The following is a 51,485-nucleotide window of genomic DNA, read 5'->3' on the forward strand; positions in this document are numbered from 1 at the left end:
AACGATCTTAAACATTCTCTGGAAACTGTATGGCAGTGGTTTTTAATGAGCAAGACCTCTCATCGCTTTGAACGGGGCGACTGCTCTGTTCTGTCCGGAATGTCCGGCGTGGAACTTGCACGCATGGTTTTGCAGGAATCAGGTCAGTCTATTCCTGATATTCGTCCATCCTACGCCTGTGACCGTAGCCCGGAATACTGGACGGGCTGGGCTATCGCCTACTATCAATGGGACACAGGGCTGCATTTCGATGAAATCGAACGCGCAGTTCATATCAGCGATATTCGTCTCTTGTATACACCTTATCATGAAATGGATATCCGCCAGTTTGTAGATAAAATGAATGAACTTTATCATGATTCCAGCCCTGATACGAACTTAAAAGCATTACGTACTCTTTCGGGATTCACTCAGGCTGAACTGGCCGAACAGACAAATATTCCATTACGAACGATTCAACAATACGAGCAGCGCCAGAAAAATATTAATAAGGCTCAGGCTGAAACTCTTCTTCGACTTTCTCGGGTATTAAACTGTAGTGTGGAAGATTTGATGGAAAAAGTTCCTGTCTCAGATCCTATTTAACATCTTAAATTTATGCATTTTCTAAACCTGCCCTTTTCGGACAGGTTTTTTATTTCTATATCCGGTATTTCACTTTCTGAACTATCCTTGACATTCCTCTGGTTCTGCCATATATTTAGGTTCCGAAGTAATATTTACATTTGCTTTTTCTCGTAGAGGAACTGCTTATGCTACATGATCCAGGGGATCTTAAAGCTAAAATCCCATTATAGGAAAGGATTTCTTACATGGACATCGGAAAAATCATCAACCATCTCTCCAGCCGTCTCCGTTCCCGATCACAGGAAGTACATACAAAGCTCGGAATCGGAAACGCACAGGGAAAGATCTTAAACTTTATTCTGGTGGAATCGGCGCTTCATCCGGTCTATCAGAAAGATATTGAAAAAGAATTTTCTCTCCGTCCGCCGACCGTGACGGAGATGTTAAAGTCCCTGGAAGCCAGAGAACTCATCCTCCGGATCCCGGATGAGCAGGACGGACGCTTTAAGCGGATCGTTTTTACCGAGAAAGCTGCTGCCGTGAAGGACGCGCTGAACAAAGAGATCCACGAGACGGAAGAACTGCTTCTGCGTGGAATCTCAGAAGAAGAATTGAAGGAATTTATACGAATAACAGAAAAAATGCTGCAGAACCTGGAATGCAGCGAACGAGGTTAAACATCATGAACGACAACGAATTAATGAAATCCATGCCCATCCCCCAGTCCGTCGCCAAAATGGCAATTCCCAGCATCATCAGCAGCCTGGTCACCGTCGTCTACAACATGGCGGACACGTTCTTCGTCGGGCAGACCGGCGATCCCTTACAGGTTGCGGCAGTCAGCCTGACAAACCCGATCTTTATCTTATTTATGGCCTTTGCCAACATGTTTGGCATGGGCGGAAGCGCCGCGGCGTCCATCGCCATGGGCGAGAACAACAAAACGCGCATGAAGCAGGTCTCCTCCTTTATCACCTACGCATCCCTCGGTGTCGGCATCCTCTTCGCCGCCCTGTTAGTCCTCTTCATGCAGCCGATCCTCAACATCTTCGGCGCAAACACGGAGACTTATGATCTTGCGAAAGGATATGTTTTCCATATCTCCTACGGCGCCCCGTTCATCATCTGGTCCGCTGCCGCGAGCTTTGTTGTCCGCTCCGAAGGCTCCAGCCGTGAGGCCATGATCGGCAGCATGATCGGAACTGTCGCGAATATCGTTCTGGATCCGTTCATGATCAGCATTTTCCATATGGGCGCCGCCGGTGCCGCCATCGCGACAACGATCGGAAACATCCTGGCAAGCGCCTACTACCTCTGGTACTTCATGAAAAAGAGCCCGAACTTTTCGATCCTGCCGAAATATTTCAGCCTTGAAAACCGCCTCGCTTCCATGATCTGCTCCTGCGGATTCCCGACAGCGATCTTCTCGGTGCTGATGAGCCTGTCCACGATCATCTTAAACCAGATCCTGGTGACCTACGGGAACGCCCCTGTGGCCGCTATCGGCATCGTATTTAAAGCCAACATGTTTATCACCTTCCTGCAGATGGGCCTCGCAAACGGCGTACAGCCCCTCTTAGGCTACAATTTCGGTTCCGGTGACACAAAACGCTTCCATGGTGTCGAATCCTACACAAAGAAATGCTGCCTGATCGTCGGCGTTCTGGCAACCGCCCTGTTCTTCATCTTCCGCCGCCCGATCCTCCAGATGTTCATTAACGATGAGGAAGTCATCCGGTACGGTATAAAAATGCTCATCGCCTACATGATCTCCGGCCCGTTCATCGGTATCCTCTTCACGAACATGAACTGCATGCAGTCCGCCGGAAAAGCGCTCCCGGCAACGATCCTTTCCGTCCTCCGTCAGGGTGTTCTCCTGATCCCGGTGCTGTACCTCTTAAACGGCCTCCTCGGGTTAAACGGCGTTATCTACGGTCAGGCCCTGACTGACTGCATTACGGTGCTTTTATCTATCGTTTTCTGGAGAAAACTGTCGCATAATCTGTACGCGTAATTTCATGCCAGCCATGCAGTCACAGTAAAAAGTCCGTTCGAAACAAGCGTAATATGGAAGAGACACATTAACATATCAGTTAGTGTGCTCTCCCTCTTTTTGTAGTCTGTCTCCTTACCTTTTTAAATATTGCATATTGCCGTTCTAATTCCCTATTCTCATCCAATATCATTCCCTTTGCTTCCAATATTCTCTCAACCGCCTGGGCAGGATCCATCGTATGATACGGCAAAAACAATCCTCTTAATTCTTTCGGTTTTACAATTTTATAGACCCATAATCTGTAGCTCCGTACTCTTCATCCACCAACTGCAAAATATCACTTGCCTGAATATTTCTTTCAAGAACCGATTCATTATCCAGACTTTTTGCAATCTTACTTCTCATAAACCGCCTGCTAAAGATCTCTGAACTTGAATCCATTTTATCGATTGAATTTTCAAATGCTGCTGCCTGAAGTTCACATAGAAGTAAGCCATCTTTATCTATCTTTTTCACTGTCACTCGCCTCTTTACACCAAAATCTCATCAATATATCTGCCTTTTCCCCTATATTGCTTTCTTGCTTATAACATATTACTTAAATAAGTTTGTTCTTAAAATACCCGGAACAGACTTTTCATTGTAATAAAAAAACGACTGCTTTTACATTCACCATAAAATCAGCCGTTTTTCTATATTTTACACCAGATTCTTCATATCCTTAAACGCCGTCCGCTCCATCTTCTCCCGAAGGTCATTCCTGATCTTCGCGAAGTCCTCACGGACAAGCTTCTTTTCCTTTACGAGGCACTCACCCGCAACGTAAACATCTCTCACATTCGATGCAATCGCGCTGTACACAAGCGCCGAATATGGGTCGTATACCGGGAACATATTCGGGGAGTCGGTCTCTACGAGGACGAGATCCGCCTGTTTTCCGGGCTCGATGGAACCGGTGATATCACCGAGTCCTAACGCTCTTGCTCCCTCGATGGTCGCCATGGAGACGACCTCCTTTGCCGGGAACGCGCTGCGGTCGTGGAGCTCATTTTTGTGGAAGTTCTCACACATCCGCATCTGGATGAACAGGTCTAACGTATTTCCGCTCGCCGGACCGTCGGTGCCGAAGCCGACGGACATGCCGTGCTTATGCATCAGTGACACCGGGGCTACGCCCTTTGCGGCCTTCGTGTTGGAGGCGATGCAGTGGGCCACGGACGCTCCGTGCTTCGCGAGGATCTCCACATCATGTTCCGTCGTGCGGATGCTGTGGGCCGCCAGCGTATTCGGTCCGAGGACTCCGATATGCTCCATAAACTCGATGGGCGTCATGTTATACTGTTCCCTTAACTGGGTCATCTCGTAGTCCATCTCCGCCACATGGAGCGTAAATACGGTTCCCGCCTTTACGTCCTCCTCATATGCCCGCTTTAAAGTCTCCGGGCTGCAGGTCGTCGTTCCGTGGGGCGTGATCGCTCCGGAAACACGCGGGTGATCTTTGTATGCTTCGATCAGGGCGATTCCCCGCCTGATGGCCTCATCCGCGTTCTTACTGTCGCAGGAATCCTTTTCCATCACCGTCTCACCGGCGATTCCGCGGATCCCCATCTCGTCCATGACCTTCGCCACAACTTCCTCGAAATAGTACATATCAAGCACTGTCGTCACACCGGAGAGCAGCAGCTCGCCTATGGCGTATCGCGTGGAAAGCCTGGCCATCTCCGCGTCCATGGCCTGATTCTCCATCGGAAACAGGAACACCCGCAGGCGATCCTTACAATCGTCCCCGAGGCCGCGGAACGGGATCATGCCGAGGTGGCAGTGGGTGTTTACGAGGCCTGGGATCACGATGGCGCGCTTTGCGTCGATCTCCTCGAAGGTCTCGTCAGCCTTTAAAATCCCCTGCGCAGTAAGCGCCTGAAGCGCCTTCTCAAGCTCTTCCTCCGGTCCTGCTGCCAGAATCTTTGTATCTTCAAGCATCACATAACCATGATCCCAGACATCACCTGCCGCGTTCATCGTCACAACAATGCCGTTTTTGATAATCTTCTTCATCGTTCTAATTTCATCCTTCATAATTTCGATCTGATCCGGCTCTTCCACTATCCGGGGAGAAAACCGGCGGCGGGCCGTAAAACTACTTCCCGTACTTCTCAACCAACGGCACATGTTCCTGCCCCGGCACCGTCAAAAGCCCGTGATCCGTGAGCTTTAACTTCGGTGAAACCGGCAGACAAAGCGTGGACATAGACATGATCACGTTGTTGTTCACATATCCGAGACCTTCCATCGCCGCCCGCACTTCCTTTAATTCCTGTCCAAGAACCTCGACGGGCTGATCCGAAACGATGCCGCCGATGGTGAGTCTCGCCTCCGCCAGGGATCTTCCTTCAGAGAACACCACATATGCCCCCTGGAGCTCCAGGACGCGCCTCTGGGCCAGTTTCATATCGTTCTCATCTGTTCCCAGGACAAACAGGTTATGGCTGTCGTGGGACCACGTGGTGGCCACAGAGCCCGGTTTCGTCAGCGCTCCTTCCACAAGACCATATCCGACATTTCCATTCTTGCCGTACCGCTCGAAAACGACTGCAAGGGAAAGTCCCGCCGACTTCCAGTCAAGCACACCGTCCTTCACCTCGACTCTGCGCTTCACCGGCGTGGTCGCCGTTCCGAAGGTACCGATCTTCATGACATTGACTTCCGCCCATTTCGCGTCCGGATCTTCCGCCTTTAACACAAAGTCGGAGATCTCCGCCGGACGGCAGTTGATCGTGTGGTAGAAAGAAGCCGGGAAACTGCACGCCGCAGCTTCTGCCGCATCGTAAGCCTCCTTGTCCTTGCAGTACACACACTCGCCCTTCTTATAAACCACAACCGGATCGATCCCATCCAGACTGTCCAGCAGCATAAAGTCTGCGATCTTTCCCGGCGCGATCATCCCTCTGTCATCCAGATGCATCCGCCGCGACGGTGTCCAGGTCGCGCAGTAGATCGCCTTCTCCATCGGCATCCCCGCCCTCACAGCCGTCTCGATAATCTTATTGAGATGTCCGGTCAGAAGCTTATCTGCCATCGTGTCATCCGTCACCAGTGCCACATTCTCATAGAGTTCATTGTCGCAGACGGTCTTCACGACCTCCGGCGTCAGGGATTTGAACTGCAGCTCCAGAAACATCCCAAGCTCCGTCTTCTCCATTACTGACTGTGGAGTCTGCTGGGTGTGGTCCGCATCAACACCTTCATAGATAAAGCGGTTAAGATCCGCCCCCATAAGTCCCGGGCAGTGCCCCTCAATTCGGAGATTCTTTCCCGCGTTCCGGCACACATTGATGAGATCCCTCGTCCGGCTCTCGCCTTCTGCTGAGAGATCCTTATAGTTCATGATCTCTCCAAGGCAGAGAACTCCATCTAAGGATGCCATTTCAGAAATTTCCTTTACACCAAGTGACGCCCCGGCTGTCTCTAACTTCTCATTTGTCGCCGGTACACTGGACGGGATCGCCCAGAAGATATCCTGCTTCGTCTTCTGTGCCATAAAAGCCCGGATGCCGTCCATGCCGAACACGTTCGCCATCTCGTGGGCATCGGCAACCACCGTTGTTACTCCATATGGAAGCGTAATCCTTGAAAACTCGCCCGGATATGTCATCGAGCTCTCGATGTGCATATGGATATCCACGAGACCAGGCAGCATGTATCTGCCTTTTCCGTCGATCTCCCGCACTCCCGGATATGAAATTGCAGGGGAAACGCAATAAAACTTTTCCCCTGCAACTGCCACATCCCGCTTTTCAAAACACTGTCTGAAGGTCTGATAGACCATGACATTTTTCAGAATGAAATCGGGTCTCATATAAAATTCCTCGTTATTAGTTGTTGATCGTTCTGTTCCACTGGTCGATCCAGTTATTTAAGATCGGGTTTACAAAAGCATAGTCAACAACCTTAACTTTTGCAGCCTTGCCGCCGTAGGTCATATCCTTGGACTCTTCCTCAGTGAATGTAACGTCCTTGTTTGTCGGTGCCTCGTTTAATGCCTTACCTGTCTTTGTCTGAAGCTCCTCGCTGATACGGTAGTTGATGTACTCGTAAGCAAGCTCCTTGTTCGCACAGTTCTTTGTTACGTTGATGGTGTTGAAGTTAGCGTAAGCTCCGTCCGGTGTAACGTAAACAAGTGTCGGGTTAGCGGCTACGATCGTCGGAACGCCGAAGTCACCGACAACTGCTGCTGCAACCTCACCGGATGTGAACATGTTGATCAGGTCGGAAGATTTTGTGTAAGTCTTAACAAGGTTCGGCTTTAAGTCAGCAAGTGCCTTGAAAGCAGCCTCGCCGTTGTCTGTTGTTACGTCAACGCCTGCGTGGTCGCTTGCAACGTAAACCATAGCCGGTCCGAATGTTGTTGTGATCTCCGGGATGGAAACCATGCCTGCAAGGCGCTCGTCCCAAAGGTCATCAAAGCTTGTGATCTCAAATCCTGTAAGCTCCGGGTTGTAGATGATGCCGATGCTGTTGATGGTGTACGGAATACCCTGTCCTGCCTCTGCAATCTCCTTTGCAGCCGGGATCAGCTTCTCAGCATTCGGGATCTTGCTTAAGTCGATCGTATCGAAAAGTCCCTCGTCAGTGCCCTTCGCTGTCATAGCCTGGGAGAGCTCGATCACGTCGATGGTGGAGTTCGGGTCTGCCGCTAACTTTGTATAACGGTCGTTTGTGCCGCCTGTCTCAGTTACGATCTCACAGCTGAACTCGTTCTCAAACGGTGTGTAAACCTCTTCTTCGGAGATATCTTCGCTGAGGCCGTATGTGGATAATACGAGCTTCTGTGCGTCTCCGGAAGCTGCCTTTGTCTCTTCTGCGGAAGAAGCTGCCTCAGAGCCTGCTGCCTGGCTTCCTGCTGCTGTGGTCTCTGTTGTGGATGCGCCGCCGCAGGCGGTAAGCATCATTGCTGCGCAAAGTACAACTGCTGCTGTTTTTTTCATGGTTTTTCTCCTCTTTCTCTCTTTTGAGATAATATTTCTTCGCGTTGACAGAATCTCTGCCCCCGCGATGGATCACTAAGTTAATTTTTATCTTCTCACCAGGATCAGTTTATCCTTCGGCAGATACAGCCGGATCTCCTCGCCCTCTTTATAAACATGGTCAGTTCCCATATTTACCTTCAGGACACCGGCGGAAGTCTCAACCTCGTACTGGTAGCTCTTCCCGAGGAATGTGCGGACACCGATCTTACCACTTAAGACATTCTCTGTCTGAACATCATCTGCCAGACAGATATCGTCCGGGCGGATCGTTCCCGCGAATTTCTCGCAATCGAGATCCATGGAAGTTAAGAACTCGCTTCCATCCGGTGCTGTGTAGACGCCGTCCTGCTTTTTCGCAAGCTCAAGGAAGTTCTCGAAACCGATGAATCTCGCGACGAACTCTGTCTCCGGTCTCCTGTAAATGTTCTCCGGTGTGTCAAACTGCTCGATGACACCGCCGTTCATAACGGCCACCTTGTCGGAGATGGAGAAGCATTCTTCCTGATCATGTGTAACGAACAATGTGGTGATTCCAAGGCGCTTCTGGAGTCTCTTGATCTCCACACGCATGGAAAGTCTTAATTTCGCATCAAGGTTGGATAACGGCTCATCCAGGAGCAGTAACTTTGGCTCGATGACAAGTGCTCTCGCGAGGGCAACTCTCTGGCGCTGTCCGCCGGACATCTGCTTCGGGAAACGGTCGGCAAGCTCTGTCAGACCGCAGACCTCAAGGATCTCCCTGACCTTCTTGTCGATCACATCCTTGTCCATCTTTCTTGTTCTGAGTCCGAACGCTACATTGTCATAAACGCTTAAGTGCGGGAACAGGGCGTAGCTCTGGAATACCAGACCGAACTGACGCTTGTGGACCGGGACCTTTGTCATGTCCTCACCATCTAATGTGAAGGTCCCGCCCTGCGGGTCGATAAAGCCTGCAACGACGCGGAGTGTCGTGGACTTACCGCATCCGCTGGGTCCTAAGAGGGATACGAGCTCGCCCTCCTCGACTTCCAGATTCAGCCCCTTTAAGATCTGTTTCTTTTTATCGTAACTAACATCGATTCCATTTAAACTCATAAAAGCCATGGTCATATTCTCCTTATTTTGCCAGGGCTGCGATACCCAGTGTGCGGTCTACGATCACCATGATGACTACGGTAGCTGCCATTAAAAGTACGGAAACCGCCGATACGGTCGGATCATAGTTGTATTCAATATAGTTCATCAGTGTTGACGGGAATGTGGAAACTCCCGGTCCGGATAAGAACATGGACACCGGAATGTTGTTGAAGGAATTGATGAACGCCAGCATGAATGCTGAGGAAATTCCGGAGGTCACATTTGGAAGAACGACCTTGAAGAACGCCGCTCCCTTCGGGCATCCGAGGCTCCACGCCGCCTCCTCGATCGAAAAGTCGAACTGCTCCATCGAAGAACCGACTACGCGGATCACATACGGAAGTGTCACCATAAAATGACCTGCGAGAAGTCCCGCGAACACCGGGATCCTGAGTGTCAGGATCAGGCACTGGTACATAATAAAGCCGATTACAATTCCCGGAACGATGGTCGGGGAAAGGAAGATGGACTTTAATAACTGCTTTCCTTTTAAACCGGATCTCGCCAGCGCATAAGCCGCTGGGATTCCGACCAGAAGAGAGATGCATGTCGCGAGGAGCGCGACCTCAAGGCTGGTCAGGAATGATCTGCGGAAAGACTTTAACGCGAACACGTTCGCGAACCATTTCGTCGAGAAGGACTCGATCGGGAATGTGATGGCGCTTCCGCCGCCGAATGCTGTTACGGTGATGATCAGTAACGGGATCATCAAAAATGCAAATACGATCGCTGCCCATATGGTCAGCACTTTATTTTTACGCATAATCTTCACCTCTGCGGTCCAGCCGTGCGGCCAGAGCGTTAAATCCTTTGATCACAACCAGGGTTACAACGATCATGATGAGGGCGATCACGGACGCGCCGGTCCAGTCACTGACGGACATCGCTCTCTGGTAGATCAGGGTCGCCATGACCATGTTGGAGTTGCCGCCTAATAACTGCGGCGTCGTGTAAGCTGTCAGGGTTCCGGTAAATACCAGAATACCGCCGACGATGATTCCAGGAAGACTCATCGGGAAAATGACTTTCATGAACGCTTCCGTTCTTGAAGCTCCGAGGCTCTGTGCCGCCTCCATCATGTCATCATCGATATTTTCCATAACACCGGCAACTGTCACGATCATCAGCGGAAGAAACAGGTAGACAGAACCAATGATGATAGAAAAGTCGGTGTATAAAAGCTTCATCGGCTTCTCGATCAGTCCCATAGCGATCATTGCCTTGTTGATGATTCCGTTGCTGCCGAGAATATTGATCCATGCAAAGCTTCGGATAACGGAGTTCGTCATCATCGGGAAGATCGATGCAGAGAGGAGAAGTCCTCTCCACTTCTTATCACAGCGGCTGATGAAATACGCCGTCGGGATACCGCCCACCATACAGACAAAGGTGGTGATGACCGCGATCTTCACGGTTCTCAAAAAGATCTTTCTGTAATACTCGTCCTTAAAAAAGTCCACATATGCGCTGAACGGGTAATCTCCCGTAAACACGCTTGGAACCAGAACGCGAAGCAGCGGGATCATCAGGAACAGAAATAAGATCACCAGTCCCGGAACCAGCATGCACCATGCACTGCTCTTTTTCATTGGTTTGCCCCTTTCTTAACTGTGCGTAATAAATTTTAATTAGTGTTTCTTATAAATATTCATTTTTTCATCAACTGCACTTATATTTTACATTCATTATAAAAAGTGATATACTATACGTCAAATACATATTATCTATAATTTTTATGCAGTAAAGCTATGAGGAGGCCCCGTATGGAATTAAAAGAAGCCCGCTATATCCTGGCGATCGCCCGCCACCAGAGCATCGGCAAAGCCGCCGAATCCCTTTATATCTCCCAGCCGTCCCTGAGCAAGTACTTAAAGAACCTGGAAGAACGTCTCGGCGCTCCACTGTTCAGCCGCCACGAAAACCGCTACTACCCAACCTACATGGGTGAACGCTACCTCCACTACGCCGAACAGATCGTTGCCTGCGGCGATGAGTGGATGCAGGAATACGACGATATCGCTCACCGCCAGCGCGGCCGTTTAAACATCGCCGTGCCGATCATGATGGGCAGCACGCTGATCGAACCGATGTTGGCGCCGTTTCATAAACGATACCCCTATGTGACCTTAAATATCATGGAAGCTGTAAATTTCATTGCGGAGAACAGTTTGGAGACCTCATCCATCGACCTGACCCTTTACAATATCCATGAATTTCCCGAGACCATGGATTACCAGATCCTGCGCTCTGAGGAGATCGTTCTGGTCCTGCATGAAAACCATCCTCTCGCCGCAAAAGCCATCACCCGCCCCGGCTTCCGCTACCCGTGGCTGGACCTTTCCCTATTAAGAGATGAAAACTTCATTCTCCTCTACCCGGACCAGAACACCGGCGGCATCGCCCTGGATCTCTTTCAAGAGTACAACATCAACCCACCGGTCTCTCTCCACACAAGAAACTCCTCTATGTCGATCCATCTGGCTATGGACGGCGTCGGCGCTGCCTTCGCCCCGGAGAGCTATTTCCACCATGAAAACCAGTACACCGGAAACCGCGCCCTCTGCTTCTCCGTCGGCCATAAACCGGCCCTCACAACTACCATCGCCGCCTATCGGAAAAACCGGTATCTGCCGCAGCATGCGAGGGATTTTCTGGAAATGATCCGGGAATATTGCCGTGAGAAATAAAACGTTCTCCCAGAAGCTTATATCTATCTGCGAAGTGCGCCGTCTGGCGCACCTCGTAAAAGAAGCCGGACACTCTCTTTCAGTATCCGGCTTCTTGCTGCGAATCTTCTGGCACCCGTTCCAGATCATCGATCACGGTTGTTGATATGTCCTTCGGCATTACATCCAGAACATTGGACAGGATCACTCCATTAAACGAGTTCTGTTCCACACCCAAAATCCAAAATTTTCGTTGTTTTTTCAGCAAATAACTTCAAAGCTTCATCGAACATGGGTTCCACCTTTAAATCCAGATTTCTCAGATCCACCGGTATACATTCCTCAAAAACCTGGATCCACATTTCTATTTCCTGCTCATATGCTTTCTTCAAAGCTGATCATCTCCAATATGAATTTTATCTCTTCGTTGTTTGGCAGTTTAAAATTTCTCTAAGATTTCTTTATCTATACTCGACAACATCTCTTAATGCTTTTCGTGGCCTTTTCGACGGAGCTTCATTTGCAGCTCCAACGGCAACAATTCCTGTCAGCTGGTTGTCTGTTCCGATAAATTCTATCAGCTCATTATAGGCAAAGCAGGTATTGGCAATCCATAATGTACCTAATCCATATCCGGTCGCTGTTAATATCATATTCTCAACAGCCGCACCGATCGACAGCGAATCGCAAATTTCTACGATCCGTTTTTCTCTCTCGATGCTTACAAATGGTGTATATTGATTTGTATTAAGCACTGCTATAAGGCACGGCGCCTCCTGCATGATTCTGACTGTATTTTCAGCATCGGGGATTGCAAATGCCCATTCCGGCATAAGTTCATGTGTGATTTTTTCTGAATTTATACCATGGCGCATAACCTCAACCAGTTTATCTTTCTCTTCTCCCTGATATACGATAAATTTCCATGGCTGCCGGTTTTTGGCTGATGGCGCAAGAGTAGCACTATATATGATCTCTTCGATCAGCTTCCTGTCAATCTCATCGGATCTATATTTTCTTATACTTCTTCTGTTCTCAATTTCTCGTATCATAGTCTTCTCCGTAAATTTTTGATTTCAATGTTTTTTCCAGTCAATACATTTCTGACCACCGGACATCGTGTACCACTTACTTTCTTTCCAATCCACCTCACTCTGCATCTGCGGTCACCCCGGTTTCCTTTTTGTTCGACGTAAACAAATAAAACATAGCACAAAATACAAATGCAAATACAACGCCGAAAACATTCTGAATCACTCTCTGCAATATTCTCTCATGTATTATACATTATATGAATCATTTTGTGTTTCTTTTCAGGTCGTCACCCGGTTTTCGGCATCAAAAAAACGCCATACTCATCACCATTCCGGCAATGAGCAGACGTTTTATATTTTGTCCGCAGATTCTACTTTATGATTTTTCGCTCAAAAACATACTCCGTCTCCGATGACAGATTTCCTCTGAAAGTATATCCAAGTCTATCAAACTTTTGTATATCTACAGGATTTTCAATATTATTCTCTGCCATGAATCTAACCATTTCACCGCGGGCCATCTTCGCATAGGTACCTTTTGTAACCAGCTTATCACCTGACAATTCACAGAATGTAATCGTGATGTAGTTATCTTTATCCGATAGATACCTTTCTATGCATTTTGAATATTCTTTGGATGCCAGATTTATGATAGTCCTGCTGTCATCAATTACTGAATGATATAACCGGTTCCCCCAGTAATCATATAGATTTGTTTTTTCTTCAATCTCAGCTTTTGCCTGCATTTCAAGACGATAAGGAGTCACACCATCCATCGGCTTTAAAATGCCATAAAACGCAGACAGGATTCTTAAATGATTTTGCAAATACTCAAACTGCTGGATTTCAAACACAGATGGCGCCATATATTGAAATGCAATCCCTTCATATGCTAAAACAGCCGGAGTAAGTCTACTGTAAAGATCCATTTTTTCCAATCTGTTAAAGTTCTGCTCTGCAATCTTGTCATTACATTTCCAGATAGTTTTCAGTTCCTCTTTTGATTTGCTTTTCATCCAGCTCAATACTTCTGCTGTCTTATCAATAAAGACAGGCAATTCAACCGGTGCTATGTTATCAGTATCTACAATCATCTTTTTTGCAGGTGACAATATGATTTTCATTATACCAATTCCTTAAGCATATTTTCAGGATCATCTGCCGCCTTGACTTTATCATTGGCTTTGATGATAATCCCTTGTTCATCGATAAGATATGTAGTTCTTACCACACCCATAGAAACCTTTCCATAATTTTTCTTTTCTTTCCATACATCATATGCTTCGATCACCTTGCGCTCTGGATCTGCCAAAAGTGTAAATGCCAATCCATATTTTTCCTCAAATTTCTTATGTGAAGCTACGGAATCCTTACTTACCCCAAGAACAACTGCTCCTTTCTCGGTGAATTGAGGATAACGCTCGGAAAAACCACATGCCTGCTTTGTACAGCCTGCCGTGTTATCCTTTGGGTAAAAATATAAAATTACTTTTTTTCCTGCATAATCACTTAATTTATGCATTTTCCCATTCTGATCCGGCAGTTCAAAATCCGGTGCTTTGATTCCTGACTCTAACATTTACTATTCCTCCGCTTCTGTATTTTCCACCTGTTTTCTTGTTTTTTTATTACCTGAAATCATTTTATGTCCCGTATACATAGACATAATCATACATATAAGAGAGCTGCATGCAAAATACTTAATCACTGTAGCGATTGATACAGCATTCACGGGCTTTAACTGCCATATTGAAAATGTAATCTGCCATTTTATCAAATAATACAAAAGAATGTATCACGATAATTCTTCCATTACCTTGACGCATCCTTTCGTGCTAGCATAATTATATCCTTCCTAATGACAACTGTGACTTCCACATCCATGCTCACCACATGTATGTTCTTCCCCATGGTTGTGCTCATGATGAGAACACTTCACATCCGGATTATAATCAAGTGTATCATTGATAAAAGCTTCTACCGCTTTATCCGCATCTCCTGAAACTCCTCCGAAAAGCTTAATGCCTGCTGCCGCTAACGCGGTCTGAGCACCTCCTCCGATTCCGCCGCAGATCAAAACATCTGCATTTAATGCATTAAGAACTCCTGCCAATGCACCATGTCCGCTTCCATTCGTATCTACTACTTCTGAATGTACCACTTTTCCTTCCTCTACATCGTAGATCTTAAATGTCTCTGTGTGTCCAAAGTGCTGAAAAATCTGCCCATTTTCATATGTTACTGCTATTCTCATGATATCTTCTCCTTTTTCTACTGCATATTTTTGATATATCTCCTGCTTATAACATCCTCCAAGGTTGCAGTTACTGCTCTGACCATCACAGATTCTAAAATCCCCACCTTCTATTCTGAGCGGATGTCCATCAATTAGAGCATCTGCTATTTTCTTCCTGGCAATCTCATAAATTCGTTGAACTGTTGTTCTTGCGATCTGCATAGATTCTGCACACTGCTCCTGACTATAACCTTTCTTGTCCAAAAGACGAATTGTCTCGTATTCATCTACCGTTAGAACAATGGGTACTTTTTTCTCAGTATCATCTGCCGGAAAGAATTCTAAAACATTCGGGAAATGGCAGACTTTCCTGCATTTTACTGGTCTCGGCATAAACTGCTCCTTTTTCGCTTTTCTTATATATTAGTTCTATAAAAGGCATATGTCAATAACTCTTTTTGACATATGCCTTTTTCAAACTTTCAAAACCATCATCTTTACATATGAAATAAAGTTTTCAACTGACATGTCCAGTCAGTTGTCCCACTTTGGCAAAGAACGATCCGCAGCCCTCATCTAATACCACTTTCCCTGTTCACGATACAAAAACGCATACTTCCCACCAGACTTTATCAGTTCTTCATGCGTTCCCTGCTCGACGATCTTTCCCTTGTCAAACACAAGAATCCGATCGGCAAGTTGGGCCGAGCCAATTCGGTGGGTTACGATAAACGCCGTCTTCCCCTCCGCCATCCTTGCAAACATGCGGTACAAACGGGTTTCCTCCAGCGGGTCGATACTGGCCGTCGGCTCGTCCAGCACAATCATGTCATGCTCCTTATAGAGTCCCCTGGCAATGGCGATCCGTTGCCACTGGCCACCCGAAAGTTCGGCACCACCAAACTCCCGGCCGAGAAGCGTCCCGAATTTCTCCGGATACAGATCGGAGTTCCCGTACTCCACTCCAGCAAGAGACGCAGCCCGTTCCATCTCCTCCGCATCCCGACATTCTAGCTCCTTCAAACAAATATTGTCATCCAGTCGCATCCGGTATTTCTGGAAATTCTGGAAGACTGCAGACTGAGAGACAAAACTGTCCCGTTCCCGCAAAATCCACCCAGAGGAAGGCTCATACAGTCCCAGAACAAGCTTTACGAAGGTAGTTTTTCCAGCTCCGTTTTCACCAACGACCGCAACCGTCTCCCCCTTCCGAATCCGAACCGATATTCTATCGAGAGACGGTCGGTCGGCATTGGGATAGGCAAAAGAAACGTCTTCCACAATGACGGCACAGCTTTCCCTGCCGCTTTCACTTTCCTCTGCAATACAGCAGCCGTCAGAAGCTCCCCTGACCTGGCCATCGTCGGCCGCAAACCCATTCTGCCGGCAAAACTCAAGATAATTCCCTACCGACGCCATGTGTCGTGAAATATTTCCGGCGCTTCTCGCCACGATGTTCTCCATGAACCGGAAAATGGAATCAATGGAAGTGAACACCGCCGCAAACGCCCCAGCCGAGATGTTCCCGGAAAGCAACGACCGCACCAGAAGAAAGAGCACTCCGAGATATCCCAGAAGAGTCAAAACACGCATCAAAAGCTCTGTTCGATACAACCTGGAATCTGTCTCCCATAGCTTCTTATCATACTTTGCAAGCACCGCCCGAAATCGTTCCATGAAAAAGCCGACAGCTCCCAGCGTCCGAGTCTCCTTCCAATACCTCTTATCAATCATGCAGTCCGAATAATGCCGGTACTCCCTCTCGAGAGCTGCCGTCTCATCGGTCAGCCGCCGATACGCCTTTCTTTTTATCACCTGGGCACACACCATAGGACTAAAGATAAACAGCAACGAAAGAACCAGGATCGGATCTAGGCGGTACAAATACACCCCCATGAACGCCACATACGGCAGATTGAACATGGCAATCGAAATCACGGCTCTGAGAAGCTGCACGGTCCCGTTGATTCCTTGCCGGGCTTTCTCAATCGTTTCCAGAGTCGTCTCCTTCTCGAACTCATACAGCGGCAACTGCGCCGTCTGTGTGTGAAACTCTCTTGTCAGCGTGTTCACTGCCCTAGGATTGAAAATATGCTGCCCAATAAAATTGCCAGCTCCATTCAGTACCTGCACATAGACCGCGGCCGCTCCTACCCACAGAGCTCCAGAATAAGCGGCCTGGAGTGAGTTTCTCTCCACAGCGCTCTGTAATCCGTCAAAAAACACCTGTCTTGCCAGTGTTTCTAACGCCCACGCCGTACCGTGTAGAACATTCACGACAAGAAACAGCAGAAACACAACAGGCATGGCTCCGGCGATCTTTAGAAATAAGTGAACTACTGCGGAGACCCCGATAAAACATTCTTTTTGTCTCTTCATCCCTGATACCAGCTCCTTTGACTGTCGTACATCTCCCTGTACAACCTGTTTTCTCTGTACAGCGTCTCATGGCTTCCTGAACCGGAAACTCTCCCGTTCTCGATCACAAAGATAACGTCTGTCTGTCTCGCGCTTGCCAGCCGATGACTGATCGTAACAGAGGTATATTTCTGGTTAATGATACGGAATTTTTCGTACAGCGCACTCTCTGCAGCAGGATCCAACGCCGCCGTCGGTTCATCTAAAATCTTCACAGGGCGGTCGCTCACAAGACACCGGGCGATTGCCACCCGTTGCCACTGCCCGCCGGACAGGTCTTCCGAGTCCCTCACGATCTTCCCCAGTTTCGTCTCCATCCCATGCTTTAAGTCAGACACGATCTCGCCTAACTCCATCATATCGACAACATCTTGAAAACGAACCAGATTGATTTCGTCTCCGCACAGTTTTTCCACATCCCCGATGGCAATATTCTCATAGAGCGAAAGTCCATATCTGGCAAAATCCTGATAGACAATAGAGAAAAAACCTGCGATCCGTCCGGGGCCCCACTCCCGAATATCCGTTCCGTTAATCAGAATTTGTCCCTCATAATCATCATATAGCCCAGCGATCAGCTTCGTAATCGTAGTCTTCCCACACCCGTTTGCGCCGACAAATGAATAGCTTTTCCCGGCTGAAATCTGAAACGAGAGATGGTCAAGCACCTTTCGCTTAGTCACCGGATAGGCAAAAGTAACATCGCGAAACTCCAGCGAAGAGAACTCCGGCAATTCACAGCTCACGCTCTCCGCCTCCCTAAAATCCATTTTGGTAAAGGTTTCAACATCATGAAAAAACTCGTTATATTTCGCGATCTCGCTGACGCTGTGGAGCAGACTCCAGGACATGAGTTGGACCAGTGAGAATATATTCGAAACCAAAGCCATAAATATACCAATCGTAATCTCTCCTGCCACGACGCCAGGAAGCAGCGCAGTCATCACCACGATCGCGATCAACACCAAGGAGATGCTGCCAAGTTTCGCCTTCGCAAAAGATTTCAGATTCACCCTCGCGTTTACTCCGAGCCATTTCTTATAGGCACTCTCCCACTCACCATTGAAATATCCGGCCCAGCCAAACAAAGTCCTCTCTTCCGCCGCATCCCTTCCGGTCAAAAGCCTGGAAATATACTCATACCGCCGCTTTAGCCCCTGGGTCTCGCTGATTCCGGCATAACTGGCTCGCCCTCCGGCCAAAGACAGCATTACCAAAGGCACCGCACAGGCCGTCACAGCCAAAGCCGCTGCTGGCACATATCGAAACATCACCAGAAATAAACCCAGCGCTTTCCATACCAGCGCCAAAAACGCCAGCAACGCCTGAAACGCATTCAAGATACTCTCATCCGTATCAGTGGAAATCTTCGTGATCAGATCCCAACTCTCCGGATTCTCCACATATCGATATCGAAGATCAGCGACCTTCTCCACCATCTCCGTTCCGAACCTCTCTCGCACATCGATCCGTAGCCGCCCCACCAGAAGATCGAGAAGTTGGTTGGAAATCCAATCGAAGCTCACTAGTAGAGACACCGCAGTCAGCGCTCTCCCAACGTCGGCATACTCCCCGGACCGCAAAAGCCCTATCGCCGCATCAATGAAGGCCCCTGTCGCCAGTGTGAGCAGAGCTGGCGTAAGCCCTTGGAACAAATACAGTAACATCACTGCTACCGAGACACCAGCGCTGCATCGAACGCACAGTCCGACCGCACTCAAAATCGAATACCTCTTACCCCGTTTAATCATAATCACACCCCTTTATATTTTGATTACGAATAAATGTTCCAGAATCGTACACAATATTCATCAATCCATTTTTAGCAGATAACGGCAATAATTGATCCACCTTTTTGTCAAGAGCATACATTTTACAAAATGAATATATAATATCCCTTTTGCGTTCCTCTAAAAATAACTTATTGAGTTCCTCAATATCTTTGGATTTTTTAATCAGCTACTGTTCCTGCAGTGTATGTCCATCCCCATGGAACACGGAAGGTCCAGAATAGTTTGATGGCTTCACGCAAGGATGATGCTCCGGCACCAACTAAATATGTCTGAAATACCATATTCCCAATGGGAATAGCTATTCCATTTAACACCAAATTGCGTTTTCTCTTCTTTTCTTTATCCATTTATTTTTGCCGCCTTAAATCTCAATTTTTATATTAAATCCATTTATCTGCTTATTTTTCTTCACATATTTTATCAATATCTCAAAAGCACTTAATAATAAATTCGCACCCGTTTCTTTCCCGTGATCAGTGTGTCCGTAACAACTGTAAACTCATGGTACTCACCTTCCACGACATTATCATAAATACTTGATGACACTTCTACATTCATAGTTTCTTCACCACAATCCAGGTCAGAAGCATTGACTCTTACATAGTACATTGTTGTAGTTTTGCTCGCACCACTGTAATGTCTTTTCTTCCAATTGTACCCCCTGTCAACTTTTTTAGCCTTACCTTTCGTTATGACCAGCAGTTCTTTGTATTCTGTTACGGAATCCCGTACCAAAACCTTGCGATAAATAAAAGGCGACAGCAATGCCAACACCACCACCACTATAAGTGCCCACGAAGTGATTTCTGTTCTTTTTGTTCTCTTGGATTTATAAATATCTTTTCTCCTACTCACTTGAGTCTTTGTTATTCTCTTATCTCCGTCCAGCATTTGCAAATGCAGTGGCAAACTGGATTTTACTTTGTAACTATAACTTTTCCTTCAGCGTCCAGGAGAGGTGTAACACCAGCTCCATATCCGGACTTCCAACAAAGGTAATTAACTCCCGTCTCCTTATCTACAGGAATTTGGTGTGTGCTTTATAAATTTTTTCCAATCCACTCAAGTTCGTTCATGGAATCCTTATTTTTTTCAAGTTCATCTCTGGCTGTTGCATAATATGATTTTTTGAAAAGCATATCCCATGAAAGATATTTTGCCATACAGTCAAACTGCTTATCAATCAGCTCATACTGAATGCTGCCTACGGGAGAACCACCTACAACAATTGTGCCAACTTTTTTGTTTTTTAACTGCAATCCACGGCAGTAGCACTTATCAATGATAAGTTTCAATTGTGCTGACATTCCCCACCAATAAACTGGTGTAGCAAAAAGAATCATATCTGCGGCAGCAATTTTATCAATGGTAGAATTTGTATCATCCTTATCGACGCATCCCTTAGAGCATTGACAGACACCACATCCCTTGCATGGTGCAATGTTGAGTTTGTCGGGTTCAATGATTTCAATTTTATTCTTTTCTGACGCTCCTTTTATAAATGCATTGATTGCTGCCAGCGTATTTCCTTTTCTGGCACTTCCATTAATGATTACAATTTTCATGCGTGTATCCTCCAACTTCCGATTTTAATGTCTCTATTATACCATAATGATACTATTATAAAAAAGGAAAAAGAGCTCCTTCGAGCTCTTTTGATTCAGTTCTGTAAACTGGAAGTTGTACTATTGCAGCCCCATAATAAAGAGTACCAATGCCATGATCGTCAGAACAGTCCAGCCGATATATCTTCCTGCAATTTCCCAATCAGACGGCTCTGCGTGGTCGACATTGCGGATCCGAAATGCCAAACTCCAACGGAACAGCTCATCTGCAAACAAAATAGAAATTGTATTGAGAACGCAGATAAACACAGCCCCAAACCATGCAAACCATTCGCCCTTATGTGTCAGCTCGGGAGCGTTCATCAGTTCCAGTATAGTAGCTGCAGATGGCTCCACGGAATCAATTACGTCCCCGTTTTCATCCCTCTCGATCCCATCACTGGTTACATAAGAAAATCCAAAGTTATCTAAGGTTCCGTCCTCATTGTATAGCCAATATGAATCCCCTGTCTCCAAAACACCCCCACGAAACAAAATATCTCCTCCTTGACGAAGCTCCATACCGGTCATATATTCTGCCATTTCTTCGTTCCTCGGAATAGCTGTAGGATCTTCTTTTGCTGTATAAGGGCCATAGGTTTTATCGCCATACTGAAATACAACGGTCTTATCCTTCGACACCGTAAAATGTGCCTGTTTTCCTTGGATTTTACCGGAATACACCGTACTGCCATCTTCTTGACTTGGGACAAGAATTGTGTTCTTATATTCAAATCCAACTTGTGAGATTGTCATGGGATAAATCAACGCAAATACCAGTGCCATAGCAATCATAAATATTAGGACACCCTTTTGATAGCGATTCAAACTTTTGATTTTTTCCATAGTCTCATCTCCCATTCAAATTCCGATTTCTCAGTTTCAAAAACTGGAATTGATTTACTTTGTTTGTAAATCTTCCAGAAAGAAAATTCCCTCTGTTAGGTTGATAAACATTTCCTCGTCCTTGATTACATGAATTCTATTGTTCCACCAGACAGTAGTGTTATTAGCGGAGATTGTTTTGCTTGTTCCATCCTTAAGAAAATAAGTAATTGTAATAGTAGGTTCTTCTTCGCTATTCACTTTCTCAAATAAATCATATTTCAGAAATCCTGTTAGCTTTAAGGCTAAGTCAATATCTTCACGGCTTGAAATTTCTTTAACATCATCCGTGATACTCGGATACGTGATATTTACAGACTGAATATCATTTATGCGGGGCAATCCCCAAAGATACATACCATTCGTAAATATGTTGATTCCAACAATCAAAACTGTCATAACTATCACTTCTATCAAAAATCGAATAAGACATTTGAAAATCTTGTTCATCAATTTATCCTCCAATCTTGATTTCTCCTGCTCCCAAAATTCCGATTGTTCTAATCTTTTTCACGCCCACCTTCTTGCCCTTCGGACAAGAAGTATCCCTCGCTCAAAGAGCTCGGTCAATTCCGATTTCTCAGTTTCAAAAACTGGAATTTATATTTACATATAAGTGAAAAACAAATTAAACAAAATGAGAGATAGAATAACAGCCGCCCAAATTGAACTGCACCCCATTTGTTAGACAGTATGGTATACTATCTAACAAGTGGGGTGTTTTGTTATGCCAAAAGGAGTACCAAACAAACGATATACGCCGGAATTCAAAAAACTGGTGATTGAAACTATGCAGGAAGAGAAATTAAGTTACAGCGAAACCTGTCGTAGATTTGAGGTAAACAGCAGAGATCGAATCAAATCATGGGAGCGAATCTATCTGGAGGAAGGGCCGGAAGGCTTTGCCGTCGAACGGCGTGGCCGCAGCAGTAAGGGTCGTCCGCCAAAGCAGCTGCCGAAGCAGGTAGAAGAAGATCTGCTGGCCGAAGTGCAGCGACTGCGTGCGGAGAACGATTACCTAAAAAATTTGCAAGCCTTGGTTTTGGAAGACGAGCGACACCAGCACAAAAAACGCTGGTAGTTCAGAAGCTAAGGCAAAAACACGCACTCAGTATTCTGCTCTCAATCGCTCAACTGCCCCGTGCAACTTTCTACTATCATTTGAAGCAGATGCAGAAAGAAGACAAATATGCATCTGTTAAGGAAGAAATCACAACGATTTACCATGAAAACAGGGGTCGATACGGCTATCGCCGGATCACGGCAGAACTTCGCAAGCGTACATTCTCTGTGAACCACAAGACTGTCCAGCGGCTTATGAAAGAGTTGGGCTTAGTTTGCCGTGTCAGGATGAAGAAGTATCGCTCTTATAAGGGAGAAGTGGGCAAAATCGCACCAAATCTGCTAAATCGGGATTTCCATGCCGAAAAGCCGAATCAGAAATGGGTCACGGATGTGACGGAGTTCAGCCTGTTTGGAGAGAAGCTCTACCTGTCCCCGATTCTCGATCTGCACAGCAGCGATCTGGTCAGTTACACCATATCGGATCATCCTGTACTCAGCATGGTAACCACCATGCTGGACGAGGCGTTTGCAAAGATCCCGGCCGGAACACGCCTGATTCTCCACTCTGATCAGGGTTGGCAATATCAACACAAGCAGTACCAGCGGATGCTTCGCGAGAAGGGGATCCGACAGAGCATGAGCCGCAAGGGAAACTGTCTGGACAATGCTGTGATAGAAAATTTCTTCGGACTGCTCAAAAGTGAACTGTTATATCTGCAAGAATTTCAATCCATGGAACACTTCAAACAGGAACTGATCGAATATCTGGATTACTACAACAACCGCAGGATCAAGGCAAAGCTAAAGGGCTTGCCGCCTGCAATTCACAGACAGCAAGCCCTTTCGGCTGCTTGAACAATTTTTACTTCAAAATATTGTCTAACTTTTGGGGGTCACTTCAAATCCAAAAACGAGCTTTCTTTTGCAAAGTTAAGTTCAAGATACTTGTTCCAACCAAAATAATAAAACTACCAATAATAGCAGGATAATGTGTTCCACTTGAACCATTTGACCAAGGAGATATACCCAAGGCAATGAAGATTTCATCTCCAATGCAAAACTTCGCACTATTCCATGTGACACCAAATATAAGACCCAAAACAATCAGCAGGACAGCAATGAGCCTATTGGTCAAGTTCTTTCTTTTGCTCATATGATCACCTCATAAAATTGCGATTTCTCAGTTTCAAAAACTGGAAGTTGTTAGTCGCTATCTTGTTTGCGGTTAAATTCAAAAACGACAGGTTCAAATTCAACTAAATGCTTATCTTGGGTGTTAGTTCCTTTAGGGTTCTCTATGCCGGTAACTTCATAGTATTCATCACTGTATTGTATTTTACTACCATCAAAATCTTTTTGAATGGATTTGACATATTCAAACGGATTTTCTATTGGTAACAAACTTAATGCCCGCTGTAGCTGTTGTACCGCTGTCCTCTGCTCATCGGTCAGTATTTTTTCTTCGTTTGCCATGTGTTCTTCAAATTTATTTTTATCCATCCAAACGATTTGCTCCAATGGGTTAGCAGTACCACAAGCCAAGATTAAACGGATAAAATCTTCAAAATTTGCCGCTAATGGATATACATTTTGGTCTACACAACTTTCTGGATTGCAGGCAAATACCATTTCTCCATATTCCGGCAAAAAGCAATACAGAATACATCCTTCAAATCCGATTGGATTTGCGTTGACGGGATAGCAAAAATACGGGTCTGCAATATCTCCATATTCTAAACATAAAGATCCCTTATCTATGGGAAGTGCCATATACTTTTCGTAAATTGTTTCCATTGATGTGCCTCCACAAAATTCCGATTTGTTAAACTATCTATACAATACCGTAGCTCTTTAGCTAATACAATAATTGCATCGCTCCCGCTTATTCTCATCAATTCTGCAACTAATGTATCTTGATCATATGCATATTGTCAGGCTGTCTGTTCTCTTTTCTTTGCATGATACGCTTCACGTCTCATAGCCAGTGTTTTTTCATATCTCTCTTTTGCAATAGGGTCTCCATTCAATGCATCTTCACGCATTTTTCTGTAGCTCTTCACTGTGGCTCTAACCTGATACTGTTTACGCTTTGCAAGCTGACTCTGTGCTTTCTGATCTCCGGCTTCTGCCCTGGCTTTCAAGGCTTCCATCTGCTCCTTTCTCCTTGCGGTATGCCGTCTGTTATATTCTGTATTTCTTTCTTCCAAATATTTCGCATATTCAGGGTCATTTTCTGCTCTCTGTTTACGCTTTTCTGCTAATTTCCTTGAACACTCCCTTGCAATGGCTCTACGCTCCTCAAGCTCTCTGATGGCTTCCTGATTACCTTTTTCTGCCTGCTCCTTTCATTCTGCCAAAGCAATCTTTTTCTTCTTTGTAGCACGCTCCTGACGTTTCTTTTCCCTTTCCAATGCCAAGCGTTCTTTCTCTTCCATCTTCGCCCGATATTCAGGGTCAGACATTCTCAATTCTCGCATTTTTTCAGCTCTCTTACGGTTGTTCTGTCTGCCTTTTTCAAGGATTGCTTTATATTCTGCCATAGCTTCAGAATCTCCAGCTTCTGCTTTTGCCTTGATCTCTGCACGCTTATGATTTCTTTTCTGCGTAGATTTCTTAGAAGATTTTCTCTTTCTTTCAGCAATCTCTTCCGCTCTGCGTGCTTCCTCTGACTGCAAGGCTTCCACTTCATCCTCACTGAGTGGAAGAACAAAATTTCCAATGAAATTGAAATAAATATCCACTTGCTGAGTACGGTCTTTTGTTCTGCCACCCTCAGCTTCATGAATTACAACCTTTTCAATAAAATCATTAAGCATAGGTGTTGTCAGTTCCTCAAAATCTCGGTATTTCTTAACCAGTCGCACAAATTTATCAATCTGCACTGCCTTAGTGGATATACGTTCTGTAGCAGTTTCAAGTTCTGAAATTCTCTGCTCTAGGTTGCTTTGTTCGGTGTCATATTCCGTCATAAGGCGGTTAAACTGTCTCTCCGGCAATCGCCCCAGTGTGAAATTCTCATACAGACCTTTTATCAGATTATCCAAATCCATCATACGACGTTTTGCTTCTAACGATGGCTTCTTGATCTGCTTTGCTGAATAATCCTGTAAAATTCTTGTAACCGCGTCTGTATCTTTTGCCTTAAAGAAAACCGTATAGACCGGAGGACTTTTCTCTCTGTCTCTGACAACTGCAAAATCCACTCCATATTTCTTTGCGAATGAGAAAGAGCAATGCACTGCCAGATTTTCAGAAATAGTGTAGAACCAGTCTTTTTCGTAACATTTTAGTCAGATATTACTGAATTTAAAATGTGCAAAATAAAAATAATAATAATTACTGTTATTGACAAAATAGAAAGTATCATGTATAATACAGACATACATAAAAAAGCAACAAAATATTGAAAAATTCAGTAGGAATCTATTAACAAAATGAATCAACAATGAAAAGGAGAAAATAACTATGAAAAAATATGAATGTGAACCATGTGGCTATATTTATGATCCGGCAGTAGGCGATCCAGACGGAGGTATCGCTCCAGGAACTGCATTTGAGGATATTCCAGATGACTGGGTATGCCCGATCTGTGGATTAGGAAAAGATGTTTTTGTTCCTGTAGAAGACTAAGCAGAAAATGCGACTATGAGAAAATCTCTGTAAATTAGATTCTTCTATGATAATGAAGGGTGAGAAGCTTACAAATCAGGCTTTTCACCCTTGTTTTATATATAACAGTTACTGCTAGGCATGTCAAGAGCAGGCGGATGGCCGCCTGTCTTAGATTATGTTTTTACTTAATATTCAATCACTATATCAGAAAAGAATATAGGCTCTGCTTCCTTATAATTGTCTTTCAAAAATTCATATAACATAAACCTCATTCCTTTCTCCTAAATACTTATAACCTATATGGTTATTTTTGTTAATTATATTCTATATCCTGTTTTCACGATCTAGCAATGTAATTTTAGCACTATGGTTAGTATATCCAAAGCAGAATAAAACAAAAAAAAGATCTGTCACCCTTAGGATTCTTCCCAAAGCCAACAGATCTTACATTTTCCCTTACATCTTTATACTCTTTGCCAGACTCGTCAGCAAAGCTGCCATCTCCGGATTAACCTTTTTTCTTTCTAACCCACGTTATTTTGCAGCCACGGTTACCACTGTTTCCTTTTTTTTCGACATAAGCCAATAAAACATAGAACAAAATATTAATGCAAATACAACGCCAAAAACATTCTGAATCACTCTAAGACCAACTGCTCCTTTTAGTCCATAACTCTCTGTAGCAATGGCCAAAGCACCAAATGTGTTAAATACTGCCTGCCAGCCATATTTTGCAGAAAGTCCTACACCAATTCCGCCAAGGATTCCTATGTATGTATAGATGGATGACGGAAGCAGAAAATATAGTACTGTAAAGCATATTACACCTGCAATATTTCCGACAATCCTTTTGCGGACTCTGTATTGCATATCCTCCATAAATGGTAAGATTGCTGACATTGCCGCAATTCCAGCCCACATTGCTCGTGGCATATTGCAGAGTTCCGCAATGCAGAGTACTGCCGGTACGCATATGATCTGACATAACTGCCACTTTGTTCTGGAAGAAGATATATCAAATTCCTGTACCAAATCATTCAAATTTCTTTTATACGTTCTGTTTTTATGATTTCGATAAAATACGAAGCAGGTAAGTGCTGCACCTAATGCCATTCCGGTTAATCGCATCTGATAACTTTTTCCTGTTACATCATATCCATACAATAACAGATAACCAAGAACCAATGTGGATTGGTTAAACATGAATGGGTTATGACATCCGAACAGAATCAGCACTGCCAGTGCAGCAATGTTTAACAGCATTCCAAGTACCGGTGAAAGCTGGTTTGCTAAATGCGGACATACAGTCATAATTACAAAGAACAAAGCCAAAAGCATCGTAGATTGTCCGGTGTGGATCCCCAGATCCGCATTCCGAAATACCATAAGGCATAATAAAACTACTACACCCACAATACTATTCTCATTTCCAAATAAGATACTGAAAATAGTAACAAATAAAAAACAAAATGCCATTGTAACAGCTATCTTTACCAAATATACCAGTATATGATATGATTTTTCTTTCACTGTTTCACTCTTTTTCAACAGATTTTTAGAACCTGCCTGATTTAACTGCAATTCCTGATAAAATGTCATGTAATTCCTCCTCTATCTGTTTTTCTTAAACTTATATGGCCTCATCTTTCTGTATTGGAAGCTCTACAACAAATCTGCATCCACCATATTCCCGGTTTTCTGCCTTGATTGTCCCGCCAGCACTATCTACGATCCGTTTCACAAGTGCAAGGCCGAGACCATTTCCTTCTGCTTTATGAGAACCGTCTGCCTGATAAAATTTATCAAATATTCTGGTTTTCACATCATCCTCTATTCCCGGTCCTTCATCTTCCAGAATAAACATTACAGAATCCTTTTCCTGCTTCAGAAACATCATAATTGTCCCCTTTGCAGGACTGAACTTAATCGCATTATCTAAAAGATTCATCCATATATGCATAAAAAGTCCTTCATTCCCAGTATATTTAACTTCCTCCAGCTCTACCTGGAAACCAATTTCTTTTTCTGTCCATTTTGTCTCCAGGGAAAGAAATGCCTGACGAATCTGTTCATCCAAACGATATTCTGTTTTTTTCATTGGTATGTTCTGATTCTCTAACTTGGATAACAGCAAAATATTTCCAACCAATCCGGAAAGCCTTTGGGTATTAAACAGGATTTTTTCTACATATTCCTCTTGCTCCTGAGACAGTTCTTCTCCCTGAAGAAGCATTGTATACCCTTCAATGGCATTGATCGGGGTCTTAAACTCATGAGAAACATTGGAGACAAAATCCATCTGCAGTACTTCTGTTGCACGAAGCTCTTTTGTCATCACATTAAAACTCTGGTAAGATTCTCCAACTTCTGCGATACGGCTGTTCGTTTCCAAGTGCTGTTCAAAATCTCCCTGCGAAACTTCCTTCATTGCTTTACTGAGTCTGGTAATTGGTTCCAGCAACCTTGCATTGATAAAGGAAGTAATCAGCCCTGCAATCAATGTATTAAAAATCAAAAGCCAGCCAAGCACAGGTATGCTACCAGGCAGATTAAAAAAATGATTCAAAAAAGCAAATAATAACGCAGATATGACTGTTGAAAATACAAGTGCCAGCCAGATTGCACCAGTCAGACAGGATCGGATCCGCAATCCTTTTTCTTTCTTTTGTTCCATTATTTTTTCACCACCTTGTATCCAATTCCACGCATTGTTACGATTTCAAAATCAGGGTTATCTTTCAAACGCTCCCTGATTCTTCCTATATGTACCTCTATCGTATGTGGGTCTGCCTCCGTCTCGTATCCCCATACTTCATCCATCAACTGTTGTTTTGTAAATGTTCTGCCTGGCGAAGCTGCAAGCTTATATAAAAGCAGGAATTCTTTTTTAGGCAAAACAAGACTTTCCTTATCAGTTGTAACCGTCATTGCATCATAATCAAACTCTGTTGAACCGATCACAATTTTGTGTTCATTCAGTATCTGTGCACGGCGAAGCAGTGCTCCGACTCTTAAAACCATTTCATTCACATTTACCGGTTTTACCATATAATCGTCACTTCCCGAAAGAAATCCCTGGCGCATATCATCAAAGGAACCTTTCGCAGTGATCATAAGTACCGGTATCTGATATCCTGCTGAACGGAGTTCCGACACCAGTTCATAACCATCCATAACCGGCATCATAATATCGGAAATGATCAGATCAATATACTCTTTATCCAATATTTCTAATGCCAGTGCTCCATCTGATGCACTTTTGACCTGATATCCATTCTTCTCAAGCACTTTTTGGAATAGCTGGCTTAATTCTTTATCATCTTCTACAATTAATATTTGAAACACGATCTTCTTCCTCCTTTATCAGAACAGATATCTTGCCCATCCAAGCAGATGCTGTACCAAAAGTACGTTTCTCTGACGCTTCTTTGTCAATTCAATTGGCTCTACATGATACGGATCACGATAGGTTCCATCTTCCAATACCTGTCGGGACACTCTTTCATATTCCATCATGCCTTCTTCCAACTGTTTATTAATCTCTTTGCTACGTATTACAAGCATCAGTTCCGTATCCAGATACGTGCTTCTCATATCCATGTTAAAGGAACCGATTACGGATAGATCATCATCAATCAGGATGCTTTTTCCGTGGTAAGAATAGCCGCCTTCATACTCCCAGATATCAATTCCTGTATTTAAAATTCTGTTTCTGTTTCTCGCATAATCAGCAGAACCAAACGGATTTCCATTGTTGGCAACCGAATTGGTCATGATAGAAAAATCCGGAACTCTCTCCGCAATCTCTTTCCATGTATTATACATCATATCATTGCAGATAATATATGGTGTATGAATTTTCACGCGCTCTTTTGCATTTTTCATTAGTTCTCCCAGTTGATACCAGACTACTGGTTCCTTGGGACCTGTGTGGATAGGATTTGACACTAATGCAATCTTTTCTGTCTCAAAAGTTTCGTCCGTGTAATCGGTATCGCAGATTCTTTCCTTATTCTCTTCAAAATATTTCTGATAGCCGTTCTGCAGCTCTAAAACTGCGTTCTTTACAGATTTTCTATTTGCCAGTTTTTTATTGTCATGAAAATAACCACTGTCTTCTTGTTCCCATATCGTTTCAAAATACTCTAACAACTGGTTAACTGAATTTTCTTTCTCAGGTTCATCGCAAACCACTAACACATCTCTGTCATAATTCTTATGTCCCAGAAAATTACCCAGGAAATAATTGTATGTATTTCTTCCACCAAGAATATATGTCTTACCATCTGCAATCAAATATTTATCATGCATTCTCCCCATCATCTTCCATGGTTTCAACGGATTGGCCTTATTATACAGTTTAATTTCAACATTCTCATGGGAAGATAATCCATAGAAATACGGATTGCCTTCCATATCAACCCAGCTCTCCATTCCATCTACTAACAGACGAACATGCACACCTCTGTCTGCCGCATCATGCAGTGCTCCTAAGATCAATTTTCCACTTTCATCTGATTGAAATGCAAAAGTAGAAAGAATAATGTCTTCTTTTGCATTTCGGATCAAACGCACTCTTTGTAAAAGTGCTTCTGGATTTTTTTCTATGATCACTGCTCGTTCCATATTCTCGCTGCGTTCGTTCCACGAATCATTTTGTGTTTCTTTTTTGATGGTATTAGACACTTCCGGCTGTTTTTTATATGCAATACAGATTCCAAATAATTCATAAAAAGCCACACATAAAAAAATTGACAGTATAACAAAAACAATTTTACATATCTTACGTTTTCCCATCGCACATCACCTGACTTTTTTTCATCCTATGTCTATACAATACAAAGTCAACCTCAATTTTACCTCAACAGAATTAATTTTATCCATGTAAATTTCCTGTACCGGCAATCAGACATAACAAAAACGACCTCTCAAAATCAACTATTTTTTGAAAGGTCGTTTCACTAAATTCTTATAACAATCCAGCAAATAATCTCATAAATAATTGTCCCAGTCGCAAATATGCACTGCGCCCAGTACAATATTGATCTGTTACATCACGACATTCTCCCATCGTTCTTATCAGATCATTTTTAATTTCCACAACTGCCTGACAATCTGCCATAAAACAGCCGTTTTCAAAATGATGATATAAGCTTCTATAATCCAGATTGATTGTTCCACAAGTTGCCATACAGTCATCCACTATACTCATTTTCGCATGGCAAAATCCTGGTGTCCATTCATAAACTCGCACTCCATGTTTAACCAATCCATGATAAAAAGAGCGAGTTATATTATAAATGAATTTTTTATCAGGAATTCCTGGTGTGATAATTCTTACGTCTACCCCTCGCTTAGCAGCCAGACATAACGCATGTGTCATTTCGTCTGTTATAATTAGATATGGTGTCATAAACCAACAGTAATTTTCGGCCTTATTTATCATACTGATATAAACTTCTTCTCCGACCTGCTCATTATCCATAGGACTGTCTGCATAAGGCTGAACAAAACCTGTTTGCTGTGCTTTATAATCGTAATGAATAATGTATTTACTAAAATCAGTATCATTCGTAGCTTTTTCACTAACAGCATTCCACATTTCTAAAAATGTCACTGTAAGTGACTGAACAGCATCTCCTTCTAAACGAATACCGGTATCTTTCCACTGCCCATACGGATGCGTATAATTAAAGTATTCATTTGCAAGATTATATCCACCTGTAAATCCAACTTTTCCATCAATTACTGTTATTTTTCTGTGATCACGATTGTTCAAAAATAGATTTAAGCCTGGCACAAATGGATTGAATACACGACAATGAATTCCTATACTCTCCATCTTTTTTACAAAATCTGTGTTAATAAAACCTATAGACCCCATATCATCATAGAATACCCTGACTTCCACACCGGCTTTTACTCTCTCTTCCAGAACATCTTGAATCTTATGCCAAGCTTCAGCATCTTCTATCGCATGATATTCCATGAAGATAAACTTTTGTGCTTTCGCAAGTTCTTCAAGCTGTGCCTCTAATCCCTTCACTGCTTCATCAAAATACTTGATATCCGTATTCTGATAGATTGGATACCGCGAATTTCTTTGTATGTAACTTGCAATATTTCCTGCTTTCGGAATCTTTTCTTTTATTCTGCTTAAACACTCCTGATTGTCTGGAAGCATTGGTAACAATTTGCTATCAATTTCTGCATATCGCTCACGCATTTTATGCGTGCCACCATTCAAGCCAATCAATAAATACAGGCCTACACCCATAATTGGGAAAATCAGAATTAAAATGACCCAAGGCATTTTCATAGAAGATGTCTTATCTGACGCATACAATCTCAAAACTAAGATTCCACTTAAAATTCTGGTAAATAAATTTATGATTTCTGCATATTCATTCAAGCGTGTTACGATAGTAATAATAAAAATCACTTCCAGAAGAATGCAGATTATGGAAAAGCACAATCGTTTTATTCCATTTTTTGTTTTTGCTTTTCCTTCTAAGGTATCTTGCTTCATATGTATTCCACCTCTTCTTTCTACGTCAGCTCTATATTCAAAATACTATTTATTTTGATAATTGATTCGTTCCCCTTGAATTACTGGATAACAAATCAATTTATTACTTTCCAGATCCTCTGCATGCATATCTACCGCACTGATCTGATGATTTTCATAAGTATTATAATAATAGATACCTTTAATAACATTACAACAAGATGTATACAATGTGATTTCATATTTTCCATCAGTCACTTCGCAACATCCACGTTGCTGATCCACAGATCCAAGAATGTGAAAGAACTGACTAACACTTTCTTCCTCAGATTCACCTGAAATTGCATTTACCTTTGTAAAAGCCACACGCACAAAACGAGAAGAAGATGAAAGATCTCCCGGAAGACCTAAACTTCCCATACCTCTACTATATGCATTAAGAGCCAAATTTCCTCCAAAAGTGTTTTTGGGTTGCTTTGGGGATAAATACATATAATTATTTAATTGAAACATCTGCTGTGGAAATGGCGGATTATTCGTAAGCACTCCTACAGGATTATCGTAAATATGTAGACCATCTGACATAGACTCTACAGTAATTGATTCATTTTCATCAGCGATAATCCAATGTAATTGTGCTAATGGCAATTGCTCGCTGAAAGGAGTATTAACAATATTAATTCGATTAAGAAGCTTACGAACTTCTGCTAAAGAAGCACACTGACTTAAAATCCATGGAATAAATTCAAACTGTGCAATATTTTCCACATCTGGTTGAACCTCGGAATAAACAGCATTTCCGACAAAATTCAGACCTGCCATTGCCACTCCTTTTTCATTCATCGCATCATAATATAAAGGATAATCCTCTGCAACATGAGCCATTCCAATAATTGCATAATGATTTTTCATATCGCCAACATGACGGAAATGGAATGAATAGTTACGTGGTGTAATTACTATCTGATCACCGTAAGAGAATTCATAATCGAGGGTTCGTCCAAAGTAAAAATCTTTTGTCTTATAGGTTGCTGCTGTACACATGATTGTTTATCCTCCTAAATAATATGAACTATATCAATAAGTTTTTTGTTGAACAATAGTATAGCACAATTCTATTGTTTTGTTTCAAATTCACATATAATCATACTTTCAAGGACTACATTATTTTCTGGGTATATTCCAGCATTTTTAATATAAAATTGACCTAACACTACATACAAAAGGTATTTACCTTAATTATAACTTTAAATATATCTTATGTACATTATTTTCCATTACAAAAAGTCCACCCCTAAAATGAAAATTTAAATTCCACTTCTCCAAAGGGCGGTGGAGTTTACTCTTGCACAGTTGATATTTACTCATGCATACTGATATGATACTTTAATCGTCCTTCTGACAGCAGTAGAAGGAGTTTGACTATGAGTAAATATATCCCAGGCAACCAGAAGCATCTCACCATAGAGGATCGTATCTATATCCAGAATGAACTGGATAAGGGTACATCCTTTAAAGATATTGCCCGCTTTCTCTGTAAGGACCCTACTACGATTTCAAAAGAAGTGAAGGCCAGAAGAGCCTCCGATTGGTTTCACAAAGGGACTTTTCTTAATGCGAAGAACTTCTGTACCAAGCGTTTCCGTTGTAAGAAAACGAATGCCTGCAATAAGATCCTTCTTTGCGGCGTTAAATGTGCTTCCTGTCCCACCTGTAACCAGACCTGTCCGGATTTTCAAAAAGAATGCTGCAGCAAACTTGATCGGGCTCCCTACGTCTGCAATGGATGCAGTAAAAAGATCAATCATTGTACGATTGCCCACAAATATACCTACAATGCCAGGTTCGCTGATCGGAAATACCGGGAGTGTCTCAAGGATTCCAGGTCCGGAATCGCTATGACCAGACAGGAACTCCACAAAAAGGATAAGATCATCACTCCTCTGATCGATCAGGGCCAGTCTCCTTACCAGATCGTTGCAAACCATCCGGAATTGAATCTTTCCGTCCGCAGCGTTTACAACTACCTTGATATGGGACTTCTGACTGCCAGAAACGTTGATCTGAAACGTAAAGTGAAGTTTAAACCCAGAAAAGTCCATAAATCACAGATATCTGACCGCCGTGTCTTTAATGGCAGAACTTACGCTGATTTTCAACAGTTGCACCTGGAATCTTTTGTAGAGATGGACACCGTCCACTCCGCTGTTGGTTCCTCTAAAACACTGCTTACCTTCTTTTTTACAAGGGAAAAGCTGTTTCTTGCGTTCCTCATGAACCGGAATACGGAAGGATCTGTACGACTCGTTTTGGACCGTTTAGAAAAGCGTTTTGGTACCTTCGATTTCCTGACTCTGTTTGAATATATCCTCACCGACAGAGGCGCTGAATTCGGTGATCCTGATTCTCTCGAAACCGGTGTTACCGGTATCCAGAGAACCAACATTTATTACTGTGATCCCATGAGAAGCGGACAGAAAGGCGGCATTGAACAGGCACACACCATGCTCCGCATGATACTGCCGAAACGAACTACCTTTGAATTCCTGACTCAATGGGATGTGAATCTAATCACCAGCCACATCAACTCAACACCGCGGGAGAGTTTGAATGGGCGTACACCGTATGATGCCGCCCTGGAGGCTTTTGGGGAAGACGTCTTAAAAGCGTTTCAGCTTAGGCGTATTGACCCTGACAAAGTCATCTTAACACCTAAGCTGATCCGCTATAACCACTAACCCATGAAGAAATCTGCTGTCAGACTGGAAGTAAACTTTTCACATTTTTCAAATGTGGCTGGTGGAATTTAGTCGTGCACACCGACCTCCAGCAGCTTGTTTGCCATACAGAAAAACAGAAAATTTCGCCATAGATTACTTGTATTATAGCATAGATTCCGCTTTTCTTCTTAAAAATCACTAGATTATAAGCAACTTTTAAAAGAGCGGTGGAATTTACTTTTACACTGGAATTTACTTTTTCAAGTCAGCCAAAAAGTCCACCCACATCTGGATTTCTCCTAATGCCAGTAGACTCTGTTCTATTTCCATTATTATATTTTTATTCAGCTTTCAAGCTCTTCGCCAGACTCGTCAGCAACGCCGCCATCTCCGGGTTTCCCAGGCTATATAATTTTTGGAGCAACCTCCCTCTTTTTCCAGGCACCTGCTAATTGCCATGGTGGATTCTGTACACGATATCACATCCCTTAAAGATATATTCTCTGGCTGTTTTGCAATCTGATATCCACCCTTTATCCCTTCACAGGCTTTTATGATTCCTGCTTGTTTTAATTTTTTTGTTATTTTTGGAATATAACTGGATGGAACACTTAGTTCCTGAGATAATTCTGATGTAGAGATCATCCATCCCCAATACGGGGCAAATAGACGCTCTATGTATATAACGATATTCAATTTCATCTGCTATAACAGCATGGTACTCAAAACATCCGCCTTTTTTGATTAGCTGGATTTTTGGCACGATTTTGGGGCTGATTAGCAGGAAGGGCATTTTCATTAGCAAGAACAGCCCGTTTTCTGCTAAAAATTAGCTGGCGATTTTGTCTTATAACAACCGTTCGATTCTGGAGTGCTTGTCAAAAATCAAATTTTGGAGTAGAATTTTATCTCATACAGTGAACGAGCTTTTTCGCAGCTTTTTATATAAGAAAAGCCGAAACCCCTTGAAAACAGAGGCTTTCGGCGTTGTTAGCTGGCGTCCATAAGAGGATTTGAACCTCCGACCCCACGCTTAGGAGGCGTGTGCTCTATCCAGCTGAGCTATATGGACGTGTCTGATATATGATTATAGCCCGACCAAGGTCGAACTACAATCCCTTATTTAGTTTTTTTGAGGTGACCGTTGTAACACAACCTTAGGAGACGAACGCTCTATACTACTGAGCTACAGAGACATGCAGTCTAAAAAACTACGATATATATCTTACCAAACAGAAGCCGGAAAGTCAAGGAATCGCAACTTTTAGAGAAGTATTTCTTCAAGTTTTATTTCATTGTTTCAATCCACAGTCGGTAATTTAACGGAGACTGACTGTGATTTGCTTCGTGTCAGTGGGGGATACCGATTTCTCTCCGCCCACCACTGCCATTAAGTTTTCCATTGGCAATTCATCTTACCACCTATAGAGGTGGGAGAATTCTTGCTGTTGTTGGTTAAAATAAGGTCATACAAAGCTCTTTCTGCTGCCTAGAAAACTTTCCTATTTTTGACTCTGTTTCGCACGATACGGTTCCAGCTTTAAGGTTCCCTGCATCCAGATCTGCCCTTTGAACCGGCGTCCGGGCTGGGGTTCTCCTAAGAGATCTTTACTATTGATACAGATCACAAACTCCAGGTCATGGCTCTCGATCTTCATGCGATAAATTTCTTCTTTTGTATAAATATTTCGTACTTTCTCGACTTCTTTAATTTCTCCAATAATAGAATACTGATCACACTCCACGCCACACGGCATAAAGCAGGAGTCGATAATGGAGTAGAGATCCTCTTTCATCGCTCTTCTGGAGATCTGTGAGTAGAGATCAATATCCTCGATCGTCAGCGTCTCCATCGCTTCCTCGTCCCCGTTCTTTGCGGCCTCGATCAGACTGCTGCGGTCTTTTGCTGCAACCTTCGCCTTCTGGATCTGTTTCTGACTTTTTTTGATCGGAAGAAGGATCTTTCCTCCGATGGACATACCGGAAAAGCAGACGGATCCGATCTTTGAGTGATGCTCTTTATCCAGCATTTTTTCCCGGAATTCCAGGAAATTTTGGATATAAAAGATCAGTGTAATGCCGACTTTATTCTCGTCCACCATTCCGGAGTATGTCTCTTTCTCCGTATGCCGCTGGACTGAACACTCTTCCGTTGATCCGACAATGTTGCCCTCCAGATACGGGAAGTAAAATTCCCGCTCGAAGTCTCCATCATCATTCAGTTCCCCGACGATCGAGATGCCAAGTCCCGGGGCCACTTCCGTCCGCATTTCGCAGACATTGCTGTCCTCATCGACCTGGACACACTTCGTCATCGACGGCTGCCGTTCCAGCAGATCCAGAAGCTTTTCAATATCTTTTTTCTTTGTATACATGCTGAAACCAGCTGCACGTAAAAATTTATGCATATGGATCAATAATCTCCTTTATCCTCGCCATCGGGATCGTCCGGCAGTGCATCGTAATCCTCGATGGTATCTGTCTGGATCTCGACCTCTTCCACATCGTATGCGTCCGCATACCGTTTTACACGTTCTTCTTCATCTTCACGGCGCTCTGCCTGACGTCTTCTCAGCTCTTTCATGCGCTCGCTCTTCTTCCGCTCGCTGCTCGGAACCTCGATATCCTGCTCACCGGAACCACCTTTTCTCTCTTTCTTCTTTCCGGCTACAGCCTTCTCTTTCTGGGCGATCCGTTCATCCATCGTCGGACGTTTTACATATCCCAGGGCCTGCTCCAGCGCCTCCTGTTCCTCTCCGCCGAGGAGAACTTCCGTCGCTCCTTCCTCTACCTCTTTTAAGTAGATATAGCAGCCTTCACGGCTGTGAACGACGTCCAGTACGAAACCGCTGTTGTTGTTATCCAGCATTGCGATGACAAAGCTCAGATTTCCGCCCATGCCCTTAAACGCGTTGTACTTGACGTATCCGAATTTCTGGAATGAGGACTTGATCTGCTTTGAAAGCTGCTTCATCGCATCCCGGCTCACCCGGTCTTTTTCCTGAAGTTCTTCCATCTCGTCCATGATGTCCATGATCGTATCTTCCAGTGTCTCCGCGTCTTTTCCGCGCATGAACATGTCATATCTGCGGTACAGTTTATTGAGCTTCACAATACAGATGATCACCACGATCAGCAACGCCACTGACAGGATTGAAAATCCTACGATCAGCGCCATTGGATCAATGGGAAGATTGTATAACATACTGTTTTCCATATTCTGTTTTCTGTCCTTCCGTTTATGTCTGTGCTTTTATGATTTTAAAGATTCCATGAGTTCGATCAGTCTCTCTAGCTCTTCCTGGGAGTAATACTCGATCTCGATTCTTCCCTTATTTTTATCCTTCTGATTGATGACAACCTTGGTTCCCATGATGGATTTTAATTTGTCCTCAACCTGACGGTAGATCAGATCAATATCCGGTCCTTTTTCCGGTTTCTTTTCCTTCGGCGGGCGGTTCATCATCTTGACAAGTTTTTCCACGTCACGGACGCTTAATTTCTCTTCAACGATCTTCACTGCAACCTGGTACTGACGTTCTCTGTCCTCAAGTCCTAAAAGTGCTCTCGCATGTCCGCTGGAAATTTTTCCTTCCGCCAGCATATCCTGCACTCTGGAATCAAGTTTCAACAGACGCATGCTGTTTGTGATCGTCGCACGGTTCTTGGAAACGCGATTCGCGATCTCCTCCTGAGTCAGATGAAACTCCTGGATCAGCTGTTGGAAAGCCTGTGCTTCCTCGATCGGGTTTAAATCCGCACGCTGGACATTCTCGATCAGGGCGATCTCCATCGTCTGCTGTTTGTCATACTCGCGGATCAGTACCGGAACATCCGTGATCCCTGCAAGCTTTGCCGCGCGCCAGCGGCGCTCACCGGCGATGATCTCGTAGTGACTACCCTTTTTCTGGACGATCAGCGGCTGTAGAATTCCATACTGTTTGATGGAATCAGCCAGTTCCTGAAGACTTTCTTCGTCAAAATTCTTTCGCGGCTGCTCGCTGTTCGGCTCGATCAGATTGAGTTTTAAGGTCTGCTCGACAGGTTTTTCTACGATCTTCTCAACCGGCTTTTCAACCACTTTCTCAACGATTTTTTCAACTGGCTTCTCGACGATCTTTTCTACGATCTTCTCGACTGGTTTCTCGACGATCTTCTCAACGATCTTTTCTACCGGTTTTTCTACGATCTTTTCGATGATGATTGGTTCATTTGCCTTCTGTCCGTTTGCGGACGGCGCATTTCCGGAAACACCATTTTTATTCTTTCCCTGGTTTTCCTGGTCCTTCACCACGCTACTCTTTCCCGCATCTCCGTTTCCGGCTATCCCTCCTTTTTCTGTATTCTTAGCTGTATTTTCCGGCTTTTTCTCAGCCGTTTTTCCCATTAACTGTTCTTTTCTTTCACTTCTGCTTACTTTTTCTCCAGAAGTTTCTTTCGTATTTGCAACCTCTTCTCCAAAAAAAGCGCCAAGTCCCTTTCCTAATCCACGCTTTGCCATTATATCTCTTCTCCTCTGCTGATGACTTCCGCTGCTAAAAGTCTGTAGCTCTCCGCGCCTGATGACCGGCTGTCATAGAGATTGATCGGCATACCATAGCTCGGTGCCTCCGCCAGTCTGACGTTTCTCGGAATGATCGTCTTGTAGATATTTTCATTCAGATGTTCTTTTACATTCTCTACGACTTCCAGAGACAGATTTGTTCTCGAGTCATACATCGTAAATACAACGCCCTCTACTTCCAGCGCCGGATTTAGTTTTTTCTGAACAAGATTTACTGTTTTCAACACCTGGCTTAATCCTTCCAGTGCATAATATTCACATTGGATCGGGACAAGTACCGTATTGGCTGCTGTCAACGCATTGATCGTCAGAAGGTTCAGAGACGGCGGGCAGTCGATAATGATAAAATCATACTTACCATTTAATAGCTCCAGATTTTTCTTCAGGATGCATTCCTTTTCCTCCATATCAAGGAGTTCGATCTCCGCTCCTGCAAGATCCACATCCGATGGCATTACATCAAGACGTTCCTGAACGCTCGGATTGATGCACTCTTCCACCGTGCATTCTCCCATCAGGAGTTCATATACAGTATTGTCAATATTTCCTTTTTCCAATCCAAGTCCGCTTGTTGTATTTCCCTGCGGATCAAAGTCCACAGTCAGCACTCTCTGTCCTGCTTCAGCCAGGCAGGCCGACAAATTGATCGCGGTTGTCGTCTTTCCGACACCACCCTTTTGATTTGTAATTGCAATAATACGTCCCATACCTCTATCCTTTCCGCAGGTCAGCTCTACCTATTTTTATCGTTACTATTTATATTCAAAACTTTAGCGAAACTTAGTATAACACAATTTCCCCTATTTTCCTATTGATTTACCCTATAAAATTAAAAATGTTTCACGTGAAACATTTTTGCAATTCCTACAAGGCATAGCCGCACAGCTTCTGATCGTGCGTTAGTGCTTTGTTATACAATGTTTATAACGTATCCATCGCAGTATATGTTTCACGTGAAACATATACTTCAATTTACAGCTCGCTTTCCTTTTTCTTGTAAAGCGGACATTCGCAATCCGCTTCGCTACTTGCTCATGAACGCAGTCGCTTCGCGATCTGTCAGTGGGAGCTTTCAACTCCCACTGACAGAAGCATCCCACTCACCCACCGCTTAGTGCTCCGCGCACTTGAAGCGGGGGAATGCTTATCTGCGTTCAAGATCTTATTTCTATGTTTACTTTTTGATGCTCCATGTCTCACATAAAGTATCATGGCTTATCCATTTATTTTTAGTGCTTTCCTTTCATTTTTCTCTTATAGTACTTTTCTAAGCTTCTTTCATACTTTTACAAAACTTCAGTGTCTTTTCTTAAATGTTTCACGTGGAACAATTTTTCTTCCCATCAATGTTTTCTTTTTGTACTTATCCGTAAACCATTTTCTTTTTCATGTGCATTTTCTCTCAGATGTTTCACGTGGAACATTTCCGCTCTATATATACGTTTACTAACACTTTCCATCTTCCGTTTTTCACATAAACCGGTTTTCTTGTTCATATACGTTTTCTTTTAGATGTTTCACATGGAACATTATATTTCGCTCTCAACTCGTTTTTTATTAAAATGTTTCATGTGAAACAATCTGCTCTTCCGATTTTTTCGCTCTGATGTTTCACGTGGAACATCGCCATTTTCTTTCTATGTATTTCCCATCAAGCACAACTTTTTTTCCTCATTTCGATATTCCTCTGTGAACTACATCGGCAATTGAATAACCGAGGATTCCCGCTTGTTATCCTAAGTCCAATATATCACCAATCTTCCTACTACCGCCTTTTAATCTGAAATCTTTCTCTCAGACAACTGCCAATTTTCTTCAGAAACATTTCATACTTTCGCCTGTTGTATCTCCCCACCAATTATATTATAATATACCCATGGAACAGCCCGGGAAAGCGGTATGAATTCACTGCTCTTCTCTCGCAAAAGTTCCTGTTTCTATTCGATATTCCATCATCCAATTTCGAGGTGAACTATGAAAGCAAAAAACAGAATCATCACTGCTGTTCTTCTCTCTGCCGGTGCGGCTGTCGGAACAGCGCTGATCAACAAATACATCAAGATGTCCGCGGTTTCAAGAAATCTTCTGGCTCAGCCGGAGCCACGCTGCTATCGCTGGAGACTTGGCAATATTTACTATACAAAGACCGGAACAGGAAAACCACTTCTTCTCGTTCATGATCTGACTCATGCATCCAGCGGCTGTGAATGGGATTCTTTGATCCCGCTTTTAAAAGAACATTACACCATTTACACGATCGACCTTTTAGGCTGTGGCCGTTCCGAAAAACCGAACCTGACTTATACAAACTTCCTCTATGTGCAGTTGTTAAACGATTTCGTGAAGTCTGAGATCGGTCGCCGCACAAATATTGTCGCTACCGGTGCCTCCGCTCCGATCGCAACAATGGCCTGCGGATACAATCCGGATCTCTTTGAGCAGATGATGTTCATCAATCCGGACTCACTCCTCTCCTGCTGCCATATACCGGGAAAATCTGCAAAATGTTACAAGTTGATCCTCGATCTCCCGATCGTCGGAACTCTGCTCTACAATTTTGCATCTGCGAGAAGTATCATCTCCAAAACATTCTCCGAGAACTACTTCTACAATCCGTACGATGTAAATCCGCACAACCTCGACAAATATTATGAGTCCGCCCATCTTGGCGACTCTCCGAAGTCTGTCTACGCCAGCGTCCAGTGTAATTACACGAAATGTAACATCACAAAAACTCTGGAAAAGATCGACAACAGCATCTATATTCTCGGCGGTGAAGCGGAGCCGGATATCGATCTGATCACAAAAGAATATACGAAGTGCAACCCAGCGATCGAGTCCAGCACGATTGCCAACACAAAACATCTTCCGCAGATTGAAAAGCCAGAGGAGGTCAGCTCGATCATTCAGATGTTTTTCAACTGATGACATTTATCAAAAATATCCCAAATGTTTCACGTGAAACATTCCTGCCCATAAATAAAAACAAAGCGCCGGTCCTGTGTAAATCAGGATCAGCGCTTGTTTTTTATCAATAATCGTTACTTCAACGGTTCCTTCCCCGGAAGTCCCGCCTTTCTCGGATATTTCTTTGCAGTGACTGCCATCTTCTTGACCGGGACAAAGGTGCGTTCCACATCTGTCTCCGGAAGAACTTTTACGATCACTTCTTTCAGTTCTCCGCCGAGTTTTTTTACCGCAGATTTCGCCTGTTCGATCTCCTCGTCAGCTTTCCCCGATTTATACGGAATAAAATAGCCGCCTTTTTTCACGAACGGAATGCAGTATTCGGAAAGTGTGGACATATTCGCAACCGCACGGGATACGCAGAGATCAAACTGTTCCCTGTATTTCGGGTCGCGGCCGTAATCCTCGGCGCGGCCGTGGACTGCTGTGATATCAGTAAGTCCCAGTGCCTCGATCACTTCATTTAAGAATCCGACTCTCTTATTTAAGGAATCCAAGAGTGTGATCTTAAGGCCAGGAAATGCGATCTTTAACGGGATTCCCGGAAATCCCGCTCCGGTTCCCACATCGATACAGCTGTATTTCGATGACGCATCCAGTTTTAATCCAAGCTCAGGTGCAGCAAGAACAAGGAGCAGACTGTCCACGAAATGCTTTGTGATCACATCTGAAAGCTCCGTGATCGCCGTGAGATTCATCACTTTATTCTTCTCGATCAGCATCTCATAATACTTGAAAAACTGCTCTTTCTGCTGATCCGAAAGCGTCACTCCGAGATCCACGCAGCCCTGATCCAATAATTTTACAAATTCATCTGTCATGTTATTACTTTCTCCCCATCTGCTCCAGATGTACCATCAGCACGGAAATATCAGCCGGAGACACACCGGAAATTCTGGACGCCTGGCCGATATTCTCAGGTTTGTAGAGATTCAGTTTCTGGACTGCCTCTCTTCGAAGGCTGTTCACCGTCGTATAGTCGAGATCCGCCGGGATTTTTCTTCCTTCCAGCTTCTTGAACTGAGCTACCTGCTGCTTCTGTCTGCGGATATATCCGTCATATTTCAGATTTATGTCAACCTGTTCCCGCACATCAGCCGGAAGTTCCGGTCTCTTCTCGTCGAGTTCCGCCAGCATCTCATAATTCAGTTCCGGTCTCTTAATGAGTTCTGCGAGTGTGCTTCCGGATTTTAATGTTGTACTTCCATGTGCCTCAAGGAACTTCTGAACTTTCTCGTTCGCTCCGATCGTCGCCTTTTCCAGACGGGCGATCTCCTCCTCGATGGCTTTTTCTTTCCATACCACGTATTCATACTGCTCATCCGACACAAGGCCGATCTCATGTCCGATCCCACGAAGTCTGAGGTCCGCATTGTCCTGGCGAAGGAGCAGACGATATTCTGCTCTCGATGTCATCATACGGTACGGCTCATGGTTCTCTTTCGTGACAAGATCATCGATCAGAACCCCGATATACGCCTGGGAACGGTCAAGGACCACTGCACTCTTCTCCTGCAGCTTTCTCGCCGCGTTGACGCCGGCCATGAAGCCCTGAACGGCAGCTTCCTCGTATCCGGAGCTTCCGTTAAACTGGCCGCCGGAGAATAATCCATCGATATTTTTAAATTCGAGAGACGCTTTTAACTGTCTCGGGTTGATGCAATCATACTCAATTGCATATGCATTTCGAACAATTTTGACATTTTCAAGCCCCGGAACAGTCCGGTACATCGCATACTGGACATCCTCCGGAAGAGAACTCGACATTCCGCCGAGATACATCTCGTTCGTGTAGAGTCCCTCCGGCTCTACGAACACCTGATGGCGCTCCTTATCCGGGAATTTTACAACCTTATCCTCGATCGACGGGCAGTATCTCGGTCCCGTTCCTTCGATCGCACCGGAGAATAACGGCGAACGGTCCAGGTTGTTCCGGATGATCTCATGAGTCTTCTCATTTGTGTAGGTCAGCCAGCAGGAAATCTGGTCTTTCTGCACCGACTCCGGATCCGTGGAGAAGGAGAACGGAACGACGCGCTTGTCTCCGAACTGCTCTTCCATCTTCGAAAAATCGATACTTCTCTTATCTGCTCTCGCCGGAGTTCCTGTCTTAAAGCGGTACATCTCGATCCCGTTTGCCTTTAAGGAGTCTGTCAGATGGTTGGCCGCCTGCAGACCGTTCGGTCCTGTCGGATTGCTGACATCCCCGTAGATGCATCTCGCGCGGAGATATACGCCGGTTGCAAGAACGACCGCGCGGCACTTATAGATCGCGCCGGAATACGTTTTCACGCCGATGATCCTCTTTTTCACCGGATAGCTGCTCTCCTGCTGCCCGTTTTCTCCGTGTTCCTCTTTAAAGGTCCCGTATTCTCCCGGGATCTCCTCCGTCAGGATCTCAGCCACCTCGGCCTGGCGGATCGTCAGGTGGTCCGTGTTTTCAAGGACGCGGCGCATGGATCTCGTATACTCCTGCTTATCCGCCTGGGCGCGCAGGGAATGGACCGCCGGCCCCTTTGACTCGTTTAACATCTTTGACTGGATAAATGTTTTATCGATATTTTTTCCCATCTCTCCGCCGAGGGCATCCAGCTCACGGACAAGATGTCCCTTGGAACTTCCTCCGACGTTCGGGTTGCACGGCATCAGAGCGATGCTGTCCACGCTGACCGTGAACATGATCGTCTCAAATCCAAGTCTCGCTGCCGCAAGTGCCGCCTCGCATCCCGCATGGCCCGCACCGACAACTACAATATCATATGTCTCCTCTACTACCGGCATTTTATTTCCTCTTTTCTATTTTCCCATACAGAATTTGCTGAAGATCTCGTTCACCAGATCATCCTCCACGGATTCCCCGACGATGAGTCCCAGCTTCTCATACGCATCCATCAGATCGATCGAATAGAAATCCTCCGGCATGCCGTTCTCAATACTTTTCTCAACCATGGACATGCTATCAAAAGCATCCTTTAGAGCCCTCACATGGCGCACATTCGTGATCATGACCTGGTCGTTGAAGTCGATCTCACCTTCATAGAATAAAGCCTTTATCTCCTCTTCCAGAAGGTCAATTCCGGTCTCCTCCTTTGCGGAGATCCCGATCACCTTATGTCCCGACCGCTCTTCCACTTCTTTCGCGGACACGACCGGTTCCAGGTCGCTCTTATTTAAGAGGACAACGGCTTTCCGGTCATTTATGAAGTCCATGATCTGATAATCATTCTCATCCAGCTCTCTCGATCCATCCACGACGTAGATGATCAGATCGGCCTTCTTTGCCTCTTCCATCGCGCGGGAGACACCGATCTTTTCGACCACATCCTCCGTGTCCCGGATCCCGGCCGTATCCACAACATTTAAGCTGATCCCCTGAAGGTAGATATGTTCCTCCAGAATATCTCTCGTGGTTCCTGCCACATCCGTCACGATCGCGCGGTCCTCACCGACTAAAACGTTCATCAGCGACGATTTTCCGGCATTCGGCTTCCCCAGGATAACCGTCTTCACGCCCTCTGAGACCACACGTCCGTTTGAGGAGGAACGGATCAGTTTTTCCAGTTTTTTCTTCACGGAAAGGACCACGCCGAGGAGCTTCTCCCCGTATCCGTCCAGGGAAATATGCTCCGGGTCATCGAGCGCCGACTCGATAAAGGCGATCTCGTAGATGATCTGATCCCGGATCTCATGGATCTCCTTCGACACGCTTCCGCGAAGCTGGCTGACAGATGACTGCAGCGCATATTCATTTTTCGCGTTGATCACGTCGATGACGGCCTCCGCCTGTGAGAGATCGATCCTGCCGTTCAAGAAGGCGCGTTTTGTGAATTCTCCCGGCTCGGCAAGTCTCGCTCCAGCCTTTAAGACTGTCTCCAGGATCCGTCTTGTGACGAGCATTCCGCCATGACAGTCGATCTCAACGGTATCTTCTGCCGTATAGCTTCTCGGTCCTCTCATGAGCATCAGAAGGACCTCATCGATCGTCTCATCTCCATCATAAACATATCCGTAATGAATCGTGTGACTCGCAGCTTCCGAGAGCTTCTTCTTTCCCGGGGCGCGGAACACTTTTTCCGCAATTTCCACCGCATTCTCACCGCTGATCCGCACGATCCCGATCCCGGAATTTCCCATCGCCGTCGCGATCGCTGCAATCGTATCTGTATATTCCATAATCTCCATCCTGATATTCCTGCTGCCTGTTTCATATTCCAGACAGACAGCATCGCAATTTTTCCTGTTCCGCACATTTTGGAAGCAGAACTTCTATCATCTGATCCTGCCGCAATTCGGTTTCCAAAATGCACGGGAATTCACACAATTTGTCACCCTATCATAGCACAAAGGGGCTGCCATAGGCAACCCCTCTTTCATTCCGATATGCTTGTTTTATTCCTGCTCACGACGAGTATTTTCGTAAGCGGATGTTCTCTCGCGTCTCTCGTATCTCGGTCTTCTCTCCCTGCGCTCTTCCTTCTTTAATGCGATCACAACATGACGGAACGGATCCTCACCTTCGCTCTTTGTGAATACGTATTTATCGTTCTGAAGTGCAGAGTGAATGATCCGTCTTTCGTACGGGTTCATCGGCTCTAAGGAAACCGGACGTCTTGTCCGTTTTACTTTGTAAGCAATATTCTTTGCGAGAGTCTCCAGTGTTTCTTTTCTTCTCTCTCTGTAATTTTCGGTATCCAGCTTAACTCTTAAGTAGTCCTCAGATTCCTTATTTACAACAAGGCTTACAAGATACTGAAGGGAATCGAGTGTCTGCCCTCTCTTACCGATGAGAAGTCCCATCTCCTCGCCGGTCAGATTGACATCCATCTCCTTTTCCTCTTCATTCATTTTCACTTCCACGTCAACAGCAAGACCCATTGCGTCGAAAACGGAATTCAGGAAATCTACGGCCTTATCGTCAACGGTCTCGATCTTCTTCGCGCGGATCACTGCCGGCTTGGAACCAAAGAGTCCGCCAAGAACTCCGGCACTTCCTTTTTCCACGACCTCGTACTGAATCCGATCACTGCTCACACCGAGCTGCAGGGATGCCTGTGTGATTGCATCTTCCACAGTTTTCGCAGTCACTGTAATCATTTCCATAACAGAACCCCCTTATTATTTTCGCTTGTCATGTGCCTCATTGTACTTCTGGACCATCGCTGCCTTGGAAGCGAGACTTCCCGGTTTCGCGTTGGTGTTGTAGTACTTGCTGGACTCCTCGATCTGTTTCGCGATCTTTTCCTTCTTAACTTCCTCAGCAGCTTTTTCCTTCTCCTCCTCAGCCTTGATAGCCTTTAAGGATGCGGTAGCGTTCTGAGTTACCTTAGCCGGCGGAAGTCCCTGTTTTGCACGTTTCTTATTTACCTTTTCCAGGTTCTTTGCGATCATATCGTCGATGTTTACCTTATCCATGTACGCGTTAACGATGAGCTGCTGGATAATTGTAACAACGCTGGTCGCGATCCAGTAGATACCAAGACCTGCCGGCATCGTGATACAGATGAACGCGGAGAATAACGGCATTGTCGTTGTCATAGTCTTCATGGACTGGGCCATCGGATTCTCTGCATCTGCGGATGTGGACGGCTGATTTCCACTCATGAGCTTTGTGCTGAACCACTGGGACACTGCCGCAAGAACCGGGATGATCCATGCGAAGGACGGTACCCAGCCCGGCGCCTCTGCCATATTTAAACCGAGGAACGTGTTCATTCTCTCGACAACAGCAGCATTCTGGCCGATCGCATCAGAGATTGCCGGGAACAGTGCCTGAAGCTCTCCCCACTGGGATGTGGAGAATTTATAGAGCATGTCTACAAGACGGTTTGCATTTGTGAAATCAAACTTGTCTAATTTTCCGCCGCAGGCGGTTGCGATATTTGTGATTTCCTGTAACTTCTGAGCATAGTCAGCCTGTCCCATCAACGGAGTGACAACGTTGTCGAAATAAACGCGGACAGACGGAACGTATGCCGGAATATTGTAGATGACACGGTACAGTGCAAGAAGGATCGGCATCTGGATCAGCAGTGGAAGGCATCCGCCTGTCATGCTTGTGCCGTACTTCTCGTAAACAGCCTGAATCTCCACGTTCTGACGCTGCATGGACTCCTGATCCGACTTTCCTTTATACTTCTTCTGGATCGCCTGGATCTCCGGATTCATGACAGACATGAGTTTTGTGGTTTTCTGCTGTTTGATCGTCAGCGGTATCATCAGTGTTTTCATTACGATCGTAAACAGAATAATGCACAGACCTACATTAAACACGCCGAAGCTGCTTGTAAATCTGAAGAGGATGTCCATGACATAGCCAAGGACAGTCGCGATCGGTCCCAGAATGGAACCAGCCTTCGTCAAAACCATATCTTACCTCCTGGGGTTTTCTACGGGACTGGATCATAACCGCCTTTTGCAAACGGGTGACATCGCAGAATCCGCCTGCAAGCAAGATAAGTACCTTTTATAGCGCCGTATTTCTTGATCGCTTCCATGGCGTACTGGGAGCAGGTCGGCGTATAAATACAGTGAGGGCCGATACAGGGAGAGATAAACTTCCTGTAAATCTTGATCAGACCAATCAGTACCCATTTCATAAACCACTCACTTCGATTCTTTTAAAATGTTATGAAGCCCGCATAAGTGCAGAAATGCACTCTCAATCTTGTCGAAATTTTTGTCTTTTGCCGCGACCCGCGCGACAACGATGATGTCTTTGCCGTCTTCTAATATGTCCTTATTTAACCGGAAACTTTCACGGACAAGTCTCGCGAACCGATGTCTCACGACGCTGTTTCCAACCTTTTTGCTGGCGGAAATGCCGATCCTCGTGTCCTCCCGTCCCGAATCCATCACGTACATGACCAGATATTTGTTTGCGTAGGACTTTCCACCGCGGTAAACCGTCTGGAAGTCCTGATTTTTCTTTAACGAATTGAACCTTTTCATTCAATACCTCTCTGAATAACAAAAAAGAGTATCCAAAAGTTTTCCTAAACTTCCGGATACTCTCTTGGTTCATTAAGCAGATAATCTAGCTCTACCTTTTGCTCTTCTGGCAGCTAAAACTTTTCTGCCACCTGCTGTTGCCATTCTCGCTCTGAAACCATGAACTCTTTTTCTCTGAGTGTTCTTCGGCTGAAATGTCATCTTCATAAACCCGGCACCTCCTCTTACTATAAATTCAAGTACCTTCTCATGTACATATAAACTAAGACATATTGAAGCATCGTATCGATTATATAAAAATTGCCGTCCTTCGTCAAGACCAAATTTCAAAAAAATCCTTAAATCATGGGGATTTCCGACTCATATCTTTGTAATTTTTCCGCCTGTTATCCACATTCCGGCTTTCCGGAGAGTCCTCATACAAACGCCCGTCTTTCTCTCTCCGTCATCCAAAAAGGGGGACAGCTTTTCGCCATCCCCCATAAAATGTATGTTTCGATTTTATGTCACTATATTTAGTATCTCTTCATTATTATATAGAAGCTGCAGCTCTCTATTTGCTGCGATGCACACTCTTCCGGCTCACGATCAGCCGTTGTTTTTCATGATCTTAAACAGGACCTTCGTGATCGCTGTTGTAAGAATACCGGCAACGATCGCCTCCGGAACTCCAAATCCGAGGATGATCCCGAGGATCACATCGTAGATGTGCTCGACTGCTTTGTTGGACGCTGCGGCATAGCTCTGTCCGAAGAAGATGTAGATTCCATTCATGACAAGCAGTGTGTTTGTCATACCTCCTGCAATACCAGCCACCCAGAGGGCAACGGTCTGGCTGCCTTTGATCCCGTGAGCGACCTTCATGATCAGCTTATATACATAATAAGCAACGATGCCGATGCATACACGCGGCACGATCGCGATCACGGCGCTCCACATGTTTCCGCTGTATCCGCCGATCGTAACGAACGGGCTGAATACGAAGGAGGTCACACCAGGGGTAATGGTCGCTTTTACGAGGCTGGTCACACCAAATACCAGTCCTAAGTAAGCGCCGTACTTCGGTCCGAGAATGATCGCTCCGATGATGACCGGGACGTGAATGATCGTCGCATTCATAAAGCCTAACGGGATGTAACCGAGAAACGGTACGACCGACATGGCGATGATGATCGCGGTAAAGATCCCGGCGAGGGACATGTCCAGAACTTTCTTTTCAATTTTCATTTTTCAATTCCTCCTGCTACTGTTCTCTTGCGAGATACAATGCAATATAGTCACGACTTGCATTATACAGTGTCATCGTCTCAGAGTCAAACTGTTTTCCTGCATTTTCCAATTTTTCCATTTTACAGATTTCTTCTCCCGGTATTCCGTGCCCTGCATTTTTTCTTCCTATACACAAAAGAAATTTTTCTCAGCATCTCTCCTGCTGCCCGCCTGATTTCAGCCTCTCTGCCCGACCTGTCCATCCTTCGCGGACACAACCTGTTGTATTTTTCATGTCCGTTCCTGGCGTACATCTTGTTATGTGGGTATTCACATGTTTTCCACCCGCAATTATCAACTTATCCCCAAATCGTGGATAAGTTGTGGATAACTTATTGGAAAAGTTGTGGATTTTCACATTTGACATTGAAAATTATCCTCTTTTACGTTAGAATAAGATTAGATTGGGTTTATGTGCTTTTGTGGACAGGTCCCCACCTTTTCCACAGCTATGCACATCGTTATACACATGTTTAGGAGTATGAAT

53 protein-coding genes, 1 tRNA gene and 1 pseudogene (1 of these 55 running past the window's edge) are annotated in these 51,485 nt (G+C 44.6%); 9 read left to right on the forward strand and 46 right to left on the reverse strand.

Annotated elements, in window-relative coordinates:
• The 3 genes from ACXMYH_RS16035 to ACXMYH_RS16045 form a co-directional block, all read left to right on the forward strand.
• A protein-coding gene (locus tag ACXMYH_RS16035) for a helix-turn-helix domain-containing protein (RefSeq protein WP_118531220.1) crosses the window boundary here: on the forward strand, positions 1–585 show its 3' portion. The gene continues 75 nt to the left of window position 1, outside the view; only the last 585 of its 660 coding nucleotides appear in the window; the start codon falls outside the window, past its left edge; its stop codon occupies positions 583–585.
• Between the two features lie 227 nt (positions 586–812).
• On the forward strand, positions 813–1,244 hold the full coding sequence (locus tag ACXMYH_RS16040) for a MarR family winged helix-turn-helix transcriptional regulator (RefSeq protein WP_118531216.1): 432 nt from the start codon (positions 813–815) through the stop codon (positions 1,242–1,244).
• A 5-nt stretch (positions 1,245–1,249) separates the two neighbouring features.
• Positions 1,250–2,581, forward strand: a complete 1,332-nt coding sequence (locus ACXMYH_RS16045; protein WP_486555227.1) for an MATE family efflux transporter — start codon at positions 1,250–1,252, stop codon at positions 2,579–2,581.
• Positions 2,582–2,839: 258 nt separating this feature from the next.
• Here ACXMYH_RS16045 and ACXMYH_RS16050 read toward each other — a convergent pair whose 3' ends face one another.
• From ACXMYH_RS16050 to ACXMYH_RS16080, 7 genes are all read right to left on the reverse strand, one after another.
• A complete protein-coding gene (locus ACXMYH_RS16050) occupies positions 2,840–3,079 on the reverse strand; it encodes a hypothetical protein (RefSeq protein WP_252197316.1) in 240 nt (79 codons plus the stop codon).
• A 183-nt stretch (positions 3,080–3,262) separates the two neighbouring features.
• Positions 3,263–4,618 (reverse strand): amidohydrolase, encoded by a 1,356-nt coding sequence (locus ACXMYH_RS16055; protein ID WP_486555228.1) that lies wholly within the window; start codon positions 4,616–4,618, stop codon positions 3,263–3,265.
• Positions 4,619–4,700: 82 nt separating this feature from the next.
• The gene (locus ACXMYH_RS16060) at positions 4,701–6,419 is read right to left on the reverse strand and encodes an adenine deaminase C-terminal domain-containing protein (protein WP_486555229.1); all 1,719 of its coding nucleotides are present in this window, start codon (positions 6,417–6,419) and stop codon (positions 4,701–4,703) included.
• Positions 6,420–6,435: 16 nt separating this feature from the next.
• Complete coding sequence (locus ACXMYH_RS16065) at positions 6,436–7,548, reverse strand: ABC transporter substrate-binding protein (protein WP_486555230.1); 1,113 nt, start codon at positions 7,546–7,548, stop codon at positions 6,436–6,438.
• An 87-nt stretch (positions 7,549–7,635) separates the two neighbouring features.
• The gene (locus ACXMYH_RS16070; RefSeq protein WP_486555231.1) at positions 7,636–8,676 is read right to left on the reverse strand and encodes an ABC transporter ATP-binding protein; all 1,041 of its coding nucleotides are present in this window, start codon (positions 8,674–8,676) and stop codon (positions 7,636–7,638) included.
• 13 nt (positions 8,677–8,689) lie between these two features.
• Entirely contained in the window at positions 8,690–9,472 is a 783-nt protein-coding gene (locus tag ACXMYH_RS16075; protein ID WP_021904003.1) for an ABC transporter permease, read from the reverse strand.
• Positions 9,465–10,298 carry an ABC transporter permease gene (locus ACXMYH_RS16080; RefSeq protein WP_015552826.1) on the reverse strand — a complete coding sequence of 278 codons (834 nt, stop codon included), beginning with the start codon at positions 10,296–10,298 and terminating at the stop codon, positions 9,465–9,467. The genes ACXMYH_RS16075 and ACXMYH_RS16080 overlap by 8 nt, the downstream gene beginning before the upstream one ends.
• Positions 10,299–10,472: 174 nt before the next feature.
• Here ACXMYH_RS16080 and ACXMYH_RS16085 point away from each other — a divergent pair, with 174 nt between their 5' ends.
• Positions 10,473–11,396 (forward strand): LysR family transcriptional regulator, encoded by a 924-nt coding sequence (locus tag ACXMYH_RS16085; protein ID WP_118531191.1) that lies wholly within the window; start codon positions 10,473–10,475, stop codon positions 11,394–11,396.
• A gap of 191 nt (positions 11,397–11,587) precedes the next feature.
• On the opposite strand, the gene ACXMYH_RS16090 is transcribed toward ACXMYH_RS16085, so the two are convergent.
• The 14 genes and pseudogenes from ACXMYH_RS16090 to ACXMYH_RS16155 all read right to left on the reverse strand — a co-directional run bounded on the left by ACXMYH_RS16090 (position 11,588) and on the right by ACXMYH_RS16155 (position 21,810).
• Positions 11,588–11,767 (reverse strand): hypothetical protein, encoded by a 180-nt coding sequence (locus ACXMYH_RS16090; protein ID WP_486555232.1) that lies wholly within the window; start codon positions 11,765–11,767, stop codon positions 11,588–11,590.
• Positions 11,768–11,836: 69 nt separating this feature from the next.
• The gene (locus tag ACXMYH_RS16095) at positions 11,837–12,427 is read right to left on the reverse strand and encodes a nitroreductase family protein (protein ID WP_486555233.1); all 591 of its coding nucleotides are present in this window, start codon (positions 12,425–12,427) and stop codon (positions 11,837–11,839) included.
• A gap of 97 nt (positions 12,428–12,524) precedes the next feature.
• A pseudogene (locus tag ACXMYH_RS16100) lies at positions 12,525–12,635 on the reverse strand (FUSC family protein); the annotation flags it as partial.
• A 145-nt stretch (positions 12,636–12,780) separates the two neighbouring features.
• The gene (yaaA, locus tag ACXMYH_RS16105) at positions 12,781–13,533 is read right to left on the reverse strand and encodes a peroxide stress protein YaaA (RefSeq protein WP_486555234.1); all 753 of its coding nucleotides are present in this window, start codon (positions 13,531–13,533) and stop codon (positions 12,781–12,783) included.
• Positions 13,533–13,988, reverse strand: coding sequence for a thioredoxin-dependent thiol peroxidase (gene bcp / locus ACXMYH_RS16110; RefSeq protein ID WP_118531187.1), 456 nt, complete (start codon positions 13,986–13,988; stop codon positions 13,533–13,535). The genes yaaA and bcp overlap by 1 nt, the downstream gene beginning before the upstream one ends.
• Positions 13,989–13,991: 3 nt before the next feature.
• A complete protein-coding gene (locus ACXMYH_RS16115; RefSeq protein WP_486555867.1) occupies positions 13,992–14,081 on the reverse strand; it encodes a DUF6219 family protein in 90 nt (29 codons plus the stop codon).
• Positions 14,082–14,264: 183 nt separating this feature from the next.
• Positions 14,265–15,038 (reverse strand): DUF134 domain-containing protein, encoded by a 774-nt coding sequence (locus ACXMYH_RS16120; protein ID WP_215701970.1) that lies wholly within the window; start codon positions 15,036–15,038, stop codon positions 14,265–14,267.
• Between the two features lie 183 nt (positions 15,039–15,221).
• Positions 15,222–17,024, reverse strand: a complete 1,803-nt coding sequence (locus tag ACXMYH_RS16125) for an ABC transporter ATP-binding protein (protein ID WP_117503895.1) — start codon at positions 17,022–17,024, stop codon at positions 15,222–15,224.
• Positions 17,021–18,814: an ABC transporter ATP-binding protein gene (locus tag ACXMYH_RS16130; protein ID WP_486555235.1), complete on the reverse strand. Its 1,794-nt coding sequence runs from the start codon at positions 18,812–18,814 to the stop codon at positions 17,021–17,023. The genes ACXMYH_RS16125 and ACXMYH_RS16130 overlap by 4 nt, the downstream gene beginning before the upstream one ends.
• A gap of 200 nt (positions 18,815–19,014) precedes the next feature.
• A complete protein-coding gene (locus tag ACXMYH_RS16135) occupies positions 19,015–19,203 on the reverse strand; it encodes a hypothetical protein (protein ID WP_346011190.1) in 189 nt (62 codons plus the stop codon).
• A 570-nt stretch (positions 19,204–19,773) separates the two neighbouring features.
• The gene (locus tag ACXMYH_RS16140; RefSeq protein WP_486555868.1) at positions 19,774–19,884 is read right to left on the reverse strand and encodes a DUF6440 family protein; all 111 of its coding nucleotides are present in this window, start codon (positions 19,882–19,884) and stop codon (positions 19,774–19,776) included.
• Between the two features lie 12 nt (positions 19,885–19,896).
• Positions 19,897–20,421 carry a flavodoxin family protein gene (locus ACXMYH_RS16145; RefSeq protein WP_055176454.1) on the reverse strand — a complete coding sequence of 175 codons (525 nt, stop codon included), beginning with the start codon at positions 20,419–20,421 and terminating at the stop codon, positions 19,897–19,899.
• Between the two features lie 120 nt (positions 20,422–20,541).
• Complete coding sequence (locus ACXMYH_RS16150; RefSeq protein WP_118603719.1) at positions 20,542–21,306, reverse strand: hypothetical protein; 765 nt, start codon at positions 21,304–21,306, stop codon at positions 20,542–20,544.
• Positions 21,307–21,360: 54 nt separating this feature from the next.
• Complete coding sequence (locus ACXMYH_RS16155; protein ID WP_118604542.1) at positions 21,361–21,810, reverse strand: hypothetical protein; 450 nt, start codon at positions 21,808–21,810, stop codon at positions 21,361–21,363.
• Between the two features lie 262 nt (positions 21,811–22,072).
• On the opposite strand from ACXMYH_RS16155, the gene ACXMYH_RS16160 reads away from it, so the two are divergent.
• Together ACXMYH_RS16160 and ACXMYH_RS16165 are read left to right on the forward strand one after the other, a co-directional pair.
• Positions 22,073–22,426, forward strand: a complete 354-nt coding sequence (locus ACXMYH_RS16160; RefSeq protein ID WP_118655571.1) for a helix-turn-helix domain-containing protein — start codon at positions 22,073–22,075, stop codon at positions 22,424–22,426.
• Positions 22,420–23,265, forward strand: coding sequence for an IS3 family transposase (locus ACXMYH_RS16165; RefSeq protein ID WP_118655573.1), 846 nt, complete (start codon positions 22,420–22,422; stop codon positions 23,263–23,265). The genes ACXMYH_RS16160 and ACXMYH_RS16165 overlap by 7 nt, the downstream gene beginning before the upstream one ends.
• Positions 23,266–23,308: 43 nt before the next feature.
• Here the strand turns inward: ACXMYH_RS16165 and ACXMYH_RS16170 are convergent, their stop codons facing one another.
• From ACXMYH_RS16170 to ACXMYH_RS16185, 4 genes are all read right to left on the reverse strand, one after another.
• Positions 23,309–23,563, reverse strand: a complete 255-nt coding sequence (locus tag ACXMYH_RS16170) for a hypothetical protein (protein ID WP_486555236.1) — start codon at positions 23,561–23,563, stop codon at positions 23,309–23,311.
• Between the two features lie 50 nt (positions 23,564–23,613).
• The gene (locus tag ACXMYH_RS16175; protein ID WP_227296399.1) at positions 23,614–24,204 is read right to left on the reverse strand and encodes a hypothetical protein; all 591 of its coding nucleotides are present in this window, start codon (positions 24,202–24,204) and stop codon (positions 23,614–23,616) included.
• Positions 24,205–24,341: 137 nt separating this feature from the next.
• Complete coding sequence (locus ACXMYH_RS16180) at positions 24,342–24,560, reverse strand: hypothetical protein (protein WP_486555237.1); 219 nt, start codon at positions 24,558–24,560, stop codon at positions 24,342–24,344.
• A gap of 195 nt (positions 24,561–24,755) precedes the next feature.
• Positions 24,756–25,613, reverse strand: coding sequence for a DUF4368 domain-containing protein (locus ACXMYH_RS16185; RefSeq protein ID WP_486555238.1), 858 nt, complete (start codon positions 25,611–25,613; stop codon positions 24,756–24,758).
• Positions 25,614–25,875: 262 nt separating this feature from the next.
• Here ACXMYH_RS16185 and rd point away from each other — a divergent pair, with 262 nt between their 5' ends.
• Positions 25,876–26,040, forward strand: coding sequence for a rubredoxin (gene rd / locus ACXMYH_RS16190; protein WP_005608410.1), 165 nt, complete (start codon positions 25,876–25,878; stop codon positions 26,038–26,040).
• 516 nt (positions 26,041–26,556) lie between these two features.
• Here the strand turns inward: rd and ACXMYH_RS16195 are convergent.
• The 6 genes from ACXMYH_RS16195 to bsh all read right to left on the reverse strand — a co-directional run bounded on the left by ACXMYH_RS16195 (position 26,557) and on the right by bsh (position 33,574).
• Entirely contained in the window at positions 26,557–27,621 is a 1,065-nt protein-coding gene (locus ACXMYH_RS16195) for an FUSC family protein (RefSeq protein ID WP_117471136.1), read from the reverse strand.
• A gap of 31 nt (positions 27,622–27,652) precedes the next feature.
• Positions 27,653–28,696 carry a HAMP domain-containing sensor histidine kinase gene (locus ACXMYH_RS16200; RefSeq protein ID WP_118533583.1) on the reverse strand — a complete coding sequence of 348 codons (1,044 nt, stop codon included), beginning with the start codon at positions 28,694–28,696 and terminating at the stop codon, positions 27,653–27,655.
• A complete protein-coding gene (locus ACXMYH_RS16205; RefSeq protein WP_117504378.1) occupies positions 28,696–29,367 on the reverse strand; it encodes a response regulator transcription factor in 672 nt (223 codons plus the stop codon). The genes ACXMYH_RS16200 and ACXMYH_RS16205 overlap by 1 nt, the downstream gene beginning before the upstream one ends.
• A gap of 18 nt (positions 29,368–29,385) precedes the next feature.
• Entirely contained in the window at positions 29,386–30,819 is a 1,434-nt protein-coding gene (locus ACXMYH_RS16210; RefSeq protein WP_486555239.1) for a phospholipase D-like domain-containing protein, read from the reverse strand.
• 172 nt (positions 30,820–30,991) lie between these two features.
• A complete protein-coding gene (cls, locus tag ACXMYH_RS16215; protein WP_015552771.1) occupies positions 30,992–32,551 on the reverse strand; it encodes a cardiolipin synthase in 1,560 nt (519 codons plus the stop codon).
• A 45-nt stretch (positions 32,552–32,596) separates the two neighbouring features.
• Complete coding sequence (bsh, locus tag ACXMYH_RS16220; RefSeq protein WP_486555240.1) at positions 32,597–33,574, reverse strand: choloylglycine hydrolase; 978 nt, start codon at positions 33,572–33,574, stop codon at positions 32,597–32,599.
• Between the two features lie 380 nt (positions 33,575–33,954).
• Between bsh and ACXMYH_RS16225 the strand changes: the two genes are divergently transcribed.
• Entirely contained in the window at positions 33,955–35,268 is a 1,314-nt protein-coding gene (locus ACXMYH_RS16225; RefSeq protein ID WP_486555106.1) for an IS30 family transposase, read from the forward strand.
• Between the two features lie 354 nt (positions 35,269–35,622).
• Here the strand turns inward: ACXMYH_RS16225 and ACXMYH_RS16230 are convergent, their stop codons facing one another.
• The 6 genes from ACXMYH_RS16230 to ACXMYH_RS16255 all read right to left on the reverse strand — a co-directional run bounded on the left by ACXMYH_RS16230 (position 35,623) and on the right by ACXMYH_RS16255 (position 40,521).
• Positions 35,623–35,946, reverse strand: coding sequence for an RrF2 family transcriptional regulator (locus ACXMYH_RS16230; RefSeq protein ID WP_243022391.1), 324 nt, complete (start codon positions 35,944–35,946; stop codon positions 35,623–35,625).
• 299 nt (positions 35,947–36,245) lie between these two features.
• Positions 36,246–36,322: transfer RNA gene (locus ACXMYH_RS16235), tRNA-Arg, on the reverse strand.
• A gap of 430 nt (positions 36,323–36,752) precedes the next feature.
• Entirely contained in the window at positions 36,753–37,658 is a 906-nt protein-coding gene (locus ACXMYH_RS16240; protein ID WP_486555241.1) for a DUF3881 family protein, read from the reverse strand.
• Positions 37,659–37,663: 5 nt separating this feature from the next.
• The gene (locus ACXMYH_RS16245) at positions 37,664–38,455 is read right to left on the reverse strand and encodes a DUF4446 family protein (protein WP_486555242.1); all 792 of its coding nucleotides are present in this window, start codon (positions 38,453–38,455) and stop codon (positions 37,664–37,666) included.
• 48 nt (positions 38,456–38,503) lie between these two features.
• Positions 38,504–39,751, reverse strand: a complete 1,248-nt coding sequence (locus tag ACXMYH_RS16250; RefSeq protein ID WP_486555243.1) for a ParB/RepB/Spo0J family partition protein — start codon at positions 39,749–39,751, stop codon at positions 38,504–38,506.
• Complete coding sequence (locus ACXMYH_RS16255) at positions 39,751–40,521, reverse strand: ParA family protein (protein WP_118322272.1); 771 nt, start codon at positions 40,519–40,521, stop codon at positions 39,751–39,753. The genes ACXMYH_RS16250 and ACXMYH_RS16255 overlap by 1 nt, the downstream gene beginning before the upstream one ends.
• A gap of 1,267 nt (positions 40,522–41,788) precedes the next feature.
• Between ACXMYH_RS16255 and ACXMYH_RS16260 the strand changes: the two genes are divergently transcribed.
• Positions 41,789–42,739, forward strand: coding sequence for an alpha/beta fold hydrolase (locus ACXMYH_RS16260; RefSeq protein WP_118533359.1), 951 nt, complete (start codon positions 41,789–41,791; stop codon positions 42,737–42,739).
• 116 nt (positions 42,740–42,855) lie between these two features.
• Here ACXMYH_RS16260 and rsmG read toward each other — a convergent pair whose 3' ends face one another.
• The 9 genes from rsmG to ACXMYH_RS16305 all read right to left on the reverse strand — a co-directional run bounded on the left by rsmG (position 42,856) and on the right by ACXMYH_RS16305 (position 50,956).
• Positions 42,856–43,602, reverse strand: a complete 747-nt coding sequence (gene rsmG, locus ACXMYH_RS16265; RefSeq protein WP_215702789.1) for a 16S rRNA (guanine(527)-N(7))-methyltransferase RsmG — start codon at positions 43,600–43,602, stop codon at positions 42,856–42,858.
• A gap of 4 nt (positions 43,603–43,606) precedes the next feature.
• Positions 43,607–45,562, reverse strand: coding sequence for a tRNA uridine-5-carboxymethylaminomethyl(34) synthesis enzyme MnmG (gene mnmG / locus ACXMYH_RS16270; protein WP_118728622.1), 1,956 nt, complete (start codon positions 45,560–45,562; stop codon positions 43,607–43,609).
• Positions 45,563–45,577: 15 nt separating this feature from the next.
• Positions 45,578–46,954 (reverse strand): tRNA uridine-5-carboxymethylaminomethyl(34) synthesis GTPase MnmE, encoded by a 1,377-nt coding sequence (mnmE, locus tag ACXMYH_RS16275; protein WP_329752365.1) that lies wholly within the window; start codon positions 46,952–46,954, stop codon positions 45,578–45,580.
• 216 nt (positions 46,955–47,170) lie between these two features.
• Complete coding sequence (gene jag, locus ACXMYH_RS16280; RefSeq protein WP_118533365.1) at positions 47,171–47,881, reverse strand: RNA-binding cell elongation regulator Jag/EloR; 711 nt, start codon at positions 47,879–47,881, stop codon at positions 47,171–47,173.
• 15 nt (positions 47,882–47,896) lie between these two features.
• Entirely contained in the window at positions 47,897–49,147 is a 1,251-nt protein-coding gene (locus ACXMYH_RS16285; RefSeq protein WP_486555244.1) for a YidC/Oxa1 family membrane protein insertase, read from the reverse strand.
• A 20-nt stretch (positions 49,148–49,167) separates the two neighbouring features.
• Complete coding sequence (gene yidD, locus ACXMYH_RS16290; protein WP_118297692.1) at positions 49,168–49,377, reverse strand: membrane protein insertion efficiency factor YidD; 210 nt, start codon at positions 49,375–49,377, stop codon at positions 49,168–49,170.
• Between the two features lie 7 nt (positions 49,378–49,384).
• A complete protein-coding gene (rnpA, locus tag ACXMYH_RS16295) occupies positions 49,385–49,729 on the reverse strand; it encodes a ribonuclease P protein component (protein WP_118297693.1) in 345 nt (114 codons plus the stop codon).
• Between the two features lie 72 nt (positions 49,730–49,801).
• Positions 49,802–49,936, reverse strand: coding sequence for a 50S ribosomal protein L34 (rpmH, locus tag ACXMYH_RS16300; protein ID WP_015552758.1), 135 nt, complete (start codon positions 49,934–49,936; stop codon positions 49,802–49,804).
• A 381-nt stretch (positions 49,937–50,317) separates the two neighbouring features.
• Positions 50,318–50,956, reverse strand: a complete 639-nt coding sequence (locus ACXMYH_RS16305) for an ECF transporter S component (protein ID WP_118533375.1) — start codon at positions 50,954–50,956, stop codon at positions 50,318–50,320.
• Between the last annotated feature and the right edge of the window lie 529 nt (positions 50,957–51,485).

Source organism: Pilosibacter sp. NGB245 (assembly GCF_057397225.1).

What these genes read in the sequence shown, in the direction of transcription:
- ACXMYH_RS16175 (WP_227296399.1), bottom strand. Translation starts at nt 24,204, where the DNA reads ATGGAAACAATTTACGAAAAGTATATGGCACTTCCCATAGATAAGGGA.
- ACXMYH_RS16065 (WP_486555230.1), bottom strand. Translation starts at nt 7,548, where the DNA reads ATGAAAAAAACAGCAGCAGTTGTACTTTGCGCAGCAATGATGCTTACC.
- ACXMYH_RS16200 (WP_118533583.1), bottom strand. Translation starts at nt 28,696, where the DNA reads ATGGAACAAAAGAAAGAAAAAGGATTGCGGATCCGATCCTGTCTGACT.
- ACXMYH_RS16135 (WP_346011190.1), bottom strand. Translation starts at nt 19,203, where the DNA reads ATGGATAAAGAAAAGAAGAGAAAACGCAATTTGGTGTTAAATGGAATA.
- ACXMYH_RS16180 (WP_486555237.1), bottom strand. Translation starts at nt 24,560, where the DNA reads ATGGAAGCCTTGAAAGCCAGGGCAGAAGCCGGAGATCAGAAAGCACAG.
- ACXMYH_RS16260 (WP_118533359.1), top strand. Translation starts at nt 41,789, where the DNA reads ATGAAAGCAAAAAACAGAATCATCACTGCTGTTCTTCTCTCTGCCGGT.
- ACXMYH_RS16130 (WP_486555235.1), bottom strand. Translation starts at nt 18,814, where the DNA reads ATGATTAAACGGGGTAAGAGGTATTCGATTTTGAGTGCGGTCGGACTG.
- ACXMYH_RS16210 (WP_486555239.1), bottom strand. Translation starts at nt 30,819, where the DNA reads ATGGGAAAACGTAAGATATGTAAAATTGTTTTTGTTATACTGTCAATT.
- ACXMYH_RS16160 (WP_118655571.1), top strand. Translation starts at nt 22,073, where the DNA reads ATGCCAAAAGGAGTACCAAACAAACGATATACGCCGGAATTCAAAAAA.
- ACXMYH_RS16145 (WP_055176454.1), bottom strand. Translation starts at nt 20,421, where the DNA reads ATGAAAATTGTAATCATTAATGGAAGTGCCAGAAAAGGAAATACGCTG.
- ACXMYH_RS16285 (WP_486555244.1), bottom strand. Translation starts at nt 49,147, where the DNA reads ATGGTTTTGACGAAGGCTGGTTCCATTCTGGGACCGATCGCGACTGTC.
- rnpA (WP_118297693.1), bottom strand. Translation starts at nt 49,729, where the DNA reads ATGAAAAGGTTCAATTCGTTAAAGAAAAATCAGGACTTCCAGACGGTT.
- ACXMYH_RS16240 (WP_486555241.1), bottom strand. Translation starts at nt 37,658, where the DNA reads ATGCATAAATTTTTACGTGCAGCTGGTTTCAGCATGTATACAAAGAAA.
- ACXMYH_RS16055 (WP_486555228.1), bottom strand. Translation starts at nt 4,618, where the DNA reads ATGAAGAAGATTATCAAAAACGGCATTGTTGTGACGATGAACGCGGCA.
- ACXMYH_RS16085 (WP_118531191.1), top strand. Translation starts at nt 10,473, where the DNA reads ATGGAATTAAAAGAAGCCCGCTATATCCTGGCGATCGCCCGCCACCAG.
- ACXMYH_RS16150 (WP_118603719.1), bottom strand. Translation starts at nt 21,306, where the DNA reads ATGGAAAAAATCAAAAGTTTGAATCGCTATCAAAAGGGTGTCCTAATA.
- ACXMYH_RS16075 (WP_021904003.1), bottom strand. Translation starts at nt 9,472, where the DNA reads ATGCGTAAAAATAAAGTGCTGACCATATGGGCAGCGATCGTATTTGCA.
- ACXMYH_RS16070 (WP_486555231.1), bottom strand. Translation starts at nt 8,676, where the DNA reads ATGGCTTTTATGAGTTTAAATGGAATCGATGTTAGTTACGATAAAAAG.
- bsh (WP_486555240.1), bottom strand. Translation starts at nt 33,574, where the DNA reads ATGTGTACAGCAGCAACCTATAAGACAAAAGATTTTTACTTTGGACGA.
- mnmE (WP_329752365.1), bottom strand. Translation starts at nt 46,954, where the DNA reads ATGGAATATACAGATACGATTGCAGCGATCGCGACGGCGATGGGAAAT.
- ACXMYH_RS16060 (WP_486555229.1), bottom strand. Translation starts at nt 6,419, where the DNA reads ATGAGACCCGATTTCATTCTGAAAAATGTCATGGTCTATCAGACCTTC.
- bcp (WP_118531187.1), bottom strand. Translation starts at nt 13,988, where the DNA reads ATGTTAGAGTCAGGAATCAAAGCACCGGATTTTGAACTGCCGGATCAG.
- ACXMYH_RS16040 (WP_118531216.1), top strand. Translation starts at nt 813, where the DNA reads ATGGACATCGGAAAAATCATCAACCATCTCTCCAGCCGTCTCCGTTCC.
- jag (WP_118533365.1), bottom strand. Translation starts at nt 47,881, where the DNA reads ATGGAAATGATTACAGTGACTGCGAAAACTGTGGAAGATGCAATCACA.
- ACXMYH_RS16255 (WP_118322272.1), bottom strand. Translation starts at nt 40,521, where the DNA reads ATGGGACGTATTATTGCAATTACAAATCAAAAGGGTGGTGTCGGAAAG.
- yidD (WP_118297692.1), bottom strand. Translation starts at nt 49,377, where the DNA reads ATGAAATGGGTACTGATTGGTCTGATCAAGATTTACAGGAAGTTTATC.
- rsmG (WP_215702789.1), bottom strand. Translation starts at nt 43,602, where the DNA reads ATGACAGATGAATTTGTAAAATTATTGGATCAGGGCTGCGTGGATCTC.
- ACXMYH_RS16245 (WP_486555242.1), bottom strand. Translation starts at nt 38,455, where the DNA reads ATGTTATACAATCTTCCCATTGATCCAATGGCGCTGATCGTAGGATTT.
- ACXMYH_RS16095 (WP_486555233.1), bottom strand. Translation starts at nt 12,427, where the DNA reads ATGATACGAGAAATTGAGAACAGAAGAAGTATAAGAAAATATAGATCC.
- cls (WP_015552771.1), bottom strand. Translation starts at nt 32,551, where the DNA reads ATGAAGCAAGATACCTTAGAAGGAAAAGCAAAAACAAAAAATGGAATA.
- rd (WP_005608410.1), top strand. Translation starts at nt 25,876, where the DNA reads ATGAAAAAATATGAATGTGAACCATGTGGCTATATTTATGATCCGGCA.
- rpmH (WP_015552758.1), bottom strand. Translation starts at nt 49,936, where the DNA reads ATGAAGATGACATTTCAGCCGAAGAACACTCAGAGAAAAAGAGTTCAT.
- ACXMYH_RS16305 (WP_118533375.1), bottom strand. Translation starts at nt 50,956, where the DNA reads ATGAAAATTGAAAAGAAAGTTCTGGACATGTCCCTCGCCGGGATCTTT.
- ACXMYH_RS16225 (WP_486555106.1), top strand. Translation starts at nt 33,955, where the DNA reads ATGAGTAAATATATCCCAGGCAACCAGAAGCATCTCACCATAGAGGAT.
- yaaA (WP_486555234.1), bottom strand. Translation starts at nt 13,533, where the DNA reads ATGAAAATCATATTGTCACCTGCAAAAAAGATGATTGTAGATACTGAT.
- ACXMYH_RS16080 (WP_015552826.1), bottom strand. Translation starts at nt 10,298, where the DNA reads ATGAAAAAGAGCAGTGCATGGTGCATGCTGGTTCCGGGACTGGTGATC.
- mnmG (WP_118728622.1), bottom strand. Translation starts at nt 45,562, where the DNA reads ATGCCGGTAGTAGAGGAGACATATGATATTGTAGTTGTCGGTGCGGGC.
- ACXMYH_RS16125 (WP_117503895.1), bottom strand. Translation starts at nt 17,024, where the DNA reads ATGAAGAGACAAAAAGAATGTTTTATCGGGGTCTCCGCAGTAGTTCAC.
- ACXMYH_RS16250 (WP_486555243.1), bottom strand. Translation starts at nt 39,751, where the DNA reads ATGGCAAAGCGTGGATTAGGAAAGGGACTTGGCGCTTTTTTTGGAGAA.
- ACXMYH_RS16045 (WP_486555227.1), top strand. Translation starts at nt 1,250, where the DNA reads ATGAACGACAACGAATTAATGAAATCCATGCCCATCCCCCAGTCCGTC.
- ACXMYH_RS16195 (WP_117471136.1), bottom strand. Translation starts at nt 27,621, where the DNA reads ATGACATTTTATCAGGAATTGCAGTTAAATCAGGCAGGTTCTAAAAAT.
- ACXMYH_RS16115 (WP_486555867.1), bottom strand. Translation starts at nt 14,081, where the DNA reads ATGATTATGTCTATGTATACGGGACATAAAATGATTTCAGGTAATAAA.
- ACXMYH_RS16170 (WP_486555236.1), bottom strand. Translation starts at nt 23,563, where the DNA reads ATGAGCAAAAGAAAGAACTTGACCAATAGGCTCATTGCTGTCCTGCTG.
- ACXMYH_RS16120 (WP_215701970.1), bottom strand. Translation starts at nt 15,038, where the DNA reads ATGCCGAGACCAGTAAAATGCAGGAAAGTCTGCCATTTCCCGAATGTT.